Source organism: Mesorhizobium sp. M1252, from assembly GCF_040318265.1.
Lineage (GTDB): Bacteria > Pseudomonadota > Alphaproteobacteria > Rhizobiales > Rhizobiaceae > Mesorhizobium.
This window is the reverse complement of record NZ_JAMYLX010000021.1, coordinates 1-56,805: the sequence shown is the minus strand read 5'-3', so window position 1 is coordinate 56,805 and position 56,805 is coordinate 1. Positions and strand designations below refer to the sequence as shown.

Here is a 56,805-nt window from a genome sequence, read left to right as displayed (position 1 = left end):
GTAGGAGGGATCGGGCGCGGCGACCACCGGTCGAGGCGGGATCATCACCGTCTCGAACACGCCTTGCGCCTTGAGTCCCTCGACCACCGTCGACGACACGCCCGCCGCGTGCGCCAGGCCGGATCGCGTCCAGGCAAGCCCCCCTTCCGCCGTCTCCAGCACGCGCGTCCTGGCATCCGTCATCCGGTCGGGCATGACGAGGGTCCGCTGCAGGCCCTCGATCCATGGTTCGGGATCGAACGCCTCCGGCGCGCGCAACAGCATGCGCGCCACCATGCCGGGCGGCGACAGCGTGTACTGCGCCACCCAGTCGACGAAGCGGCGCATGCCGCGGTCGATCGGCGGGCAGTCGAAGACCTGTTCGATCGGGCGCAGCTTTTTGGCGTCGATATTCTCGACCGCACCATCCCAGACGATGCCGGCAACCTGGCGCGGACCGAGCGGCACGCGCACGATCGAGCCCGGCACCACGCGCACGCCGGCAGGCACAGCGTAGGTGTAGGGCCGTTCGGCCGGCATCGGCACCAGCACCGGCGCGGCTGCGACAAAGGGCGAATCTTCGATCATCGGGCGTGACCTTGCCCCGACTTTGGTCTAGATCAAAGGGCAACCCGGAATGTGCATGGCATGCACATGGAAATCTTTCAGGAGACCCCCATGAAATTTTTTGTCGACACCGCTGACATCAAGGACATCAAGGAACTGAACGACCTGGGGCTGCTCGACGGCGTGACCACCAATCCCTCGCTGATCCTGAAATCCGGCGGCAAGATCGCCGAGGTCACCAAGCAGATCTGCGACATCGTCAAGGGTCCTGTCTCGGCCGAGGTCGTGGCGTCCGAATACAAGGACATGATGGCCGAGGCCAACATCCTGGCCAAGATCGCCGACAATGTCTGCATCAAGGTGCCGCTGACGCTCGACGGCCTGCGCGCCTGCAAGACGATCCGCACCGAGATGAACCGCATGGTCAATGTAACGCTGTGCTTCTCGGCCAACCAGGCGCTGCTGGCGGCCAAGGCCGGCGCCTCGTTCATCTCGCCCTTCGTCGGCCGCGTCGACGATACCGGCGCGGACGGCATGGAACTGATCCAGGAGATCCGGCAGATCTACGACAATTACGATTTCGACACCGAGATCCTCGTCGCTTCGGTTCGCACCGTGAACCACGTCAAGCAGGCAGCCCTGATCGGCGCCGATGTCGTTACCGCGCCGGCCGCGACGCTGAAGGCGCTGGTCAAGCACCCGTTGACCGACAAGGGCCTGGATCAGTTCGCTGCCGACTGGGCCAAGACCGGCCAGAAGATCGGCTGAGATCGGTTCGATACAAACGAAAAAAGGCCGGGAAACCGGCCTTTTTGTTGCGGACTGCTAAAAGTCTAGTTGGCAGCGCCAGGGAATGCTCAGGCTTTCTTGCCGTGCCTGACCAAGTCCTGGGCGACGGACAGGCTCACCATTTCAGCCAGTTCACGCGCGGCGCGGTTCTCAGCGTCGAGCTGCGCCCGGTAGGAAGCGAACTCCTGCGTCGGCTTGTCGAAGGATGATGGGATCGACCGCTTGCCGGTGGCGATCACCACGCCGGTCCTGGCATCGGTCAGCACATAGTTTGCGGTCAGCGTCACCGTGCCTGCCGTCGGTTCGTCTTCGTCGGTCTGGATCTGCACCACCGCGGCCGATTCGACCAGTTCGGTGACACCGAGATCGAGCATGTAGACCGGTGCCGTCGTTTCGCCGGCACCCTGGCCGAAGGCGAAGATCAGATTGTTGCGGACCTGCTGGGCATAGCGGGTCTTGACCGGCTTGACCGCGATCGAGGCGAGCTCCGCCGACGCGCTGACAGTCGAGCCTGCCGTCAGCGGCGCGCTCGAATAGAGCGGCCTGACCGTGCAGGCCGAAATCAGCGTCATCGAGGCCACCAGCCCGCAGAGCGCGGTGCGGCGCAGCAAGCGCGTCGTCTTTTCCAGATCGGGCCCCATCCTTCTGAAGTCAAGCAACGACATTGACGATCCTCTGCGGCACGATGATCACCTTGCGGGGCGCCTTACCTTCCAGCGCTTTCTGCACGAAGTCGAGAGCCAGAACCGCTTTTTCGACCGCACCTTGGTCCGCGTCGCGGGCAATTGTCAAATCGCCGCGCTTCTTGCCGTTGACCTGGACCGGCAGCACGATCTCGTTGTCGACCACCAGTGCCGGATCGTAGACCGGCCAAGGCCGTTCGGCGACCAGATCGGTGCCGCCGAGCGTGTGCCAGCACTCTTCAGCCAGATGCGGCATGACCGGCGCGACCACATGCACAAGGATCTCCACCGCCTCGCGGCAGGCGCCTTTCAGCGCCGCGTCGGCCTTGCCCTCGGCGACGTCGTTGAGCGGCGCGGTCAAGGCATTGGCCAGTTCGTAGATGCGGGCGATGGCCCGGTTGAAGCCGAGCTTCTCGATATCCTCGCCGATAGCCTTCAGGATCTTGTGCGCGGCCTTGGAAACGGCCCCCGCCTCGCCCTCCGGCGCCGCCTGCGGCTTGGCGCCGTCAAGCGTCTCGGCGGCAATGGACACCAGGCGCCAGACACGCTGGATGAAGCGATGTGCGCCGGCGGCGCCATCGTCCGTCCATTCGACGTCGCGCTCGGGCGGCGAATCCGACAGCATGAACCAGCGTGCGGTGTCGGCGCCGTAGCCGTCGGTGATGTCTTCCGGGCTTACCGTATTCTTCTTCGACTTCGACATCTTTTCGAGTGAGCCGATCGCCGCCTCTTCGCCGGTGGCGATCTCGATGGCGCGGCGCTTGCCGCCGACATCCTCGATCCTGACCTCAGCCGGCGACAGCCAGCGGCCATTGTTCGACGCACCGCCGACGCGGTAGGTCTCATGCACCACCATGCCTTGCGTGAACAGGCCCTTGAACGGCTCGGCCAGGTCGAGATGCCCGGTCGCGCGCATGGCGCGGGTGAAGAAGCGCGAATAGAGCAGATGGAGGATCGCGTGCTCGATGCCGCCAATATACTGGTCGACGGCCAGCCAGTCATCGGCAGCCTTCGGCTCCGTCGGCTCGTTGGTCCAGGGCGCGGTGAAGCGCGCGAAATACCACGACGAATCGACGAACGTGTCCATCGTGTCGGTCTCGCGTCGCGCATCCTTGCCGCATTGCGGGCATTTGACATGCCGCCAGGTCGGATGACGGTCGAGCGGATTGCCGGGACGGTCGAATTCGATGTCGTCGGGCAGCTTGACCGGCAGGTCGGCCTTCGGCACCGGCACCACGCCGCAATCCTCGCAATGGATCATCGGGATCGGGCAGCCCCAGTAGCGCTGGCGCGAAATGCCCCAATCGCGCAGGCGGAAGTTCACCTTGCGCTCGGCCATCGGCCGGCCGCCGATGGCCTTCTGCTCCAGCAGTTTTGCGACTTCGTCGAATGCCTGATCCGGCTTCATGCCATCGAGGAAACGTGAATTGATCATCACGCCGTCGTCGACATAGGCCTCTTCCGTGACCTGGAAGGTCTTGGCGTCGGCATCTTCCGGCATCACCACCGGGATCACCGGCAGGCCGTATCTGTTGGCGAAATCGAGGTCGCGCTGGTCGCCCGACGGGCAGCCGAAAATGGCGCCGGTGCCGTATTCCATCAAAACGAAATTGGCGACATAGACCGGCAGGGTCCACGAGTCGTCGAACGGATGCACGACGCGGATGCCGGTGTCGAAGCCTTTCTTCTCGGCAGTCTCCAGCGCGGCCACCGAGGTGCCCATGTGACGGACCTCGTCGATGAACTTGGCCAGCTCGACATTGGTCTCGGCGGCCTTCCTGGCCAGCGGATGGTCGGCGGCGACCGCCATGAAAGAGGCGCCGAAAATGGTGTCGGGCCTGGTCGTGTAGACTTCCAGTTCGTTCGCATCGCCGATCGGAGCGGCCAGCGGCCAACGGATCAGCAGCCCTTCCGAGCGGCCGATCCAGTTCTGCTGCATCAGCTTGACCTTTTCCGGCCATTCGCCAAGCCCGTCCAGCGAGTCCAGCAGGTCCTGCGCGTAGTCGGTGATCTTGAAGAACCACTGCGTCAGCTCGCGCTGTTCGACCAGCGCGCCCGAGCGCCAGCCGCGCCCGTCGATGACCTGCTCGTTGGCGAGCACCGTCATGTCCTCCGGGTCCCAGTTGACCTTGGAGGATTTGCGCGTCACCAGCCCCTTCTCGACGAAATCGAGGAACAGCATCTGCTGGCGGTGGTAATAGTCGACGTCGCAGGTGGCGAACTCGCGCGACCAGTCCAGCGACAGGCCCATCATCTTGAGCTGCTCGCGCATGGCGGCGATGTTGGCGTAGGTCCATTCCTTGGGATGGACCTTGTTCTGCATCGCCGCATTTTCGGCCGGCATGCCGAAAGCGTCCCAGCCCATAGGGTGCAGCACGTTAAAACCCTTGGCCCGCTTGTAGCGCGCCACCACATCGCCCATCGTGTAGTTGCGGGTGTGGCCGATATGGATCTTCCCGGAGGGATAGGGGAACATCTCCAGCACGTAGTATTTCGGCTTTGGATCGTTGTTATGCGCTTCGAACAGCTTCTTTTCGGCCCAGGCCTTCTGCCATTTGGGCTCTGACGCGCGCGGATTGTATCGTTCGGTTGCCATCGGATGATTTTCACTTAAAAGCAGGCGCAGACCGCCGGACAAGGCCCGGTGGCCAAGGTAAATGTCGTGGCGGTGTTCACCATGGATTGCCGGACCCGTCAACTGCGGCGAGCCGGCGAGGGCTAGAAAGACAGGCAGGATATAGGCATGGCGAGCGCCGTCGAACAGTTTTTCGCCGTCAGGACGAGGATCGCTGCCGCCGAGCGCGAGGCCGGCCGCGACGCCGGTTCGGTAACGCTGGTAGCGGTGTCGAAGACTTTTGAGGCCGACGCCATCCGCCCGGTCATCGAAGCCGGCCAGCGCGTCTTTGGCGAAAACCGCGTGCAGGAAGCGCATGGCAAATGGCCGGCGTTGAAAGCCGAATTCCCGGATATCGAGCTGCATCTCATCGGCCCGTTGCAATCGAACAAAGCGAAGGAAGCCGTTGCGCTCGCCGACGTCATCGAGACCGTCGACCGCGAAAAAATCGCCGCCGAACTCGCCAAGGAGATTGTCCGGCAGGGTAAAACACCAAAGCTCTATGTCCAGGTCAACACCGGTTCGGAGCCGCAAAAGGCCGGCATCGAGCCGCACGACGCTGTCGCCTTCGTCACCCGTTGCCGCGATGTCCATGGGTTGGCCATCGAAGGCCTGATGTGCATTCCGCCGGCGCATGAAAACCCCGGCCCGCATTTCGCCCTGCTGGAAAAGCTCGGCAAGGAGGCCGGCGTCGCCAAACTGTCGATGGGCATGTCCGGCGACTACGAGACAGCGATCACCTTCGGCGCCACCAGCGTCCGCGTCGGCTCGGCGATTTTTGGCATCCGGTAGTCGTCGGCTTCGCGAGACACCTGTCGATCCCCGATTTTTCGAGCTAATGTATCGAGCACATCCGGCCGAGTTAGCGAGGACTATTCTTCTTGGACTGGCACCTCAGGGACGCAAGAAACAATCTTTCGAAGCTTGTGCGACAGGCGCGCGAAGAAGGGCCGCAAACCATCACCTTGCGCGGAAAGCCAGCTGCCGTCGTGTTGTCTCCTGATGACTATGACCAACTGATCGGCGCAAAGCCTTCGCTTGCGGAATATCTCCTCTCCGGTCCCGCATGGGACGACGATTTCGTCGAGGAGGTCAACCGCCGCTCAGAGACGATGATCCGACCCGTGGAATTCTGATAGATTTTCGACACAAACATCGCCTCGCGCATCTCGCCACGGTTGACGAGTTCTATGGGGCCAGATGCATCCGGTCGATTACGCCACGACTGGAAACGAAACGTACCGTTCCTATTTGCTTGGCGTCATCACAATTCTGCTGGAGCCGCAACCATGCGCTACAATCAACTTGGAAATACGGGGATGTTCGTCTCCGAACTCTGCCTCGGCACCATGACCTTCGGCGCCGCCGGCGAGAATGCCCAATGGGGCCTGATCGCCAGCCTCGACCAGAAGAGCGTCAACGACATCGTCGGCCGGTCCATCGCCGCCGGCGTCAATTTCTTCGACACCGCCGACGTCTACTCCTTCGGCCAGTCCGAGCGCCTGCTCGGCCAGTCGCTCAGGGATCTCGGCGTCAAGCGCTCGGACGTCATCATCGCCACCAAGGTGCATGGCACCATGGGCCAGGGCCCGAACGAGCGCGGCTCGTCGCGCGGCCACATCATGGATTCGGTCGAGGGCAGCCTGGAGCGGCTGCAGCTAGACCATATCGATCTCTACCAGCTGCACGGCACCGACACCGTGACGCCAGTCGACGAGACGCTGCGGGCGCTCGACGATCTCGTTGCCAGCGGTAAGGTCCGCTATGTCGGCGTCTCCAACTGGGCGGCCTGGCGCGTCGCCAAGGCGCTGGGCGTTGCCGAGCGCAAGGGATTTTCCCGCTTCGAGACCATCCAGTCCTATTACTCGATCGCCGGCCGCGACCTCGAGCGCGAGATCGTGCCGCTCATCAACGAGGAAAAGCTCGGCCTGATGGTCTGGTCGCCAATGGCCGGCGGCCTGCTGTCGGGCAAATACGGCCCCGGCGCGCCCGGCAATGGCGAAGGCCGCCGCGCCGCCTTCAACTTCCCGCCGGTCGATGAGGACCGCGCCTGGGCGGCTGTCGCCGTGATGCGCGAGATCGCCCAGAAGCACGGCGTCAGCGTCGCCACGGTGGCGCTCGGCTATGTCCTGGCCAAACCTTTCGTCATGAGCGTCATCATCGGCGCCAGCCGCATGGAGCAGCTCGAGCAGAACCTTGCCGCGGCCGAGGTGAAGCTCGACGCCGACGATCTCGCCAGACTGGATGAGGTCAGCGCGCTGCCGGCCGAATATCCCGGCTGGATGCTGGAGCGTCAGGGCGCCGGTCGCCGCCCGGCGCCGTTCACCCCGAAGAAATAGTCACCGCTGTCGCCTGATGCTTGGGGGGTCATCTGGCTCCCCAACGTCTTTTCAGCTCATCCGCACGCTCTCGACCAGAAAGTCGAGAAACGCCCGCACCCGTGCGGGCAAATGCCGGCCCTGGCCGACATAGACGGCGTGGGTAGGCTCCTCGTCGCCCGGATTGAAATTCTCCAGCAGCGCCGTCAGCCGCCCCGCCGCGATGTCATCGGCCACATGCCAGTGTGCCAGCCGGGCGATGCCGGCGCCGCCGACCGCCATCAACCGCATCGACTCGCCATCGCCGACCAGCGTGTTTCCGGTGATCGGCACCATGACGGCGTTCCCGGTTGCATCGACAAACGACCAGCCATCGACATGCCGGACAAAGCCGAAAGCCATGCGATTGTGCCGGTCGAGATCTGCTGGAACCAGCGGCGTGCCATGCGTCTTGAGATAGGACGGTGCGGCAACGACTGTCATCCGGCTTTGCCCGAGCTTGCGCGCCACCAGCCGCGACTCGCCGAGCGGCCCGGCGCGGATGGCGACGTCGGCACGCTCAGCCATCAGATCGATGACGCTGTCGGTCAGCACCAGATCGACCGAAATCCCGGGGTAGCGTTCGAGGAAATCAGGCAGCAGCGAAATCAGCCGATGCACCCCGAAGGGCACATAGGAGTTGACGCGCAGCCGTCCGCGCGGCGCGGCACCCACGGCGGCCTCGCGCTCGGCCGCCGCCATATCGGCCAGGATGCGCACCCCGCTGTCATAGAACGCCGTCCCTTCCGGCGTCAGCTGCAGCTTGCGCGTGGTGCGGGTGACCAGCCGCGCGCAGAGCCTTGCCTCCAGTCGCGCGATCAGCTTGCTCACCGCCGACGGTGTCATACGCAGCGAACGAGCCGCAGCCGAGAAGCTGCCCGCCTCGACGACGCGGACGAACACTTCGATCTCGCCGGAACGGTTGATATCGGGTCTGGCCATCTGTGAATCTATTTCACAGGAAATATGCCCAAGACAAGTCTGGTTCACAAGGCATGGCAACACGATCTCTGCGGTCGGGGCGCGGGTCTGGACAGCGCGCTCGTTCGAGTTCGAACTGGAAACCGCCATGCCTCTTGCCCTCTACGCCCTCGCTGCCGGCGCCTTCGGCATCGGTGTCACCGAATTCGTCATCATGGGGCTGCTGATCGATGTCAGCAAAGATCTCGGAGTTTCGATCTCGGCCGCCGGCCAGTTGATTTCGGGCTACGCGTTGGGCGTCGTCATCGGCGCGCCGCTTTTGACCATCGCCACCGGCAACTGGCCCCGCAAGACCGTCCTTCTGGCCCTTATGGCGATCTTCACGCTCGGCAACCTCGCCTGTGCGATCGCCCCCGACTACTGGACGCTGATGGGCGCCCGCATCATCACCGCCTTTGCCCATGGCACTTTCTTTGGCGTCGGCTCGGTGGTCGCCACCGGCCTGGTCGCGCCCAACAAGAAAGCCTCGGCGATCGCGCTGATGTTCACCGGACTGACTATCGCCAACATCCTCGGCGTGCCCTTCGGCACCTGGCTAGGCCAGGCCTTCGGCTGGCGCGCCACCTTCTGGGCGGTAACCCTGGTCGGCTTGGCAGCCTTTGCCGTCATCCTGCTTCTGGTGCCGCGCAGCAAGGAAGCGCCCGAGAAGACCAATCTGCGCGCCGACCTCGCCGTGCTGCGCCGCACGCCGGTGATGCTCGGCCTCGCCACCACCGTGCTCGGCTATGCCGGCGTCTTCGCCGTCTTCACCTACATCGCCCCGCTGCTCACCGAGATCAGCGGCTTCAGGGAGGCCGCGGTGTCGCCGATCCTGCTCGTCTTCGGCGGCGGTCTTATCGCCGGCAATCTGCTTGGCGGCAAGGTCGCCGACCGCTGGTTGGTGCCGGCGGTGCTCGGCAGCCTCGTGGTGCTGGCGTTGGTGCTGGCCACAATGACCTTCGCCGTCCACAGCCAAATCCTGGCCGTCATCTATGTCGGCCTGCTTGGTGCCGCCGCCTTCGCCACCGTGGCGCCGCTGCAGATGTGGGTGCTGGAAATGGCGCAAGGCGCGGGCCAGAGCCTCGCCTCGTCCTTCAACATCGCCGCCTTCAACCTCGGCAATGCCGCCGGCGCTTGGCTTGGCGGCGCGGTGATTGCCCATGGCCTCGGCCTCGGCTCACTAACCTGGATCGCCGCTTTGCTGCCGGTCGCGGCTCTTGGCGTCGCTGCCCTGGCGCTGCGCCTCGATCGCGCCCCCACAATCGGGGCGCCGGTCTGCGCCCAGTCATGAGCATCACGCGCAAATCCTTCTTCGACATCATCAAGGAGCATAAAATGGATTATCGACGTCTCGGCGCATCGGGCCTGAAAGTGCCCGCACTCTCTTTCGGCGCCGGCACTTTCGGCGGCTCCGGGCCGCTGTTCGGGGCGTGGGGCAACAGCGACGCCAAGGAAGCGCGGCGGCTGATCGACATCTGCCTCGAGGCCGGCGTCAATCTGTTCGACACCGCCGATGTCTATTCGAACGGCGCCTCCGAGGAAGTGCTTGGCGAAGCCATCAAAGGCCGCCGCGACGCGGTGCTGATCTCGACCAAGACTTCGCTGCCGATGGGCGACAGACCGGCCGACTACGGCTCGTCGCGCTCGCGGCTGATCAAAGCCGTCGACGCCGCCCTGAAGCGCATGGGCACCGATTATATCGACCTGTTGCAGCTGCACGCCTTCGATGCAGGCACGCCGATCGAGGAGGTGTTGTCGACGCTGGACGACCTCGTGCGCGCCGGCAAGCTGCGCTATGTCGGCGTCTCCAACTTTTCCGGCTGGCAACTGATGAAGTCGCTGGCCGAGGCCGACAAGCATGGCTACCCGCGCTATGCTGCGCACCAGGTCTACTACTCGCTGGTCGGCCGCGACTATGAGTGGGAGCTGATGCCGCTCGGTATCGACCAGGGCATCGGCGCGCTGGTGTGGAGCCCGCTCGGCTGGGGCCGCCTGACCGGCAAGATCCGCCGCGGCCAGCCCCTGCCGGAAAAGAGCCGGCTGCACGACACCGCCGATTTCGGCCCGCCGGTCGCGGACGAACATCTCTACCGGGTCATGGATGCGCTTGATGCGATGGCTGAAGAGACCGGCAAGACCGTGCCGCAGATCGCCATCAACTGGCTGTTGCGGCGCCCGACCGTGTCCTCGGTCATCATCGGCGCCCGCAACGAGGAACAGCTGCGCCAGAACCTCGGCGCCGTCGGCTGGGCATTGACGCCGGAGCAGGTCAAAAAACTCGACGCTGCAAGCGAGGTCACAGCGCCCTACCCGTACTTCCCTTATCGCCGCCAGGAGGGCTTCGCCCGGCTGAACCCGCCGGCGGTGTGATCGCCGACGTTGAAGCTGCCAATCTCCCCCCTTACGGGGGAGATGTCGCCGAAGGCGACAGAGGGGGTCGCCGCGCGTGGAGCGCTAGCCCCCATCTGCCGCAGGAGGGTCGCGTCCGGTCGAACCGACCCCCTCTGGCCGCTTTGCGGCCATCTCCCCCTCAAGGGGGGAGATCAAGCGCGCCGCTCAGTGCAGCACGAACTCCCCATCCACCTTCCGCCATTCGTTCGGCGCGATCAGCTTCTGGTGGGTGTAGCTGATCGAATGCAGCGGCCCGTCGAGCCTGGCCTTCCAGAACTCGATGAACTTGATCAGCACCGGAAACTTCGGCGCCAGATCGTAATCCTGCCAGATGAAGCTCTGCAGCAGATGCGGGTGGTCGGGAAAATGGTACAGAATCTTGGCCGTGGTCAGGCCATACCCCTTGAGCATCAGGTCCATTTCGGAATGATCGCGCATGACAGCCCCTTGGCCTAGTTGATTCTCCATTCCTCCCAACACCGAATTGTGCGCGCCGTTCCTTAACTGTCTATGATTTCCTGATCCCAGGCGGGTTTTATGCACGAAAACATGCAGTTAGCAGCGACCGCTGCCGAGTGCTGATACAACCGAAACGGGAGCTGCGGCATCCCGCCACGCGAATCCAACGTCTAATGTTGCCGTCAGCGCGGAACTGTTAATAATGCCGCCGAATTCGCGGCTGCGTCGCCGTGATCCTGGCTGTGGTCAAGCCGGCGGGGTGGTTTGGGAGGAAAGTGAAGACATGTCCGAGGTGAAGATCCACCGCGTCCAGCCGGTGTGGAAGAAGAATGCGCTGATCGACAATGACACCTACCTCAAATGGTATGCTGACAGCGTGAAGAATCCGGACAAGTTCTGGGGCAAGCACGGCAAGCGCATCGACTGGTTCAAGCCGTTCAGCAAGGTCAAGAACACCTCCTTCGAGGGCAAGGTCTCGATCAAATGGTTCGAGGACGGCGAAACTAACGTCTCCTACAACTGCATCGACCGCCATTTGAAGAAGCGCGGCAACCAGACTGCCATCATCTGGGAAGGCGACAATCCCTACGACGACAAGAAGATCACCTATAACGAGCTCTACGAGCATGTCTGCCGGCTCGCCAATGTGATGAAGAAGCACGGCGTCAGGAAGGGCGACCGCGTCACCATCTACATGCCGATGATCCCGGAAGCCGCCTACGCGATGCTGGCTTGCACCCGCATCGGCGCCATCCACTCGATCGTCTTTGGCGGCTTTTCACCGGACGCGCTGGCCGGCCGCATCGATGACTGCAAGTCGACCTTCGTCATCACCGCCGATGAGGGCCTGCGCGGCGGCAAGCCGATCCCGCTGAAGGAAAACACCGACAGAGCGATCGAAATCGCCGCCAAGGCCGGCACCAAGGTCGAAAAAGTGGTCGTCGTTCGCCGCACCGGCGGCAAGACCGGCTGGGTCCAGGGACGCGACATCTGGTACCATGACGAGATCGCCACGGTGAAAGGCGACTGCAAGCCGGAGAAGATGAAGGCCGAGGATCCGCTGTTCATCCTCTATACCTCAGGCTCGACCGGCAAGCCGAAGGGCGTGCTGCACACCACCGCCGGCTATCTCGTCTATGTCTCAATGACCCACCAATATGTCTTCGACTACCATGATGGCGATATCTACTGGTGCACCGCCGATGTCGGTTGGGTCACCGGCCACAGCTATATCGTCTATGGCCCGCTCGCCAACGGCGCCACCACGCTGATGTTCGAGGGCGTGCCGAACTACCCCTCGCAGTCGCGCTTCTGGGAAGTCATCGACAAGCACAAGGTCAACATCTTCTACACCGCGCCGACGGCACTGCGCGCGCTGATGGGCGCCGGCGACGAACCGGTGAAGAAGACCTCGCGCAAGTCGCTGCGCGTGCTGGGCTCGGTCGGCGAACCGATCAATCCGGAAGCCTGGGAGTGGTATTTCAACATCGTCGGCAACGGCAAGGTGCCGATCGTCGACACATGGTGGCAGACCGAGACCGGCGGCATCCTGATCACGCCGCTGCCCGGCGCCACCGACCTCAAGGCCGGCTCGGCGACGCGGCCCTTCTTCGGCATCAAGCCGCAACTGGTCAACGGCGAAGGCAAGGTGCTGGAAGGGGCGGCCGACGGCAACCTCTGCATCGCCGATTCCTGGCCCGGCCAGATGCGCACCGTCTATGGCGACCACGACCGCTTCGTGCAGACCTATTTCTCCACCTACAAGGGCAAATACTTCACCGGAGACGGCTGTCGCCGCGACGCCGACGGCTATTACTGGATCACCGGCCGCGTCGACGACGTCATCAACGTTTCCGGCCACCGCATGGGAACGGCCGAGGTCGAATCGGCGCTCGTCAGCCACGAGAAAGTGTCGGAAGCAGCTGTCGTCGGCTATGCCCACGACATCAAGGGCCAGGGCATCTACAGCTACGTTACCTTGATGAAAGGCGTGGAGCCGAGCGAGGAACTGCGCAAGGAGCTCGTGGCCCATGTCCGCAAGGAGATCGGCGCCATCGCCTCGCCCGACAAGCTGCAGTTCGCGCCCGGACTGCCGAAAACCCGCTCCGGCAAGATCATGCGCCGTATCCTGCGCAAGATCGCCGAGGACGATTTTTCCGCGCTCGGCGATACCTCGACACTGGCCGATCCGGCCGTGGTCGATGATCTGATCGCCAACCGCCAGAACAAGAAGGGCTGAGGGGATTTGATGGCTGCACTGGGCGCAGTCACGGAGCTCTGGCGTTACCCCGCAAGTTCGTTTGCCGGCGAACGCCAGGACGCCATTTCGGTCGGCCTTGAAACCATCGACGGCGACCGGCTGTTCGGCCTTGTCGATGTCTCGGACAATGAGATCGCGCGGCCCGACCGCGACGCCAAGTGGCACAAGGTGCCGCGCATCCGCACCCGGCTCACCAACGGTCGCGAACTGGAGATCGCCGTTCCCGACGGCGACTGGCTGGCAGTGCCGGGTGCGGAATGCGACCAAGCCATCTCGGCCTATCTCGGCTTCGCCGCCTCGATCCGGCCGTTCAGCCAGGACAACGCCCCCGGCTACACCGGCCCGCTCACCGCGGCGCGCTACCGCAAAGCGCCGATCCATCTCTTGACCACCGCATCGCTGGCGCGGCTCAAGGCGCTGCACCCCGAAGGCATTCCCGATCCGCGCCGCTTCCGCCCCAACATCGTTATCGACATGGCGGCGGTCGAAAGCTCGTTTCCCGAGACCGAATGGATTGGCCGCAAGCTTGCCATCGGCGACCTGCTGGTGACCGTCTCGGAGCCGTGCCGCCGCTGCGGCTTCACCATCATCAGCCAGGACGGCTTCGACCACGATCCCGGCATCCTGCGCAATCTGGTCCGCCACAACGCCCATAATCTCGGCGTCTATTGCACTGTGGACAGGCCTGCCCGCGTCGAGATCGGCGCGCCGATGCGGTTCGTGTAGGCCTCTACCGCGAGGCAGCGAATCGCAGACCTTGGAAAGCGTGGGGTTCGGCCCCGAATCCTATCTCTACCGATACAGATCCGCCCGTGTCGGCGGCAGCCCGCTCGGCCCGCGTGCGCGTTTGGTGACGACGGTCTGAAAAATCTGCGCCGAGGCGCGCTCGAAGGTGATCGAGCAGCCGGTGAGATAAAGCAGCCACAGCCGTGCCTTGGCCTCGCCGACTTCGGCGACCGCCTCGTCGAAGCGAGCCTGTAGCCGCTCGGCCCACAGCCGGCAGGTGCGCGCATAGTGCTCGCGCAGATTCTCGACGTCGTAGACCAGGAAGCCATGCGCCTCCAGATTGCCCAGCGTCATGCCGATCGTGTCGAGTTCGCCGCCTGGGAAAATGTATTTGAGCAGCGCCTTGAACTCCGGCCCCTTGCGCAAGGTTTTCTTCAAGTCGCCCTTGCTGCGCCTGGTGATGGCGTGGTGCAGATAGATGCCGCCGGGCTTTAGCAAGCGATGGATGGTCTTGAAATAGGTGGCGTGGTTGGCGAGGCCGAGATGCTCGAACATGCCGATCGACGATATCTTGTCGAAGGAGCCTTTGAGCTCCGTATAGGATTTGATTTCGATGGTGATGCGGTCCTGCAGCCCTTCGGCGCGGATGCGCTCGCGGGCGAGATCGGTCTGCGCCTGCGACAGCGACACGCCATGGCCGACGACGCCGTAATTTTTGGCCGCATGGATCAGCATGGCACCCCAGCCGCAGCCGATGTCCAGCAGCTTTTCGCCCGGCTTCAGCCTGAGCTTGCGGCAGATATGGTCGAGCTTGTCGGCCTGCGCCTGGTCGATGCCATCGGCGAAATCCTTAAAGTAGCCGCAGCTGTAGACCATGCGCTCGTCGAGGAAGAGCCGGTAAAAGGCATTCGAAATGTCGTAGTGATGCTGGATCGCCTCCTGGCTCGACCCGCTGACATAGGGGTTGCGACCCGACAGATCGGTGCGTGCACTCATCTGCTTGCGTGACAGGAGCACCGCCGGCAGGTCGCGCAGGATCGCCAGCTTCGGCAGCGACTTGAGCTTGGTCCTGAGCTTGCCTTGCGACGGCAGTGCGTAGAAATCGAAAATCGTCCCGTCTTCGATGTCTATCGTCTTGGAGATCCACATCTCGATCAGCGTCGACAGCGATGGCCGCTTCACCACCTGCCAGACGATGTCCTGGTCGTTGATGGTGAGCACGGGCCCGATGGCGGGACCGATCCGCTCGCCGGTCCACAGCTTGACCGCAAAACCCGGCTTCAGCGTTTCGATCACCGTTCGCACGATGCGCGCGGCCTTCTCGGCTGCCTCCATGGCCATCCTCCCGAGTCCTGACAATCCACCTTGCATGGATTTTGCCCGCCCTCGCGGCTCTTCGCAACCCGGCGCAAAAGGCGGCTCGCCAGCTATTTCAAATCGGCATCTTGTTTTTTGCTGCAACGCACCCCATCATCTGTACGTGTTCAACAAATCGAAAGGAGGTGATCCGATGTCGAGTGATTTCGTTTTCCAGAACGTGGCCTCAGCGGATTGCACTTTCGGGAAGCAGTCTTCCCGTTAAGGCGCGATAAGCGCGGCGGGTGACCTCGGTCGCCGCCATTGGCCGCGCCACGGACGGAAACACGGAAGGCCGCCGGCTTCGTCAAGAAGCGGCGGCCTTTTCCATTTCCGGATTGTGTGTCGAAGCAGATCAGAATCCGGTCACGCCAGCATCCGCGCGCTGATCGTCTTGTCGACGCCGTGATAGGGCGGATTGAACAGCTTGCCTTCCTGCTCGTAGGTCCAGACCTTGAACAGCGAGAGTTGGTGTGGGCCGAAACTGTGCAGCAGCGGGACATCCGTGGCATCGCGGCCGCGCGCGATGACGACGCGGCCGATCCTGGGTTTGTTGTGGCGCGGGTCGAACGTGTACCACTTGCCGTCGAGGAACACTTCCATCCAGGCTGAAAAATCCATCGGCGCCGGGTCGGCCGGTACGCCGATGTCGCCGAGATAACCGTTCACATAGCGGGCCGGGATGTTCATGCAGCGGCAGAGCGTGATCGCCAGATGGGCGAAGTCGCGGCATACACCAACCTGCTCCTCATGCGCTTGGGCTGCGGTACGCGTCGACCGCGCATAGCCATAGCCGAAGGACAGCCGGTTGTGGACATAGTCGACGATCGCCTGCACCCGCGCCCAGCCGGAGGGAACATGGCCGAAAAGCTGCCAGGCCAGACTGCTCAGATGATCGGTCTCGCAATAGCGGCTGCCGAGGAGGTAGCCGAGCACATCGTCCGGCAGTTCCGCCACCGGCACTTCCCTGGCCAGCGTGTTGACCGCGTCAGGCTCGCCGCTGTCCTCGACGGCTGCGTCATAGAGAATGCGGAAACTGCCGGCGGGTACGGTGAAGCGGCGGCAGGTATTGCCGAACAGATCGTGATAGACCTTGCTCGGCACTGAAGGCGACGTCAGCACGCGCGTCTGCCGTTTGATGTCGGCCTGACGATCCCTGTGGATATCAAGCAGCGAGATGACCGGCGTGGCGCCGACGCATTCAATGGCGATTTCGTAGCCGAGCCGGATCAGCACAATGATTGCCCCTTCGATCCCGTGGAAAACAGTATGCTCAAAACGCCAGAGGCGGGACCATGGTTCCCTGGAACTATCGAAAAGGCTCTCCCGCGGCTTCCCAGGCAGGCGTGGCGACGTTACGGTCGAACGACATGTTTCGACCTCCCGAAACGATCCCTAACCCGTGGAAAATCTGATGTTTGCAGGCAGAAAATTCGCCGCGTTCCTGTTCGATATGGATGGCACGGTGCTCAATTCGATCGCCTCGGCCGAGCGCGTCTGGGCGGCGTGGGCGCTTAAGCACGGTCTCGACGTCGAAGCCTTCCTGCCGACGATCCATGGCGTGCGGGCGGTCGAGACCATCACCAGGCTGGCGCTTCCCGGCGTCGACCCTGTTCATGAGGCGTTTGTGCTGTTGCAGGCCGAGTCGGACGATGTCGAAGGCGTGCTGCCGATCGCCGGCGCAGTACGGTTTCTCAACGCGCTGCCGGCCGAGCGCTGGGCGATCGTCACCTCCGCGCCGCGCCCGTTGGCGCTGCTGCGCATGCGGGCCGCCGGCATCCCGGTTCCCGCCTTGGTGGTCGCGGCCGAGGATGTGTCGCACGGCAAACCGGCGCCCGACTGTTTCCTGCTGGCGGCAAAACGGCTCGGCGTCGATATCGGCGACTGTCTGGTCTTCGAGGACGCACCGGCCGGTATCGCGGCGGCGGAAGCAGCGGGCGCGTCGGTGATGGTGATCAGCGCCACTCACCAGCATCCAATGACGACTCAGCACAACTCGATTGGCGGCTACGAAACCGTCTCCATCGCCATCGATGACAGCGGCTGGATGACGCTGGGGGCACAGCGCAGCGCGGCCTGAGGAACTGGAGGACTGGAGGACTGGAGGACTGGAGGACTGGAGGACTGGAGGACTGGAGAACTGCTATGCGCCTTTTTCTTCAACTCTTCAGTTCACCAGTTCCCCAGTTCTTCCGTTCCTGAACCCCTAGAAATCGCTAGCCAGTCCCTTCACTTCCCAGTCGCCGTAGCGGCCGGGTTCCTTGCCGCCGCGGCCGCCGATTTCCTTCGGCAACGCAGCTTCCTTCTGGCGATACGCTTCACGGCGCGCCTCGGCTTCAGCCAGCGCTCGGCTGGCCGCCGGCGTCAGGTCCTTCTCCCGGTCGGCATCGGCTTTGCTGGGTTGGTCGGTCATGCGATAGTCCGGGCGGATTGAAACGAAGGGCGGCGTTTCCCATCATATAGCCATGAGTTCACCCCGATCGACCTTTTTTTTGCCACGGCCGCACAGGGAGCAGATGATGAGCACGCTACGCACCACCATGCTCCTGGCCGCGATGACGGCGCTGTTCATGGGCGTCGGTTTTCTGATCGGCGGCACCGGCGGCATGATGATCGCCTTCCTGGTCGCCGCGGGCACCAATCTGTTCAGCTACCGGAATGCCGACAAGATGGTGCTGTCGATGAACCACGCCGTCGAGGTCAACGCGAAGAACGCGCCCGAATTCCACGCCATCGTCGAGGCGTTGGCCAAGCAGGCCGGCCTGCCGATGCCCAAGACTTATCTGATCGACAATCCGCAGCCGAACGCCTTCGCCACCGGCCGCAATCCCGAGAACGCCGCGGTCGCGGCCTCGACCGGGCTGCTGGAGCGCCTGTCGCATGAGGAGGTGGCGGCAGTCATGGCGCATGAGCTGGCCCACATCCAGCATCGAGACACGCTGACCATGACCATTGTCGCGACACTCGCCGGCGCCATCTCGATGCTCGGCAATTTCGCCTTCTTCTTCGGCGGCAGCCGCGACAACAACAACCCGTTCGGCTTTGTCGGCGTGCTGGTGGCGATGCTGGTCGCACCCTTCGCCGCCATGATCGTGCAGATGGCGGTCAGCCGCACGCGCGAATACGAGGCCGACGGGCGCGGCGCCGAAATCGTTGGAAATCCGCTTTGGCTGGCATCAGCGCTTGACAAGATCGCCCGCGGCGCCGAACGCATCCGCAACCCGGATGCCGAACGCAATCCCGCGACCGCGCATCTCTTCATCATCAATCCCCTTCACGGCGAGCGAATGGACAGCCTGTTTTCGACCCACCCGAACACCGACAACCGCATCGCCGCGCTGCAGGCGATGGCGCGCGACATGGCAGGCCGCCAGCCGGCGCCGCGCCAAGCGCCGACGCCCGGGCAAACAGAAGAACTCCCGGCCGATGCCGTGCAAGGCCCGTGGGGCAAGGCAGCACGCCCCACGCCGCCGACCAAACCGGCCAAGCCGAAAGCCAATCCGTGGGGCCGCAATCCGACCGGACCCAAAGGTCGGTGGTCGTGAGCGGCGCCAGATCCCGGCCCGCACATTCAGGCGATCGCGAAAACAGCTCGGACGAATTCGTCGCCGGCCTCGCCGCGCGCAAGGCAGCGGCGCGGCTCCTGGCCGCCGTTATCGACGCCAAGACGCCGCTCGACGGGCTGACCGACCACGAGAACGGCCATCCGCAATACAAAGTGCTCGACCTGCGCGACCGCGGCCTGGTGCGCGCCATACTGGTGACCGCGCTGCGCTACCGCATGACCATTGCCGGGCTCCTCGCCCGCCGCCTTGAAAAGCCGCTGCCGCCCAACGCCACAGCGCTGTCGCACATCCTGCATGTTGCGGCGGCGCAGATCCTGTTCCTCGACATCCCCGACAGCGCCGCCGTCGATTTGGCTGTGACCCACGCCAAGTCGGACCCACGCACGCAGCGCTTTTCCGGCCTCGTTAACGGCGTGCTGCGCACTTTGGTGCGCGCCAAGGAGACCGAACTGCCGGCAGCTCTTGCCGCCACCGACGAGGCGCCAAAATGGTTCTCCGACCGGCTGAAGGCCGCCTATGGCGCCGAGATGACCAGACAGATCCTGGCGGCGCATCGCGTTGAGGCGCCGGTCGATTTCACGGTCAAGGCCGATCCCGAACTGTGGGCCGAAAAGCTCGGCGGCATCGTGCTGCCGACCGGCACGGTGCGAGTGGAAAAGCTCAACGCCTCCGTCACCGAACTGCCGGGCTTCAGCGAAGGCGCATGGTGGGTCCAGGACGCCGCCGCCAGTTTTCCGGCGCGGCTGTTCGGCGATGTCGAAGGATTACGCGTCGCCGACCTCTGCGCCGCCCCCGGCGGCAAGACCGCTCAGCTGATCCTTGCCGGCGCCAAAGTCACCGCCGTGGACACCTCGAAGAACCGGCTGGCGCGGCTGACGCAGAACCTCGAACGGCTCGGGCTGTCCGCCGAGATCGTGCAGGCCGATCTGCTGAAATACCAGCCGGCGGAGCTTTTCGACGCCGTCCTGCTCGACGCGCCCTGCTCTTCCACAGGCACGGTTCGGCGCCACCCCGACGTGCCATGGACTAAGACGGCAGCCGACGTCGAAAAGCTAGCCGATCTGCAAGCAAAGCTGCTCGCCCGCGCCGTCACTTTGGTCAAACCGGGCGGCCGGATTGTTTTTTCCAACTGTTCGCTGGACCCGATCGAAGGCGAGGATCTGTATCGCGCCTTTCTGGCCGGCAACAAGACCGTCGCCGACGATCCGCTGCAGCCCGGCGAAATCGCTGGCATCGACGCCTTCCTGACCCCGCAAGGCACGCTGCGCACCACACCCGCCGATCTTGACCTTGGTTCGCCAGGGGTTTCCGGCCTGGACGGCTTCTTCGCCGCCCGCATGCGACGTCTGGCCTGACTCCGACGCTACGACATGCCTAAAGCATGTCGTTCAGACTCCAGTGCTTCCCCCACCTCGCATCGATCTCATCATCGACATTCTGGTAGCGGATATCGGTGGAGAGCCGGATACGCCCCTCCGCGCTCTGGTTGGTCGTCGAGGCGTGGATCATATAGGGCGAGTGGAGGACGACATCGCCGGCCTCGAAATCCGCGATCAGCCAGCGTGTATCGAACCGCTCCGCCATGTCGGGCAGGTCCTTCGACACCCAGCCGCCCTCGCTCATGTTCCTGTTGTAGGCGCTGATGCGCTCCTGCGGGCTCAGCCCGGCATTTTCCCTGGCGAACCGGGCCTCCATGTCGAGGCCGATGGCGTGCGATCCCTCGAGATAGACCAGGCCGCCCATGTCGACGGGAACGTCGCCGATCGGGATCCAGGCAGTGACGATGCGGCTGGTGCCGCCGCGCAGATAAACGAGGTCGTAATGCGCCGGCGTCGCCACGGTGGTGCCCGGTTGGGTGAAACGCATGATCTTGCGCTTGTGCAAATAGGACAGCCCGCCGACGAACGCATCCATTAGCCGGGCCATCAGGGGCTGTGCGCAGAACCCTTCATAGGCGGTGGAGCGAACCAGCGCCATCAACCGGCGATCGGCGAGCTGACGGTCGAACGTTCCGGCGGCCGCCGCCAGGCCAAGCGCGGGATCGGACCCGGGCTGCAGCAAGCCGGTGTCGGCCAGATACGAAAACACCCAGCCGCGAAAATCGATGACGTCGCGGCGCGGCAGCATACTTTTCAGCCAGACATAGCCTTGCTCGGCAAGGAGGCCGCGAATGGCATCGATGCCGACCCCGGCGTCGGTTGGCACGAGATGACCCAACCGGTTCGGCGCCATCGATAATGTCTTGCCGTTGGCGTTCAGATCGATTGACGCAACAGGAATCCGTCGTTGCGTGCCACCTGTTGAGCTTGACATTTCAGCCACCTGCGATTTTCCATCCTTAGCTGGAAATGCCATACTGTTCGCACGCTCGCCCATGGACGGAACGAAGCCATGGACTTTTCGCTCATGAACGATCACCCTTACGCGCTCTACAGATCCGCACCGGCCGCGGCCGGCGGCCTGTCGGTTACAGGGATTGGTCGGCATCGCGTCACGCAGGCGATCCAAGCGCGCAAATTGCCGGAATTCGCCGTGGTGCTGATTGAGGATGGTCAAGGCTGGCTTGAAACCAGGACAGCCGGCATGCAGACGATCCGAGCGCCGGCCCTGTTCTGGCTGCTTCCCGGGAGGATGCATTCCTACGGGCCGGATGCATCGGGATGGCTCGAACGCTGGGCGCTCTTCGACGGCGCCTTGATACGCGATTTCACCCGGCTGCGGCTGATCGCCGAGGACGCCCCTGTCGTCCCCTTGCGCGACCTCGGCAAAATGCAGCGGCTGTTCGACAGGCTGCATGGTGAGCTGTCGCTCGATACGATGCTGAGCCAGGCAGAAGCCGCCGCCACGATGCATCGCATCGTCGTGCGTGCTGCCCGCCAGGCAATGGATTGGAACAACCGTCAACGAAATCCCGGCTTCCAGCATGCCGACATGCAGCCCATCATCGACGAATTGCGCCGCTGCGCGTGCGACCCGGTCGATCTCGATGCCTTCGCCGCAAAATTCTCGATGTCGCCGGCAACCTTGCGGCGCAGATTTGCGCGGGCAGCCGGCATGTCGCCCAAGGCCTTCCAACTGCGCACGAGGCTCGACCGCGCCAAACAGATGCTGGCCGCCTCCGATTCGCCCATCGAGTCCATTGCGGCCGCCGTCGGCATCCACGACGCCTTCTATTTCTCCCGTCTGTTTCGCGACCGGGAAAACTGTTCGCCCAGCGAATTTCGGTCTCGCCACAACCGCAAGTGAGTGCCGGATTGCCGGGCTTAAACCCGCGAAGCGCTTGACTTTTTTCGGGGCGGGTCGGTGGCCGGCAGCGTGAGGCGCTTCACGTCGGCGGAATTCGACTTCGCACAAGTTCTTGAATCATATAAGCTTGTGCTGGGGTACCGGAACATGATGCCGAAAAGTGTGACGCGGTTTTCGGGCGACAGCATGCTCTATCTCCAGGCGACGAGGAGGGGTTTTGGCACTGGCTGCCGGCAGCACGACACGTCTGTGGACGCTTGTCGCTAAGGAGTTTTGGCGCAAGACGCGCCGGCGCCTTCGCGCAGGGCCAGTCTATCGCTGGCGCTATTCCGGGCGCACGCCCGAACGCGTCCTGATTGCACCGCCCGACCTCAGGCTCGCCGATCCGCAGATCGCGCTCGAGATTTATTATGGCCGCTATCCGCTGTCGGGACATCTGGTCGAGACCGGCGGCAAATCGCCATTCCAGATCGACGTCGCCAACCGCGGCTGGGTGAAGACGCTGCACGGCTTTCGCTGGCTGCGCCATATGCGCGCCGCCGGCACCGAGCTGGCCGCCGCCAATGCACGCGCGCTTGTCTCCGACTGGATCGCCATGCATGGCAACCAGATTTCCGGCATAGCCTGGGAGCCCGGCACCACCGCCAAGCGAGTCATTGCCTGGTTGCAACACTCCTCGGTTGTCCTACAAGGGGCCGAATTTCCGTTCTATCGCGCCTTCCTGAAATCGCTCGCCGTGCAGATCCGCTATCTCCGCTCGATGGCGCGCGAAATGCCGGACGGCAAGGACAGGCTGCGCGCTCGCATCGCGCTTGCCTTCGCCGCGCTGTCGCTGCCGGCGCCGGCCTCGGCACTGCGCGGCGCCACCCGCAACCTGGCGGAAGAACTCGACCGCCAGATCCTTCCCGATGGCGGCCATATTTCGCGCAACCCGATGGCGGTGCTCGAATTGCTCGCCGATCTCCTGCCGCTGCGCCAGACCTATGCCAATCAGGCAGAAACGCCACCGGCCGCCCTGATGGGCGCCATCGACCGCATGCTGCCGGCGCTGCGCTTCTTCCGCCATCAGGATGGCAGCCTCGCCCGCTTCAATGGCATGGGCGCCACCATCCACGACCGCATTGCCACCATCTTGCGCCACGACGACACCGCCGGCGCGCCGCTGCTGCACGCGCCGCATTCCGGCTATGAGCGGCTGTGTATGGGCGGCGTTACGGTAATTGCCGATACCGGCCCGTCGCCGGCCGTCGATGTGTCCAACGCCGCGCATGCCGGGTGCCTGGCCTTCGAACTCTCGTCCGGTCGCCAGCATTATATCGTCAATGCCGGCATCGACACCTATGGCGCCGCCGAATTCCGGCCGCTGGCCCGTGCCACCGCGGCGCATTCGACCGCCACCATCAACGACACCTCGTCGGCGCGGTTTTCCCATTCGCTGCGCGTCAACGACCTGCTCGGCTCACCCTTGCTCGGCGGCCCGCAGCATGTGCCTTGCAAGCGCATCGACCAGAAGGGCACGCAAGGGTTCATCGCCCGCCATGACGGCTATATGCAGCGCTTTGGCTTCCTCCATGAGCGCGAGCTGAAACTGTCGAGCGAGGGCAATGTGCTCGCCGGCAGGGATCGCTTCCTTCGCCCGGGCGGTGCGGCGATCCGCAACAATGGCCGCGACTTCGTCGTGGTGCGCTTCCACATCCACCCTGATATCAACCTTTTGCAGGACGAGCATGACCGCCTGGTGCTGACCGCCGACCAGGCCGACACCTGGGTGTTCACCTGCACCGAAGTGGTGCCGGAGGTCGAGGAATCGATCTATTTCGCCGGCCTTGGCGGCCCGCGCCGCAGCCGCCAGATCGTGCTCGCCTTCAAGGCCTCGGAGATCGCCGAAGTGCATTGGCAGCTCACGCGCACTGGCATCGCCGGCTATCCCGAGCACAGCTGAGCGTCGTTGCCGGCGCCGGCTTGATCGAGCTTCCGGCTTGATTTCCTGACCTCATGTGCTACGGCCCGGCAACGCTCTCCAATCAGCCCTGAAAGGCCGCCAGCCCATGGCCGTCGCCGCCAAGAACATTCCGGCACCCGACCTCGTTCCGGTCCGCCGCGCCCTGCTTTCCGTCTTCGACAAGACCGGCCTGACCGACTTCGCCAAAGGGCTGGTCGCGGCCGGCGTCGAGCTGGTCTCGACCGGAGGTACGGCAAAGGCGATCGCCGAGGCGGGGCTGGCGGTGCGTGACGTCTCGGAACTGACCGGCTTTCCCGAGATCATGGACGGCCGCGTGAAGACGCTGCACCCGTCGGTGCATGGCGCACTGCTCGGCGTGCGTGACGATCCCGAACACGCCAAGGCGATGCACGATCACCGCATCGAGCCGATCGATCTGCTCGTCTGCAATCTCTACCCGTTCGAGGAGGTCCGCCGTTCCGGCGCCGACTATGCCGCTGTTGTCGAGAACATCGACATTGGCGGCCCGGCGATGATCCGCGCTTCGGCCAAGAATCACGCCTATGTCGCCATCGTCACCGATCCCGGCGACTACGCCTCGGTGCTGAACGCGCTGGAGATGAACATCGGCTCGCTGTCGCTGGATTTCCGCCAGAAGCTGGCGGCCAAGGCCTTTGCCCGCACCGCCAGCTACGATGCGGCGATCTCCGGCTGGTTCGCCGAAACGCTTGAGATCGAGCACCCGACCTGGCGCACCTTCGGCGGCAGGCTGGAAAGCGTCATGCGCTATGGCGAGAACCCGCATCAGAGCGCCGGCTTCTACGTCAATGGCGACAAGCGGCCGGGGGTCGCCACGGCTCGCCAGTTGCAGGGCAAGCAGCTGTCCTACAACAACATCAACGACACCGATGCCGCCTTCGAGCTGGTCGGCGAGTTCGATCCCAACCGCTGCGCCGCCGTTGCCATCATCAAGCACGCCAACCCGTGCGGCGTCGCCGAGGACGCTTCGCTGGCTGCTGCCTATGCGAGAGCGCTGGCCTGCGACCCGGTTTCGGCCTTTGGCGGTATCGTTGCCATGAACCGCATCCTCGATGCCGAAGCGGCGCAGGAGATCGTAAAAACCTTCACCGAGGTGATCATTGCGCCGGACGCGTCGGAGGACGCTGTCCGCATCATCGCCGCCAAAAAGAATTTGCGACTGCTGGTCACCGGCGGTCTGCCCGATCCGCACGCCGGCGGCATCACTGTGAAATCCGTCGCTGGCGGCATGCTCGTCCAGGGCCGCGACAACGCGGTGGTCGACGATCTCGAGCTCAAGGTGGTGACCAGGCGCGCGCCGACGGCGGCCGAGATGGCCGACCTCAAATTCGCTTTCCGCATCGCCAAGCACGTCAAGTCGAACGCCATCGTTTACGCCAAGGACGGCGCCACGGTTGGCATCGGCGCCGGCCAGATGAGCCGCGTCGATTCCTCGCGCATCGCCGCCCGCAAGGCGCTCGACGCGGCGGAAGCAGCTGGCCTCGCGGAGCCGTTGACCAAGGGCTCGGTGGTCGCCTCCGACGCTTTCTTCCCTTTCGCCGACGGGCTGATCTCAGCCATCGAAGCCGGCGCCACGGCGGTGATCCAGCCCGGCGGCTCGATGCGCGACGACGACGTCATCGCCGCCGCGGATGAACATGGCATCGCCATGGTGTTTACCGGCGTGAGGCATTTCAGGCATTGAGCGCCTCTGCCTTTTCCCACAAGGGGAGAAGGAAAAGTGCGTCGCTATTCCACCGGCTGATCCGCCGGGTACGGCGTCCAGATCAATATCGCGATCCCAACGCCCAGGAACAGCACGATGGCCGCCATGCCGAGCCGCGCCGAGCCGCTGGCGAGCGTGATCGACGCCACCATGAACGGCGCCAGGAAACTCGTGGCCCTTCCGGCCAGCGCATAGATGCCGAAATAGCGGCCGGATTCGGCTGCGGTCACGCTGCGCGCCATGTAGGAGCGTGACGACGCCTGCACCGGTCCGAACGCCAGCCCGATTAACAGGCCATAGAAAATGTAGGCCTTTTCCGCCGCCGTGCCGAACAGGCCGCCACTATCGGCTCCCGGCATCATCCAGGCGCCGAACAACGTGTAGCCTGGCCCGGTCGAAACGATGCCGATGGTGGCGATGCTGAGCAGGACGAGCGAAATCATCACGATGGTCTTGGAGCCAAGCGCGGTGTCCAGCCATGCGGCAACCAGGCAGCCGACGATGGCGACGACGTTGAGGATAATGCCGAACATGCCGATCTCGGTGATCGACCAGTGGAACATCGCTGCCGCAAATGTGCCGCCCAAAGCGAGCAGCGCATTGACGCCGTCCTGATAAATCATGCGGGCGACAAGGAAGCGGAAGATGCCTTTGCGCCGGCGCACTTCAGTCAGCGTCGACTTCAGTTCCGACAGCCCCTCGCGCACCGCCGGCCCGATCGGAATGCCTTTGATGGCGTCCGGCGTAAAGAAGAACATCGGCAGGATGAACAGGAAATACCAGCCAGCCGACAGCGGCCCGGTGGCGCGCGCGTCCTCGCCGAGTTTCGGGTCGAGCCCAAAGAGCGGGTCGATGCCGATGATCGTCTTGCCGGTCTCCGGCGAACCCGCCAGACAGGCGACGACAAAGATCAGCGCGATCATGCCGCCGAGATAACCAAGTCCCCAGGCAATGTTGGAGACGTGGCCGATCTCGCTCTTCGGCACCAGGCGCGGCATCATCGAATCGTTGAACACGGTCGAGAATTCCGCCGCGACCGAAGCGAGAGAAAAGAACAGCACCACCAGGAAAAGGTTCGAGCCGGGAGCGGCGAACCATAGCAGGCAAAGGCTGATGATCTTGATCGAGGCGAAGAACGCAATCCACGGCTTGCGCGGCCCGGTCTGGTCGGCAATCGAGCCGAGGATGGGAGACAGCACGGCAATGACCAGGCCCGCAACAGCGATGCCGTAGCCCCAGGCCGCCTGGCCTGAGACCGGATCGCTCGCCATGCGCGAGACGAAATAAGGCCCGAAGATGAAGGTGGTGACAACCGTGAAAAACGGCTGCGCCGCCCAGTCGAAGAACATCCATCCCCAGATGCCGCGCCCGGATGCCCGCTGCACTGTTTCTACCGCCGCCATCATGATTCCCCCGGGACACCGCGCTTGTCGGACGCCATGTCTGCATGTTTCGAATGCTCATGCAAACCGCCAAAGATTCGCGCTGCCCCTCACCAGGATGTCGCCGCTGTCTACCTGCATAGAGACGCGAAGAAAGGCGCCGCGCCTCTACCTCCCCCTTGTGGGGACGTCGGACCGAAGGTCCGGGTGGGGGTCGGTGCCGCACCCCCACCCCGCTGCTTCGCAGCGACCCTCCCCACAAGGGGGAGGGTAAAGTCCCGAGCCTCACATCCCCGTCAGATCGCTCATCAACCCCGAAGCCACCGACAGCCTGGACACGGTGATATCCCCGCCTTCGGTCAGCGCCTGCAGCCGCTCGCGAATGCGCGCCACGCGCTCGCCGCCGGCTTCCAGCCAGGCCGCCACAGGATCCGCCGTCCCGGCATGGCCGGCGAGAGCCGCCACCGCGATGCCGCGCCGCGCCGCGCCGATCGTGTCGGTGGCGCGCGACAGCGCCAGCTGGTCGTAATAGTCCGACGGCGTGATAGAACGCGCCGCCTCTTCGACGCGCGGAATGCGGAAGGCATCGCTGACGGCGAAGAACGCCTTGGCCGAGGCGACGACGTCGGCATTGGCCGTGCGCGCCGTCAGTGCGATGTCGGGGATCAGTCCCGCCACATCGGCCATTGCCAGCTGCCCGGCGAGCTTTTCCGGGGCGCCGGCCTTGAAGAGGCCGTGCCGCCGCTCTTCGACCCGCTCGCGCGAGAAGGCCGGTAGCAGCGAGAGCAGCTTCGGCTCCAGCGCCATGCGCGCCTCTTGCAGTTCGGCAATGCGCTGGCCGAGCGCTGCGGTGCCGGCATCGTTCTTCAGATACCAGCCGCTGGTCACGAAGATAAGCCGGCTGACGGACTGGTAGAGATCGAGCTGCGCCTGGCCGTCGATGTGGCTGTCCAGCGCATCGATCTCCCGATAGAGCGCCGGCAACGCGAAGCCGTCGCGCACCACGGCGAAGGTGCGCACCACGTCGGCCGCGCTGCGCCCCGTGGCTTCCTGCAGCCGGTTGACGAATGACGGTCCGCCGCGATTGACGAGATCGTTGGCGACGACGCGGGCGATGATTTCGCGGCGCAGCCGGTGGCCATGGATCTCGGCCGCATATTTCTTCGCCATCCGGTCAGGGAAATAGCCCATCAGATCGCGGTCGAAATGCGCGTCGTCAGGCACGTCGCTGGCGACGATGTCGGAAAACAGCACGATCTTGGCATAGGCGAGCAGCACGCCAAGCTCCGCCCGGGTCAGGGGCTCGCCACGCGCCTCGCGCTCGGCAAGGGCGGCCGGCGACGGCAGCGTCTCGACAGCGCGGTCGAGCAGGCCCCGAGCCTCCAGCGCCGCCATGAAGCGGCTCTGGTGCGCGATGTCGGCAAGGCCGCGCTTGCGGGCGATGGAAAGCGCCAGCGTCTGTTCGTAATTGTTGGACAGCACGAGGCCGGCGACCTCGTCGGTCATCTCGGCCAGCAGCTTGTTGCGCGCCGGCCGGGTCAGCGATCCCTTGCGCATGGCGGACGCCAGCGCGATCTTGATGTTGACCTCGACGTCGGAGCAGTTGACGCCGCCAGAATTGTCGATGGCGTCGGAATTGCAGCGGCCGCCGGCGAGACCGAATTCGATGCGGGCACGCTGCGTGACGCCGAGATTGGCGCCCTCACCGATCACTTTGGCCCGCACATCGAGCGCGGTGATGCGGATGGCGTCATTGGCGCGGTCGCCGACTTCGGCATTGGTTTCGCCCGAGTCCCGTAAATACGTGCCGATGCCGCCGAACCACAGAAGGTCGACGTTCGCCTTGAGGATGGCGGTCATGATCTCGGCCGGTGTCGCGGTGGTCTTGGCGAGGCCAATCGCCGCCGCCGCTGCCGCAGGCAGCGTGATCGACTTCTGGCTGCGCGAGACGATGACGCCGCCTTCCGACAGTTTGGTCTTGTCGTAGTCCTGCCAGGACGAACGCGGCAGCGCGAACATGCGCTCGCGCTCGGCCATCGACGCCACCCTGTCTGGATCGGGATCAATGAAGATGTCGCGATGGTCGAAGGCGGCGATCAGCCTGGTCTGCGGCGACAGCAGCATGCCGTTGCCGAACACGTCGCCCGACATGTCGCCGACGCCGACGACGGTGAAGGGGGTGGTCTGGATGTCGCGGTTGATCTCGCGGAAATGCCGCTTGACCGCTTCCCAGGCACCCTTGGCGGTGATGCCCATCTTCTTGTGGTCGTAACCGGCCGAGCCGCCGCTGGCGAAGGCATCGTCGAGCCAGAAACCGTGTTTCTCCGAAATGGCATTGGCGGTGTCGGAGAAGGTTGCCGTGCCCTTGTCGGCGGCGACGACAAAGTAGGGGTCGTCAGGATCGCGCCTGACGACGCCGGCTGGGGGTATGACGCCATCGAGGCCGATATTGTCGGTGATCGACAGCAGGCTGGAAACGAAATTCTTGTAGGCTGAGGTGCCGGCCTCGAAGATGGCGTCGCGGCCGGCGCTCATCGGCAGCTTCTTCGGATAGAAGCCGCCCTTGGCGCCGACCGGCACGATGACGGCGTTCTTGACCTGCTGCGCCTTGACCAGGCCGAGCACCTCGGTGCGGTAATCCTGGGCGCGGTCCGACCAGCGCAGGCCGCCGCGCGCAACCGGGCCGAAGCGCAGATGCACGCCCTCGACCTCGGACCCATAGACGAAGATCTCGCGCCACGGCCGCGGCGCCGGCAGGCCATCGACCGCTTGCGAGTCCAGCTTGATCGCCAGCGACTGGCCCCGCGCCTTCGTTCCCGCAACGAAATGATTGGTGCGCAACGAGGCTTCGATCAGGTTGAGATAGCGGCGGATGATGGTGTCGTCATCGATGTTGGGGACTTCCTCCAGCGCGTCCTTGATCTTGGCCTTGAGGTGCTTGGCGGCGATGACGCCTTCCGTCTCGGCGGTCGGGCCGAGACGAGCGACGAACAGTGCATGCAGGCCGCGCGCAATGTCGGGATAGCGGTTGAGCGCGGCCGAGATGAAATCCTGGCTCTGCGGGATACCGGCTTGCTGCAGGTAGCGGCCATAGGCGCGCAGAATGCTGACTTCGCCCGACCACAGGCCGGCGGTCTGGGCAAGCCCGTTATAGCTGTCATTGTCGATGTCGCCGCGCCAGACCGACAGGAAAGCGTCCTCGAACAGCGCGCCGCCATCGCTGAGGTCGATCGGCTTGCCGTAGCTGTTCTCCAGCTCCATGTCGTGGATGAAGACGGTGTCGCCGCCGTCCTCGCCAACCTCGAAGGTGCGCTCGCTGATGACGCGGAAGCCGATGTTTTCCAGCACCGGCACGCGACGCGACAGCGCTACCGGGCTGCCGTGGTGGTAGATCTTCAGCGCTGCCTGATGCGGTTTCTGCTCGGCATGGCGGTAATAGTCGATGGCGATCGGGTTGGCGGTGCTGATGCCGGCGATGCGCCCCGCATCCTTCAGCGCGACGGCCGCGCTGAAGGAATCGCGATAGCTCTCAGGCAGACGCGCGGCGATCGCCTTCAGCGATGGATCGCCACCGACCGCTTCCGCGGCTTCGGCCAGCGCGTCGTCCCAGGTTCGCACGATGTCGCGGATCGCCGCTTCGATCGCCGCCTGCTCGACCTTCGGCGTCTTGCCGCCCGAGCGGCCGATGATGAAATGCACACGCGCCAGCCCGCCCTCCGGAAACGCCGGATAATAAGCCGACAAACGGCCCTCGAAGACGGTCTTGAGATAGGTGCCGATCTTCTCGCGCACGACGCTGTCATAGCGGTCGCGCGGCACGAAGACGAGGATCGAGACGAAGCGGTCGAACTGGTCGGCGCGCACCAGCGCCCGCACCCGCGGCCGCTCGACCAGGCCGAGAATGGCCGCGGCGTGCTTCTTCAGGATCGGCACCGGCACCTGGAACAGTTCGTCGCGCGGATAGCTCTCCAGAACGTTGATCAGTGCCTTGCCGGAATGGTCGTGCCGGTCGAAGCCGGACTTGGCGATGATGGTCTCGGCCTTTGACCTCAGATACGGGATTTTCATCACCGAGCGCGTGTAGGCAGTCGAGGTGAACAGGCCGACCATGCGCAACTCGCCGGCAAGCGTGCCCTTGGCGGTGTAGGTTTTGACGCCGATATAATCGAGATAAATGCGGCGGTGCACCAGCGACTTGGCGTTGGCCTTGGTGACGATCAGCGGCTCCGGCCCATGCAGGAAGGCGCGGATTTCGGGCGTCGTCGTCACCGCCTCGGTGCCGCGCCGGAGCACCAGCACATCCGGGTCGGCGAGGATGCCGAGACCGGGCTTGTCGGCGCGCTCCAGATTGCCGCTCTCCGCACCGCCCGAATATTTGAACTCGCGCATGCCAAGGAAAGTGAAATTGTCGTCGCGCAGCCATTCAAGGAAGGCGATGGCCTCGGCAACGCTCTTCTTGTCGAGCGGCACGGCGGAATAGCGGAATTCGGAAATCGCCTGGTCGAGACGGGCGAGCATCGGCTTCCAGTCGCTGACGGCGGCGCGCACCTGGTTGAGCATCTTGCGCAGGCGGTCGGCCAGCGCGTCGGCCTGCTCCGCCGTCAGGCGCGGAATATGGACATGGACGACGCTCAGGCGGTCGTGATTGCCATCGTCCTTGAGGGCGCTGCCGTCGCCGAGGATCTCGTCGACGCCGGCCTTGCCGTGACGCACGACGATGACCGGATGGGTGACCAAAGTCGGTTCGCCGGCAGTTTCTGTGATCTCGCCGAGGATCGAATCGAACAGGAACGGCATGTTGTCGTTGACGACGGTGATGATCGTCATCGGGCGGCCCTCGCGGGAGACGCCCGACCCGGCATCGACGGCGACGACACTTTGGCCCTTCTTGTGGGCGGCGACCGCACGTCCTGCCAGGTCGGCGGCTCGCTCCAGGTCGGCGGCGTCATAGGCGGCAATGTCTTCGACCGGCGCGCGGGCCAGCAGATAGTCGGCGAGCCTGGCCGGCTTCCCGTCGGGTTTCACCCCGGCAGTGGCTGTTTTCTTCGGCTTAGCTGCGGATTTCACGCTCGCCATGTTGTCCTCCCGTCACATGCTTTTACGACTATGGTAGCAGATGACCGCTGTTTGGCGACAAAGGTTTGACGGCTCGATAAGAATTACAGGAATTCGACGGTCAGGCGGCGGTGAACCAGGAGGGAGACCCCATGTCCGGCAAAATCAGCGCACTTGACCTCGGTATCGCGGAACTGAGCGAGGCGACAAAAGCCTATTTCGCCAAATGCGAGGAAAAGCTCGGCCTGGTTCCCAACGTGCTTCTTGCCTATGCCTTCGACGAGAAGAAGCTGCGCGCCTTCACCGACACATACAATGATCTGATGCTGGGTGAATCCGGCCTGTCGAAGCTGGAACGCGAGATGATCGCGGTCGTCGTCTCATCGATCAACCATTGCTATTATTGCCTGACGGCGCATGGCGCGGCGGTGCGCCAGCTCTCCGGCGACCCGTCCTTCGGCGAGATGATGGTGATGAATTTCCGCGCCGCCAATCTTTCACCGAAGCAGACGGCGATGCTCGAATTCGCGGTCAAGCTGACGGAAGAGCCGGCAAAGATCGTCGAGGCGGACAGGGCAGCACTGCGCAACGCCGGCTTCACCAACCGCGACATCTGGGACATCGCCTCGACCGCCGCCTTCTTCAACATGTCGAACCGCGTGGCGGCGGCCATCGACATGCGGCCGAACGACGAATACCACGCCATGGCGAGGTGAGGGTTAAGTGGTTCGAGCTTCTATCTTTGCAGCCGCCATCGTATCGGTTTTGCTGGTAGGCCATGAAACGCATGGTGAGACAACCGCCCCCGCCGGCGCATCCATTTCCCTTCCCTACCAACCAACCGCGGGACAAGTCTGGCTTGTCGAAATAGAGCGGACGAAGACGATTGCCGATCGCGGCGTCACCTCAACGGAAAGAGGCAGGATCAGCGGTCGATATGAAGTGATAGAAAGCCGCGAAGGCGGCTATTCCTCTGCCTGGACCATTACAGAACTTAGCAGCGGGCCAGTCCCGCTTTACAATTGGGCTACCGTCTCGGCGCTTCGCGGAATGCGCATCGAGTTCGATACCGACATTCGGGGAGCGCCTGTTGCCCTGAAGAGTTGGCCAGCTGTTCGAGACGTCGTCGAGAAGGAGCTGTTCGCACTGCCCAAATACGCCAATCACGAAGCAGCTCAAAATACGATTCGTAAGTTTTTCGCGGGTCTAACTCCCGAGACGGCTGTTCCTTACTTCCTACAGGAACTTGATATCATAGCGACCTGCCAGAACAGCGATTTACCCATAGGCAGGGAAACAGCGTCGACCGACACGACGCTAAATGAAGCCGGTGACCCCTTCGCCAATTCGCGCTCGAGTCTGCTCGTTGGCGTCGATCAGATTGCGCGGACGGCAACGTTGAAATTCCACATGACCTCGGATGCCGAGAAACTCTCCGGGGTTCTTGTCGACACGGTCGAGAAACTGAATCCAGAAACGGGTAAAACGGAGAAGCAAATCGTCCGTACCGATGCTGCGGTTCACAAATCAAACACAGCTGACTGCACGGTCAACATCGATAGCGGCGTGACCAGACATGTTTTGTACGAGGAAAAGCTTGAGGCAATTGGGCAGAACAGGACAAAGGTGTTCGGCGACATATGGAACATAACTGTTATGCCGACAGCTAAATAGAGAGTCGTAACGGCGGCCATCGATATGCGGCCGAACGAACGATATCACGCCATAGACGAGGTAACTCATGACCATAGACACCTCAGGCAAATGGTGGGTTGGAGGGAACCCACGGACATCGCAGAATACCTGGAGGGGTATGCCTCCGAAGGATATGAGGTTCACGACTTCAGGCTCGCCCGCTGCAAGTGCGGTTCCATCTCGTTTCTCCTCGATGCCGACGATGACGAGGGTGTGGCGCGACGAACATGCACAGCCTGTGGCTCCGAGCATCTTATCTGCGACAGCGGGGAATTTTGGGACGAAGCCCAGCCGGAACGATGGGCGTGCACCGAGTGCGGCTCCGAAGCTGCAAACATCGGCGTCGGGTTTTCCATCTACCCGGGACGTGGCGGCGTTCGCTGGTTTTATGTCGGCGAACGATGCGCCTGTGGCGTTTTGGGATGCTTCGCCGGCTGGAAAGTGGGCACCGGCGACAGCATGGACCTGTTGGAAAAAGTCTAGTTTTGAGGTGCCATAGAAAGGCGATCAGGATCGCGCTGCGATGGCCACGGCAGCGCCGGCCATCGTCGTGGCGCTGACGCGGTTGGCGATCTTCATCGCACGCTTGCTCTTCAACAGCTTGCGCGCCTGTGAGGCCGCGACGACCCAGGCGAGATCGATGGCGATCAGAACCACCGCCATCGTCGCCGTAAGCTCGACCCAGCCGACGATGCTGACCGAAGCGAGGTCGATGATCGTCGGCAGCAGCGCCAGATAGAACATCATGATCTTGGGGTTGCCGAGCGTCACCGCCATGCCGGCAAAAAACAGCTTTGTCGCCGAATCCTCGCGCGGCATCTCGCCTTCCCTGGTCTCGACCGGCGCCGTCCACATCTTCCAGGCGAGATAAGCGAGATAGGCGACGCCCACCCATTGCACGACAACGAAGGCGAAGTGGAAGGTCTGCGCCACGACGGCCAGCCCGAACACCGCCAGCGACAGCCAGATGCCCTCGCCGATCCACATGGCGAGCAGGAACGGGAACACGTCGCGAAAGCCTTTCGAGATGACGCGGGCGACAAGGGCTGCGATCGACGGGCCGGGCGAGCCGGCGGCGACGAACAAAGCGGCGGCGAAGATGAGCAGCGAGGTGAGGTGCATGACAGGTGCCTTCGAGCGTTGAATGGCAAAGAATATCCGATCGGCGGGGATTTGGTACCCCGCTGACAATTTCAGCCGGGCGACCTTGCCCGCGCCAGTGGTTTGAGAAAGGATCGCGGCCATGAAATCAATCGTCATCCACGCGGCAAAAGACCTGCGCATCGAAGAGACCGATCCGGGCGTGCTGGGCGCCGGCCAGGTCGAGATTTCAGTCGAGGCCGGCGGCATCTGCGGCTCGGACCTGCACTATTACAATCATGGCGGCTTTGGCGTGGTGCGCCTGCGCGAGCCGATGATCCTGGGCCATGAGGTCGCCGGCACGGTGAAGGTGCTTGGCGCCGGCGTCTCCAGCCTCACGGTCGGCGATCGCGTCGCGATTTCGCCCAGCCGGCCCTGCAACGCCTGCCGCTACTGCCTGCAAGGCATGCAGAACCAGTGCCTCAACATGCGCTTCTACGGCAGCGCCATGCCGATGCCGCATATACAGGGCGCCTTCCGCCAGCGCCTCGTCGCGGAGGCCTGGCAGTGCCACAAAATCGCCGACCATGTCTCCATCAACGAAGCCGCCTTTGCCGAGCCGTTCGCGGTAACGCTGCATGCCGTGAACCGCGCCGGCTCGCTGCTCGGCAAGCGCGTCCTGGTCACCGGCAGCGGGCCGATCGGTGCGCTGTGCATCCTTGCCGCACGTGTCCACGGCGCGCGCGAGATCGTCGTCACCGATGTCATGGACGCGGTTCTGGCCAAGGCGAGCGAGATCGGCGCCGACCGCACCATCAACGTCGCCACCGACGGCGCCAGCCTCGCCGCCTACAATGTCGAGAAGGGCAGTTTCGACGTGATGTTCGAGTGCTCCGGCAATGAACGCGCGGTGCGGGCTGGGCTCGACGTGCTGAAGCCGCGCGGCGTGCTCGTCCAGCTCGGCCTTGGCGGCGATATGTCGCTGCCGCAGAATCTCATCGTCGCCAAGGAGGTCGAGATGCGCGGCTCCTTCCGTTTCCACGACGAGTTCGCGCTGGCCGTCGATCTGATCAACAACCGTCGCGTCGACGTTAAGCCGCTGCTGACCGGCATCTATCCAATGGACGAGGCGGTTGCGGCTTTCGAGATCGCCGGCGACCGCAACAAATCGATGAAGGTACAGATCGCCTTCGCCTGAGCAGGGCGAGACACCCTATGAACCTTGCCCGCTCGGCATCTTGCCGCTAGAAGAACCGTCCCGACATTCATTTCGAGCTTCATTTTGCCTCAGTAACCGCCGGTCTCGCCAACTCCCCTGATCACACTTGGCAGGGCGCCGCATTAAGCGGTGCCTGCTCCATTTCACGTGTTCCTCAGGCGGCGGTTCGAGACCGGTTTGGCACTGCTGAACCGTTGTCGCGCGCTTTGCCGCCCGTGACAGCTGATTTCCGACATAGCTAGCTCTCGCCACGCCGTGCCCGCATGGGCATCTCGCCATTGCCGACCTGAAGAACTTCCACACTGGAAGGTCTTCCGGCTTGTCCCAACATCTCGCTATCCACTGGGCAATCACGCCCGAAATCGCGCCTCGACCCCTGGTCCACTGCAACCGCTGCAGCGCCGTGAAAGCCTATCGCTGCAGCGACAAATTCCGCGTCAACGCCAATGGCAAACGCATTGATGTCTGGCTGATCTATCGCTGCATCGACTGCGACAATTCGTGGAATTTCGGCATTTTCGAACGCTGCAACCGCCGCGACATCGAACCCGCGCTGCTGGCAGCGCTCGAAAGCAACGATCCGGCCCTCGCCCGCCGCCATGCCTTCGATGTCGTGGCTTTGCGAAACCGGGTCGGCCGCGTCGAGGAGTTTCCCGATGTCGCCGTTCACAAACACCGGCTCGGCGGCGAAGGCCGACCCGCAGCCGCGCTTGAAATCAGGCTTGGGCTGGAAATGCCGACATCGCTGCGGCTCGACCGTCTGCTCGCCGGCGAACTCGGCATCTCCCGATCAAGGCTTCAGGCGCTGGAGGAGAAACGATTGCTGGTTGTTGTTCCCGAAGGCGCCAGAGCTTTGCGCAAGCCGGCCCGCGACGGCACGGCGATTCGCATTGACCTGGCCGACGAGCCGGATCGTGAAGCCATCATTTCGGCTGCCGTGGGTGAATGACAAGAGGGGCGAAGCACCGGTGCTTCGCCCCTCTCGAATTTAGACAATCAGACGATTACGCCGCGCCCACAACCTTGGCCGACTTCTCGAAGCGCTTGCGCTCGTTCGGGTCGAGATAGAGCTTGCGCAGGCGGATGGTCTTAGGCGTCACCTCGACCAGCTCGTCGTCCTGGATCCAGGCCAGCGCGCGCTCCAGCGTCATGCGGATCGGCGGCGTCAGCTTCACCGCCTCGTCCTTGCCGGCGGCGCGGATGTTGGTCAGCTTCTTGCCCTTCAGCACGTTCACTTCGAGGTCGTTGTCACGGCTATGGATGCCGATGATCATGCCCTGATAGACCTTGACGCCCGGGTCGATGACCATCGGGCCGCGGTCTTCGAGGTTCCACATGGCATAGGCCACTGCCTCGCCCTGTTCGTTGGAGATCAGCACGCCGTTGGTGCGGCCCGGCAGTTCGCCCTTGTAGGGCTGGTAGGCGTGGAACAGCCGGTTCATCACGGCGGTGCCGCGCGTGTCGGTCAACAGTTCCGACTGGTAGCCGATCAGTCCGCGCGTCGGCGCGTGGAAGACGATGCGCTGACGGTTGCCGCCCGAAGGCCGCAGCTCGACCATCTCGGCCTTGCGCTCCGACATCTTCTGCACAACGATGCCGGCGTGCTCCTCGTCGACGTCGATGACGACTTCCTCGACCGGCTCCAGCAATTCACCGTTCTCGCCCTTCTGCATGACGACGCGCGGACGCGACACGGCGATTTCAAAGCCTTCGCGGCGCATCGTCTCGATCAGCACGGCCAGCTGCAATTCGCCGCGGCCGGAAACGAAGAACGAATCCTTGTCGGGCGATTCCTCGATCTTGAGCGCGACATTGCCTTCGGCTTCTCGCAGCAGGCGGTCGCGGATGACGCGGCTGGTCACCTTGTCGCCTTCGGTGCCGGCGAGCGGCGAATCATTGACCAGGAAAGACATGGTCACGGTCGGCGGATCGATCGGTTGCGCATGCAACGCCTCGGTCACCGCCAGGTCGCAGAACGTGTCGGCGACAGTGCCCTTCGACAGGCCGGCAATTGCCACGATGTCACCCGCCTGCGCCTCTTCGATCGGCTGGCGCTCGAGGCCACGGAACGCGAGGATCTTGGAGATGCGCCCGGTTTCGATCTGCGTGCCGTCATGGTGGAGCACCTTGACCGCCTGGTTGGACTTCAGCGTGCCGCTCTCGATACGGCCGGTAATGATGCGGCCGAGGAACGGATTGGCTTCCAGGATGGTGCCGATCATGCGGAACGGGCCGGGATGAACGGTCGGCTCCGGCACATGCTTGATGACGAGGTCGAACAGCGGCGCCAGGCCCTGGTCCTTCGGGCCTTCCGGATTTTCCGAGACCCAGCCATCGCGGCCAGAACCGTAGAGGATCGGGAAGTCGAGCTGCTCGTCGGTGGCGTCAAGCGCTGCAAACAGGTCGAACACCTCGTTGACCACTTCGACGTGGCGGGCGTCCGGACGGTCGATCTTGTTGATGACGACGATCGGCTTCAGGCCGACCTTGAGCGCCTTGCCGACGACGAACTTGGTCTGCGGCATGGGGCCTTCGGCGGCGTCGACCAGCACGATCGCCGAATCCACCATCGACAGGATGCGCTCGACCTCACCGCCGAAATCGGCGTGGCCGGGCGTGTCGACGATGTTGATGCGGGTGTCCTTCCAGTCGACCGAGGTCGCCTTAGCCAGGATGGTGATGCCGCGTTCCTTTTCGAGGTCGTTGGAATCCATGGCGCGCTCGGCGACGCGCTGATTGTCGCGGAAGGAACCGGATTGCCGCAGCAATTGGTCGACGAGGGTGGTTTTTCCATGGTCGACGTGCGCGATGATCGCGATATTACGAATTTTCATTTTGTGGTCTCGGGAGCGTTGCAGGCAGCAGGCCAAAAGGCGCCGCCTCTTTCGGTTGGGCGGCTCATACAGGGTTTTTCGCAATTGCGAAAGAGGAGGCGCACCACCAAATACTCATCAAATCTTAAGCATCTCGGTGTGAGATGGTTTTGTTAACCAAGGCGGGAACCTTTCTGGGCCCGGGTAGTTCGAAATTCATGACCGACAAACTCAACCGATTTTGGCCCCTCATCGCTTCGGTCGCATTCGCTGCCGTGCTGGCGGCCAATGCCGCTCAATCGGCCGCCACGGTGAAGGAAGCCAATCCGGCTTCGTCGTCCGACCGGACGGCCGAGCAGATGTTTGCCGACGCCCCTGATGGCGTCGACCCAATGGTCACTGGCCCGGTCAGCGCCTCTTTCAAGCAGAGGCAGCAGGTTGCAGGTTGCGACAGCGCGGTTTGGCCGAAGATTCCGACGGTTTGCTACCCGGACTGACGGCTGCCCATTCCAGGCGTAGCGATCCTTCGCGCCGACCCAAAGGCTTACGCCGACCGCACCGGATCGAGCGTCACCAGCGGGAGATTAGTACCGCGCCTTACGCCGCTTGCGGCTCCGGATCGAAAGCCGGCCTGCTCGTATTGATCAGCAGCGACAGACACGCAGCCACGATCGCCGTCATGCCGGCGATCAGGAAGGCCAGTTCGTAATTGCCCTGCAATTCGCGCATGGTGCCGCCGAAGGCAGCGGCGGTGGCGGCGCCGACCTGGTGGCCGGCTACGATCCAGCCGAACACGATCGGGCCGCTGCGGTCGCCGAAGGCCTCGTTGGCGAGCCTGAGCGTCGGCGGCACGGTGGCGATCCAGTCCAGACCGTAGAGCACGGCGAAGATGATCAGGCTGGTCGCCGAGAAGCCGGAATAGGGCAGATAGATCAGCGCCAGGCCGCGAATGCCGTAGTAGACGCCGAGCAGCTTGCGCGGGTCGAAACGGTCGGTGAGCCAGCCCGAGAGCGTCGTCCCGATCAGGTCGAAAATGCCCATAAGCGACAGCAGGCCTGCGGCCTGTACCTCGGGGATGCCCATGTCGCCGCAGAAGGAGATCAGATGCGTGCCGACCAGCCCGTTGGTGGTGAAGCCGCAGATGAAGAACGTGGCGAACAGATACCAGAAGACGCGGGTGCCGGCGGCGCGGCGCAGCGTGTTGAGCGTATGCGCCAGGAAATTGCCTTGCGATGCCGGCGATACCGGCGGCACGTCATCCGCCCCGGCGCCATAGCGCACCATGCCGATCGAAGCGGGACGCTCCGGAACCAACAGCCAGACCAGCGGCAGAAGACAGGCGGTGGCGATCGAGACGGCGGTAGCGACGGGCTGCCAGCCGCCCGACTGGGCGAGCGATGCCAGCAGCGGCAGGAACACCAACAGGCCGGTGGCGCTGGAGGCCGACATCAGCCCCATCACCAAGCCGCGATTGGTCTTGAACCAGCGGTTGACGATGGTGGCGCCGAGCACGGTGGCGACCGCGCCGGAGCCGATGCCGGAAAACACGCCCCAGGTGAGGAACAGGTGCCAGGGCTCGGTCATCAGTAGGCTGAGCGCGGTCGAGCCCGACATGATCACAAGCGAGGCAAGCAGCGTGCGGCGCAAGCCGATACGCTCCATCAATGCGGCGGCAAACGGCCCGGTCAGGCCGTAAAGGAAGATGCCGATCGCAGCGGCAATCGAAACCGTATCGCGCCCCCAGCCGAAGCTTTTATCCAACGGCAGCATCATCACCGAGGGTGCGGAACGAAGCCCGGCCGCGATCAACAGGCAAAGGAAGATGACGCCAACCACGACGAAAGCGTAGCGCTGGCCAAAGGGACGGGATTGAGCTATCATGTTACTGACCGGTACGTTGCAGGGTGAGGACATGTATACGTACCGATCGGTAACACGTCAATCGAGTCATACCATGCCAACGGACAAAAATATTGAACTGACCATCAAGGACGGTCATGCAGCCGCACCGCCCAAGGCTGCCAAGAAAATCCTCGACGTGGCCTACGACCTGTTCTACCGCCGCGGCATCCGGGCGATCGGCGTCGACGAAATCGTCAAGCGCGCCGGCGTCACCAAGCCCAGCCTCTACCGCAGCTTTCCCTCCAAGGACGAGCTCGCCGCTTCCTATCTCAGGCAATATGACCGTGAGTATTGGGAGCGTTTCGACGAAGCCGTGGCTGCCCATCCCGGCGACCCGCGGGCACAGCTCAGGGCTTTTCTGACTCGCGTCGGCAAGCGCACGCAAAGGCCGGACTATCGCGGCTGCGGCATGACCAACGCGGCGGTGGAATATCCCGAACATGGCCATCCGGCGCGTGTCGTCAGCGAGGCCAACAAGCAGGAGTTGCGCCACCGCCTGCGCGCCATGGCCGCAGCGATGGGCGCTAAAGACCCTGACACGCTCGGCGACGGCCTGCTGCTGTTGATCGAAGGCGCCTATATCAGTGGCCAGCTCTTCGGCCTCGGAGGCCCGGCGGCGGCGGTCGCCCACAATGCCGACCTGCTGATCGAGGCGAGCTTGAAGAAATAACATTTCGAACGTTGGCGCCGCCCCTCACCTGCCGGCATCCTTTCCCGGAAATGGGGCGAGGAACGCTCTCATCACGATTTCGCCAATTGCCAGCGTTGCAAGGTTGTCGCCAGCGGCGCAGCCGGCCACTTTCTCCCGTTCAGGGGGAGAATTGCCCGGCAGGGCGATTTGGGCGGCGCCAACGTTGAGATTGGCACGCTAGGCCGGCCGCAGATTTGGCGATAGGCTGGGGCGAACTTCACGGGAGACGTCCGCATGCGAACCCTGCTGCTTGTTCCATTCGCCCTCGCCGCCCTATCCCAAACCGCCCATGCCGACGGCATATCAAGCGTCTACACCGACCTCGACTCGCAAAAGGACTGCGTCACCTATGCGCAGGCGCAGGAAGGCGACGGCGAATGGGCCGAACTCGCCTGCTCCGGCTATCTTGGCTATCCCGTGCTGATCGCCTATGACGACGCCCGTGAATCGCTGTTCTACGGATTTCCGCCCGGCGGCGACATGACCTCGGTCTGGGAGAGCTTTTCCGGCTTCAACTCGTCCGGCGCCAAGGTCGAGTGGCGCATCGAGACCAAGGGCGACGTTGCCGTTCCCTTTGCCGTCATCCACCGCCGCTCGATCAGCAATCCCGAGGACGAGAACAAGCCGACCGAAGTGCTGCTCGTCGCCAAGGTCGCCCAGATGGAAGCCCGCGACGGCTGCACCATCGGCCTCGTGCTGGCCACCGGCAACCCGCAGGCCAACGACCAGGCGCGCAAGCTGGCGGACGAAAAGGCGAAGAGTTTCGCCTGTGGCAAGGACAAGCACACCGTCATCGGCAACGTCCCGGCTTTTGGCAGGGTGGATAACTAGCCACGTGGGTGCAAGGCACCCCCCTCTGCCCTGCCGGGCATCTCCCCCTCAAGGGGGGAGATTGGCAGCTTCGCTGGCGGCGCTTTTTCTTTCGGCGCTGAAAATTGACGAAAGCCGTTGCGACATCCGATCTCCCCCCTTGAGGGGGAGATGGCCGGCAGGCCAGAGGGGGGTGCCTCGCTGGCGTTTGCCGCTTACTTGAACGAGACGCAGGCCTCTCTCGGCGCTACTTTGCCGCCTTCGCCCGTGCGATCGCGTCGACGATCATCTTCTTGGCGTATTTGGAATCGTGCCAGCCTTCGATCTTGACCCATTTGCCGGGCTCGAGATCCTTGTAGTGCTCGAAAAAGTGCTGGACCTGGTCGCGGGTGATCTCGGGCAGCTGCGTGTATTCGGTGACGTTTTCGTAGCGCAGCGTCAGCTTCGGCGACGGCACGGCAATGACCTTCTCGTCCTGGCCGGCATTGTCTTCCATCACCAGCACGCCGATCGGTCGCACATTGATGACGCAGCCCGGCACCAGCGCGCGCGTGTTGCAGACCAGCACGTCGATCGGGTCGCCGTCGCCCGACAGCGTGTGCGGCACGAAACCGTAATTGCCGGGGTAGCGCATCGACGTATGTAGGAAACGGTCGACGAACAGCGTGCCGGCCTCCTTGTCCATCTCGTACTTGATCGGCTCGCCGCCGATCGGCACCTCGATGATGACGTTGATGTCCTCGGGCGGGTTCTTTCCGATGGCTATGGCTTCGATTCGCATGGCTTAAATCCCTCTCTCGATGTCCAAGATCGATAGCGGGCGGCGCGGCATGGTGCAATGCGGCGATTGGTGCGAAGCGCTAACGGAAGCGCACGGTTTATGATGATTTGTAACCGAGGCCGGTCATTCCCAGACGAAGGCGACCTTCTTGAGCGCCCTCTGCTCGAAAATCTCGACGCCTTCGGCGACGTCACGGCCACCCGCGCCGGCATAGAAGGAAAGTGCGTTCTGGTTGTCTTCCAGCGCCCACACCACCATTCCCTTCAGCCCGTGGTCGGCAAGCCGCGCCCGCGCCGCCTTGAACAGCCGGCTGCCGAGCCCGATGCCTTGATATTCCGGACGCAGGTAAAGTTCGTAGATTTCGCCCTGTTGCTTCAGCTCGCGGGCGCGGTTCTTGCCGATCGTGGCATAGCCGGCGATGGTGCCGCCGATCTCGACCACCAGAACGGTGGCGGCGCGGCGGATGGCGTTGGCCCACCAGTCGGCGCCGCGGCGGTTGATCATGGAGGTCAGCGAGCGATGCGGGATGATGCCGGAATAGGCGCCCTCCCAAGCCTGCTGGTGCACGTCCGCAATGGCGCCAGCGTCGCGCGGTTCGGCTTTCCTGATGTCGATGCTCAGCGTATTCATGATTTGTTAACCATAAACCCGCATCGGCCATTTGCAAGAGTCGAGGTCAGCCCGCCGACCGCTTTCTCACAGCGGATCGCGACGCTGCTGACAATGGGCAAAGCCTGCCTGGAAAACGCACCCAGCCGGCGCGATCAGGCGTCCGTCCGGGTAGCGCTTGCTGGCTTTTCAGATCTCGACCAGATGATCGTCCAGTTCATTGGCGTCGCCCGACGTCACCGGGAAATGCTCGGCCAGCACCGCGCCGACCTGCCCGATCGCCTTGACGAAGCCGTCGGCGAGCCGGTCGTGACCGGCATGCTGCAGGAGATCGCGCACCACGCCGTCCCAGACATGCTGGCCGACCTTGCTGTCGATGCCCGAATCGGCGACCACTTCGGCATAACGCTCGGCGATCGACACGAAGACCAACACGCCGGTGCGCGCCGTGGTGCGGTGGACATTGCGGGCGAGGAACTGCCTGAGCGCATTGTGATGTGCCGCCTGATAACGCTGCCGGCGCGGCACCAGATGGATGCGCAAGCCAGGCTGCGCCCACAAAAGCACCAACACCGAGGCCAGTGCCAGCAGTTGGACAATGACGAAATGCGGCAGCCGGATCGACAGCCACCAGGCTTCCAGCCCATAAGCGACGGCGAGGCTGGCAATCAGCATGCCTGATGTCGCCATGAAGGCGGCGGGAAAGAAATAGCCGTCGCTGGCATGCGCAACGACGCAGTAGATCTCGCCGTCGGTTTTGGCCTCGGCCGCGCGGATCGCGGTGGCGATGCGCTCATGGTCCTGTGGGCTGATCGGTCGTGTTGCCATCTTCTCTCACCAGCTCCCTGAAGACCCGCCACCGCCAGACGAACCACCGCCGCCTGAAAACCCGCCGCCGCTGCTTGAGCCCGAAGACCAGCTGCTGCCCGAACTTCCCGATGACCATCCGCTGCCCGACGACGAACTTGTTGTCCAGCTGCTGGAGCCCGAGGACGATCCGCTCGGCCCCTGGCCGTAGCGAAAGGTCATGCCCAGCCATTTATACACGCCCGGCGACAGCTTGGTGCCGAAGATCGGCGGCAGGAAGGCCATCGCCAGGCCGCCGAAGAACATCGCCGCCCACAGGATCAGGAAGACCGCGACGACGGGATCGATGGGCGTGCTGCGGTCGGCCGGGTTGCGCTTGCCGCGCGCCTCCAGCTCTTCCGGGTTGCCTTCCAGCACCATGACCATGTCGTCGACGGCCTTGGAAATGCCGCCGGAGAAATCACCGGCGCGGAACGCCGGCACCATGTCGTTTTCGATGATCAGTTTGGTGTGCAAATCGGTCAGCGTGCCTTCCAGCCCGTAGCCGACCTCGATGCGCATCTTGTGGTCGTTCTTGGCCACCAGCAGAAGCACGCCGTTGTTTTCGCCGGCCTGGCCGAGTTTCCAGAAGCGGAACAGCCGGTTGGCGTAGGGTTCGATCTCCTCGCCGTCCAGGCTGGGGATGGTGGCGACGACGATCTGGTCGGAGCCTTTGGTCTCAAAATCCGCGAGCTTCTGCGTCAGTGCCGCCTTGGTCGCGGCGTCGATAATACCGGCATTGTCGACCACCCGCCCGGTGAGTGCCGGCAGGTCTGCCGCCAAGGCTACAAACAGCATGGTGAGCATCGTCAACAGGGCGATGCCGATCGTCGCGGCTGCGCGGCCAGGTTTTGGCGGATTGAAGACGCCTACTGTCATGCCGTCACCAGCTCCCCTCAACCACCATGACTGTCCTCAATCACCATGATCATGTCGTCGACCGCTTTGGAAATACCGCCGGAGAAATCCCCGGCGCGGAAGGCCGGCACCATGCCTTCAATGATCCGTGTGGCGTGCTGGTTGGTGAGCGTGGCTTCCAGCCCGTAGCCGACCTCGATGCGCATCTTGCGGTCGTTCACGGCCACCAGCAGAAGCACGCCATTGTTCTTGGCCTTCTGGCCGAGCTTCCAGGCGTTGAACAGCCGGGTGGCGTAAGGCTCGATCTCCTCGCCGTCGAGGCTGGGAACCGTCGCGACGACGATCTGGTCGGAGCCTTTGGTCTCGAAATCGGCCAGTCTTTGGGTGAGCGCCGCCTCGGTCGCGGCGTCGATGATGTCGGCATTGTCTACCACGCGTCCCGCGAGGGCGGGCAGCTCCGCTGCCAGCGCCGCGACGCTGACGAGCAAGACCAGCAAGGCAGCGCCGGTCATCGTGGCGAAGCGCCCATGCCAGGGATTGGCGATGCGTGTTGTCATCTCGTCACCAGCTTCCCGAGGAGCCGCCGCCGCCGGACGAACCGCCGCCGCCGGAAAAGCCGCCACCACCGCTTGAACCCGACGACCAGCCGCCCCCGCCCGAAGACCAGCCGCCGCTGGATGACCGCTTGTGCGGCTCGAATGTCATGCCGAGCCAGCGATAGCGGCCGGGACCGAGTTTTTGGCCGAAGATCGGCGGCAGGATGGAGGCGGCCATGCTGCCGAAGAAGATGATCGCCCAGATGCTGATGAAGACGGCGAAGAACAGATTGTCGGTATTGATGGGCGGCTTCTGGTTGCGCTCGCCGCGCGCCTCCAATTCCTCCGGATTGCCTTCCAGCACCATCACCATGTCGTCGACGGCCCAGGAAATGCCCCCGGAGAAATCGCCGGCGCGGAACGCCGGCACCATGTCGTTTTCGATGATCAGCTTGGCGTGCAAATCGGTCAGCGTGCCTTCCAGCCCATAGCCGACCTCGATGCGCATCTTGCGGTCGTTCGGCGCCACCAGCAGCAGCACGCCGTTGTTTTCCTTGGCCTGGCCGAGCTTCCAGAAGCGGAACAGCCGGTTGGCGTAAGGCTCGATCTCCTCGCCGTCGAGGCTGGGGATGGTTGCGACGACGATCTGGTCGGAGCCTCTGGTCTCGAAGTCGGCGAGTTTCTGGGTGAGCGCGGCTTTGGTGCCTGCATCGATGATCCCGGCATTGTCGACGACGCGGCCGGTGAGGGCTGGGAGATCGGCGGCGGAGGCGGTGAGGGGCAGGAAGACGGCCAGAAAGGCGAGAAGAACACCAAGGTTGGCGTTCCTTCGCGGCCCCCTCTGTTCTGCCGGGCATCTGCCCCGCAAGGGGGGAGATTGGCAGCTTCCTCGTCGACCCATCCCTTCAAACGTTGGCGGTTGGCGAAAGCCAAAATGACAGCCGATCTCCCCCCTTGCGGGGGAGATGTCCGGCAGGACAGAGGGGGGTGTGAAGGAACGCAAGGATGGCAAAGGCCAAGCTCACCCAGACGTCATCACCCGCCCTGCTTCGTGCCGAAATCGACCTTCGGCGGCTGCATCTTGTCTTCTTCGACGGTGAAGTTGGCGAAGGGCTCGTTGCTGCGGAACCAGAAGGTTGCCCATAGCACCGACGGAAAGGTCCTCAGCGTCAGATTGTAATCCTTGACCGCCAGGATGTAGTCGCGCCGCGCTACGGCGATACGGTTCTCGGTGCCTTCGAGCTGCGCCTGCAGCGCCAGGAAATTCTGGTTGGCCTTGAGGTCGGGATAGGCCTCCGACACCGCGATCAGCCGCGACAGCGCGCTGGTCAGCCCTGATTGCGCATCCTGGAACTTCTTGAGCGCTTCGGGGTCCTTCAGCGTTTCCGGCGTCACCGTGATCTGCGTTGCCTTGGCGCGCGCCTCGACCACCGCATCGAGCGTGTCCTTTTCATGCGAGGCATAGCCCTTCACCGTCTCGACCAAATTGGGAATGAGGTCGGACCGACGCTGATACTGGTTCAGCACCTCGCTCCATGCCGCCTTGGCGTTTTCCTCCGCCGTCGGGATGGTGTTGAAGCCGCAGCCGGCGAGCAGAGGCAGCACGACGGCCATCATCAGCACGGCCGGCAGACTGCGGAAAGGGAAGGCAAGGCGCTGGGCAAACATGGTGAGGTCCCTCGACAGAAGTTGCATGCGAAGCATTAGCACAATCCGCGCTCAAGAAAATGTCTGCCGCTGGCGCGCATTCCTGGCGCGCATTCATGCGCCGGCGAGGCCCTGTGATTGATCGCGCGAACACGATATGGTTGCCGGTAAACAGGACAGGATCATGGCGGAACGCCGCGACGATGACAGCGAATCGCGCCGCATTATTGAGCGCGTGGCGAACGAGGGCGGCCTTGGCGGCGCATCGCTGGTGTCACGGGCAGCGAAAGGCGCGCGCGATCATGTTACCGCAGCCGAGGCCGACCCATCCGATCCGATCGAGGTCTGGGGCACCCGCATCGGCCGCACACTTGGGCTCATCGTCGCCCTCGGCCTTTTGATCTGGCTCGTGTACTACGTCTCCCGGGGTAGCTAGAGCATGATCCTGAAAAGTGGGAACCGGTTTTCTCTACCGTTTTGTCCGGAGATCATGCTCCAACCAAAGAGATAGATCAGGATGACGATTCAACGAAAAATTATCCGTATCTAGGATTTTCCATGAACAGCGAAAAAGCCGACGCGCCGCGCGCGGTCATCGTCATTTCCAGCCATGTCGCCCGCGGCTCGGTCGGTAACCGCGCCGCCGTGTTTGCGCTGGAGACGCTGGGCTTTCCGGTGTGGGCGGTACCGACGGTCATCCTGCCCTGGCATCCGGGCCATGGCCGCGCCACGCGCATCGTGCCGCCGCTCGACCAGTTCAAGGCGCTGATGGCCGATCTCGAGCGCGCGCCCTGGCTGGGTGAGGTCGGCGCGGTGCTGTCGGGCTATCTCGGCGAGGCCGGCCAGGCCGAGGCCGTCGCTTCGCTGGTCGCGGCCGTCAAGGCCAAGACGCCGGAAGCGATCTATATATGCGATCCGGTGATGGGCGATTCCGGCGGGCTCTACGTGCCCGAACTGACGGCCGCCGCCATGCGTGATCGACTGATGCCGATCGCCGACATCGCCACCCCCAACCGCTATGAGCTGGAATGGATGGCCGGCGCGCCCTTGCCCGATCTGAAATCGGTGATCTCGGCCGCCCTCCATGCCGGACCGTCAACAATGCTGGTGACGTCGGCACAGTCGATGATGACCGGCGGCACCGGCAATCTGCTGCTTGACGGCACCCAGGCGCTGCTGGCCGAACACCGCCTCATCGACAAGCCGCCGAATGGCCTCGGCGACCTGACTGCGGCCGTCTACCTCGCCCGCATCCTGTCGGGGCAGCCGCCGATCAAGGCGCTGCAATCGACCACCGCCGCCGTCTACGAAATCCTGGCGCGAACCGCCAAGCGTGGCGGCGACGAGCTGCAGCTTGAAACCGATGCCCAGAGCCTGTCGCATCCGATGGCGATGGTGCAGCTGCGCCACCTCACGCATCCGGGGCGGGACCGCCGGGCGTGATCTCGACCGTGGTCGTCGGCGCCGACGGCTGCAAGGCCGGCTGGATCGCCGTCCGCCGCGATCTGGATGCCGCGCCGTCAGTCCGCGTCTTTCCCAGCTTTGCGGCCCTGCTCGACACCTTGCCCGCCGATGCGACAGTGGCCGTCGACATGCCGATCGGCCTGCCGGCCGTCTCGCAAAGAGGCGGGCGCGGGCCGGAGACCTTGGTACGGCCAATGCTCGGAGCACGGCAATCCAGCGTCTTCTCTATCCCGTCCCGCGCGGCCCTCTACGCCGACATCAGCGACTTCACCACGGTCGAGGCCTGGTATGAGGCGCATCGGCGCGCCAGCGAGGTGGCCAAGGCGACCTCCGATCCGCCACGCGGCGTCTCGATCCAGGCCTTCGGCATCTTTGCCAAGATACGCGAGATCGACGCGCTGCTGATCGCACGTCCGCAACTGCGCCGCCGCGTCTTCGAATCGCACCCCGAAGTGGCCTTCTGCCGGCTGAACGGCGAAAAACCGATGACGCTGCCGAAGAAGATCAAGGGCGCAGTCAATCCTGCCGGGATGGAAGAGCGCAAGGCACTGCTCTGCCGGCACGGCTATACCAGAGCTTTCCTCGACCAGCCGCCGCCACGCGGTGCTGCCGCCGACGATTTCCTCGACGCAGCGGTGATGATGCTGATGGCCGGGCGCATCGCCGGCGGCGAGGCAAAGCCGTTTCCCGACCCGCCGCTTGCCGACCGTTTGGGCATTCCCCTGGCGATCTGGGCGTGAGGCAAGCGGCGAGCCATGCGTGCGGCATGGCGATTTGCGACGAAGCCATCCGCAATTCGGCATTGCCCGCGACGGGCATTTGCCGTTAGAGCCTTTCTAACTTGAAATGAGCTGCCGTCGCTAACCCCGAAAGGCTTCATCCCTAGCCCATGCCCCATCTCCCCGAACATCTTTGGACCGGCTACCGCAACTTCATGAATGGCCGCTATCTCACCGAGAGCGGACGCTATCGCGAGCTCGCCCGCGAAGGGCAGGCGCCCGAAACCATGATCGTTGCCTGCTGCGATTCCCGCTCTGCCCCCGAGGCGATCTTCGACGCCGGTCCGGGCGAACTGTTCGTCCTGCGCAATGTCGGCAATCTGGTGCCGCCCTATGCGCCGGACGGCGAGTTCCACTCGACCTCGGCCGCGCTCGAATTCGCCGTGCAGAGCCTGAAGGTGAAAAACATCGTGGTGATGGGCCATGGCCGCTGCGGCGGCATCCGCGCCGCGCTCGACACCAATTCGGCGCCGCTGTCGCCCGGCGACTTCATCGGCAAATGGATGAGCCTGATCGCGCCGGCGGCCGAAACCGTTTCGTCCAGCACGTTCATGACGACAACCGAACGGCAGACGGCGCTGGAGCGGATTTCCATCCGCTATTCGATCGCCAATCTCAGGACCTTCCCTTGCGTCTCCATCCTCGAAGGCAAGGGGCGGCTGTCGCTGCATGGCGCCTGGTTCGACATCTCGACAGGCGAGCTCTGGGTGATGAACAAGGACACTGGCGACTTCGAGCGGCCGGATTTGACGTAGACCCATGATCCCGAAAAGTGGGAACCGGTTTTCGGATAAGGGCATGGTCAAATAAGAGGAGGGAAGAATGCGGGTTTGGCGTGCGATCGCTTTCGCCGTAGCGGCGCTGCTGATTTCGCTCGTCCCTGCCCGCTCCGATGACGGCGCCATTATCGACCGCTGGTATTCGGCGCTGCTGGTCGCCGATCGCACCGAATTGTCGGACCTGCTCGCCGACGATGTCCGCATCAAGCTCGACGATCTCGGCGTCGTGCAGTCGAAGCAGGAGTTCATCGCGTCGACCGACGAATGGAAGGGCGCGGTCGCCGGCGCCGCAATCCGGCATCGCGTCGAAAAGCGCGAGGCCGGCGTCACCACTGTCATCGCCTGCTATGATTTCCCCAACAATGACATGCTGATGCAGGAAACGTTCGCCGTCACCGGCAACCGCATCACCGCCAGTTCGCAAGCGGCGATCGCGGAAAATTGCGACGGCTTCTGACGCGGGCTTGAACGGCCGCGCTGTTGCGCCGCGCCAGTCATCGCCCTACATCGGTCAGCAAGCTCCGCCAATCATCGAAAGATCCCCCATGCCGTCCACGAAAACCGTCGATCTCGCCGCCCATCCGCTGACCAAATGGCAAGGGCCGCTCGGCCTGCCGGATTTTGCCAGCATCGGCGACGACGATTTCTCCTCGGTGTTCGACGCGGCGCTGAAGGCACATGAGGCCGAAATCGATGCGATCGCCGGCAACAAGGATGCGCCGACCATCGAGAATACGCTGGCAGCCCTCGAGCTCGCCGGTGAGCCGCTCGACCATGTCTCGTCGATCTTCTGGTGCCGGGCCGGCGCCCACACCAACGATGCGATCCAGGCGCTGGAGCGTGAGATCTCGCCGAAGATGTCGCGGCATTTCTCGGCGATCTCGATGAACGAGAAACTGTTTGCCCGCATCGACGACCTCTACCAGCGCCGGGAGACGCTAAAACTCGACGTCGAGACGCTGCGGGTGCTGGAGAAGACCTGGAAAGGCTTTGTGCGATCGGGCGCAAAACTCGACGCCGACGGCAAGAAGCGGCTGGCCAACATCAGCGAGGAGCTGTCCTCGCTCGGCACGACCTTCGGCCAGAACGTGCTGGCCGACGAGCGCGACTGGGCGCTTTTCCTCGACGAGGCTGATCTTGCGGGCCTGCCGGACTTCGTGAAGAGTTCGATGGCCGAAGCCGCCGAGACGCGCGGCCAGAAGGGCCGCTACGCCGTCACCTTGTCGCGCTCGATTTATGAGCCGTTCACGACCTTTTCTGAACGCCGCGATCTGCGCGAGACCGCTTTCCGCGCCTTCACCATGCGCGGCCAGAATGGCGGCGCCAGCGACAACACCGCAGTGGTGCGCGACATGCTGAAATTGCGCGCCGAAAAGGCCAGGCTGCTCGGCTATGCCTCGTTCGCCGCGCTGAAGCTCGACGACACCATGGCCAAGACGCCGAAGGCGGTGCACGACCTCCTCGACCCGGTCTGGGAGAAAGCGCTGGAGAAGGCCGGCGCCGACCAGAAGGAGCTGGAGCGGCTGGCGACCAAGGCAGGCAGCAACGAAAAATTCGCCGCCTGGGACTGGCGCTTCTACCAGGAGAAATTGCGTGCCGAAAAATTCGCCTTCGACGAGGCGGAGCTGAAACCCTATCTGCAGCTCGACCGCATCATCGACGCCTGCTTCGACGTCGCCACCAAACTGTTCGGCATCACTTTCGAGGAGAAGAAGGGCATCGCCGCCTGGCATCCCGACGCGCGCGTCTTCGTGGTGAAGAACGCCGATGGCAGCGAGCGCGGCCTGTTCCTCGCCGACTATTTCGCCCGATCCTCGAAGCGTTCTGGCGCCTGGATGAGCGCGCTGAAGTCTGGCTACAAGCTTGGGGATGGCTCAAAGCCGGTGATCTACAACGTCATGAACTTCGCCAAGCCGCCGGCGGGGGAAGCGGCGTTGCTGTCGGTCGATGAGGCCAAGACCCTGTTCCACGAATTCGGCCATGCTTTGCACGGCATGCTGACCGACGTCACCTGGCCGTCGGTGGCGGGCACCTCGGTTTCCCGCGATTTCGTCGAACTGCCTTCGCAGCTCTACGAGCACTGGCTGACGGTGCCCGCAGTGCTGGAAAAGCATGCGCTGCATGTTAAGACCGGCAAGCCGATGCCGAAGTCGCTGCTCGACAAGATGCTGGCCGCCCGCACGTTCGGCGCCGGTTTCGCCACGGTCGAGTTCACAGCGTCGGCGCTGATCGACATGGCGTATCACGCGCGGCCGGATGCGCCGGCGGAACCGCTGCGTTTCGAAGCCGAAACGCTGGAAAAGCTTGATATGCCCGACACCATCGCCATGCGTCATCGCACCCCGCATTTCGGCCATATCTTCTCCGGCGACGGTTATTCAGCCGGCTACTATTCCTACATGTGGTCGGAAGTGCTCGACGCCGACGCCTTCGCCGCCTTCGAGGAGACCGACGATCCCTTCAACCCGGCGCTGGCGGAACGGCTGCGGAAGAATATCTATGCCGCCGGCGGGTCGAAGGATCCGGAGGAGCTGTACACGGCGTTCCGCGGCAAGATGCCTTCGCCGGAAGCGATGATGGTGAAGCGGGGATTGCTATAGCGCCGCCTTGTCTCCCCCCTCGAGGGGGAGATGGCCGCAAAGCGGCCAGAGGGGGTCGGTCCGACTGGGCTCGACCTCCTGCGGCAGATGAAGGTCGGCGCTTCACGCGCGAGGCCCCCCTCTGTCGCCTTTGGCGACATCTCCCTCTCAAGCGGGGAGATCACCAGCGCCAAGGGTCAGCCACCCGTGGCCACACCGGCCGCGTCAGCTTCTTGTAATCCGTCACCGCCGGATTGCTCGGATACGAACTCGGCGCCGAGACATAGATGATCTCCGCCGCGATCGGTTCAAAGCCGGCGTAGAAATGGTTGGTCGACTTGATCAGCAATATGTCCTTCGACAACGGATCGATGCCAATGTTCGAGAAAATATCCGGCTCGAAGGTCTGCGTGCGGTTGGTGTTGAGGATGATGTCGATTTCGGTGCCTTCGATGCGCACCAGCGCCGTCGGTCCGAGCGTCACCCGGCTTGGCCCGAAGCTCTGCCAGCCCTCAGGAACCGCCTTTAGCACCCGCACCTTGGCGTCGATCGGTTCGCCGGCAAGCGGCCCGGCCTTGCCGCCGAAGCGCAGGTCGATGACGGCGCCTTCGCCTGCCGCCTGGCAGAAGGTGACAGCGATCGGGTCCCAGATCGTCGCCACGCCAAAATTGTCAACGCCCCGTTCCAACATGGCGCGCAGCACAACGGTACCGTCGCCGGCGACGCCACCGCCGGGATTGTCCCAGATGTCGGCAATCACAACCGGCTTGCCGGGGTTTCCCTTGCGCACGGCCAGTGCCCGCGCGATGCCGTCCTCGGTGTTCAGCATCGTCATCGCCGTCCTTTCGCGTATGGCGTAAAGCTCGCGCCCGAGCCTCTCCGCCAGCGCATCGCCCTTGGCCTTGTCATTGTCGGTCACGACCAGGATGCGCGTGCCCATTTCCGGCACGTCCGCCGCCATGAAGCCGTGGATGACCGAGACCGACAGCACGCCGTCCTTGCCGTGCAGCGCCTTGATGCGGTCGACGAAGGAGCGCATCGGCTCGCGGCTGGTCGGCAGCACCTGGATCATGCGGCAGTCGAAGGTCGAGATCACCGGCTTGATCTCGTCGCGCGCCGCCGCCAATCCAAGCTCGACGACATGTTCGCCGCGCTCATAGAAGTCGGTGTGCGGGAATTCGAGGAAATAGGCCATGACATTGCATGCCGCGACGCGCTTTGGGGTCAGATGACTGTGCGGGTCGAGCTCGACCGCGATCACCACGTCGGGCCCGACGATTGCGCGAACCCGTTCCAGCAGATCGCCTTCGCAATCGTCATAGCCTTGCGCCACCATGGCGCCGTGCAGGCCGAGGATGACGGCGTCGACCGGCAAGGCTGCCTTCAACTGGCCGAGAATCTCGTCGCGCAACGCCTCATAGGTCTGCCGCTGCACCAGCCCGCCCGGCTCCGCCCAGGTGGCGGTGCCTTCGATGACGGTCAGCCCTTCGGCAGCCGCACGCCGGCGCAGCGCGACCATCGGCGAGGAGCACAAGGTCGGCGTGTCTGGATGCTTGCCCGGCCCGGCATAGAACGCCATCTCGAACGACGCCCGGTCGGTCGGCACCGGCGAGAAGGTGTTGGTTTCGGTCGCCAGCGAGGCGGTGAAGATGCGCATGAAAGCTCCGTTGTGAATGGCGCCGTTATTTGACCGCCCCGAGCGCCAGCCCGCGGACGAGATAGCGCTGCAGCCAGATGAACAGGATTGCCACCGGCAGCGTCGCCAGCAGCGTCGCCGCCATTACATGGTGCCATTCGATCGTGTAGCGGCCGGCGACCAGCGAGAACACCTGGATCGGCAGCGTGTAACTTTCCTGGCTGCGCAGCATTGTGAGCGCAACGACGAACTCATTCCAGGCGTTGATGAAGGTGAAGATGGCGGTGACCGCGATTGCCGGCAGGCAAAGCGGCAGAAACACTTTTCGCAAGGTCAGCCAGCGGCCGGCGCCCTCCATCCACGCTGCTTCCTCGAGGTCGCGCGGGATGGTGTCGAAATAACTCTGCAGCATCCACACGGTGAAGGCGACGTTGAAAGCCATGTAGATGACGCCGAGCGCCGTCGTCGATTCGATCAGGCCCCAGGCGGCCATCAGCCGGAACAGGCCAAGCACCAGCACGATCGGCGAGATCATCTGCGAGATCAGCAGGAACTGGCGGAAGGCGCCATACCCGGCAAAGCGAAACCGCGACATGGCATAGGCGGCCGGCACCGAGATCAGGATGGCGCCGACGGTGGCGATAACCGAGACATAGAGCGAATTGGCTAACGCCTGGCCGAATCCCGTCGCCACCCACATGTCGGCAAAATTCGACCAGTGGAATTCGCTTGGCCACCAGGTCGGCGACAGCACCTCCTGCCGCGGCTTGACCGCGGTCAAAAACATCACCGCGAAGGGGAAGATCGTCACCACGAGCAGCGGCGAAAGCAGCAGCCAGGCGATGATCGTGCGCTTCAGCTTGGGCGTCATGTACGCTGCTCCCGCATGGCGAGGCGCACATAGATCATGGTGAAGATCAAAAGGATGGCGAACATCAGCAGCGATACCGCCGAGGCCTCTCCAAGCTTGCCGATGCGGAAGGCCAGCTTGTATAGATGGGTGACCAGGATGTCGGTCGAGTTGGCCGGCCCGCCCTGCGTCATCACCCAGATGATCGGGAAGGAATTGAAGACGTAGATGGTGTTGAGCACGATGGCGATGTTGATGAACGGCTTCAGCAGCGGAAAGGTGATCTCGCGAAACTGCTGCAGCGGCGTCGCCCCTTCCAGGGCGGCCGCCTCGTAGAGGTCGTCGGGGATCGACGACAGGCCGCCGAGGAAGATCGTGGTGGTGAACGGCACCGTCACCAGTATGCCGATCAGCACCTGCATCGGAAAGGCGGTCTCGGCGCGCGCCAGCCACTGGATGTTTTCATGTATCAGGCCAAGCCCGATCAGCGCCGAGTTCAGCATCCCGCTTTCGCCGTTGAGCGCCCAGCGCCAGACCACCGCCGTCATCGTCAGCGACACCGCCCAGGGCAGCATGATGATGACGCGGGCAATGCCGCGGCCGTAGAAATCGGTGTTGAGGATCATCGCCACGGGGACGGACAACAGCAGCGCGCCGCCGACCACCAGCACGGTCCAAAGGCCGGTGCGCCAGAGTGCCGCCAGGAAATCGGGATCGGCGAGGAAGGCGGAATAATTGGCGAAATCGTTGAAGTCGCGCAGCTGCCCAAAACGGCTGACATCATGCGTCGATATCTGGATCAGGTCCCAGACCGGCCAGAAGATGACGACCGCGGCCAGAAACAGGCTGGGCAAGGTCAATAAATAGGGCAGGTAACGATTTTGCATCGGCCGGATTCGTACCGTGTTGGACATAAGTGGCGCTGGCGCGCCAGCTCGGATCAATCTCGCATATCGGTCTAAGGCAGCGCTTCAGGGTTTGAATCTCCTGCGGACGTTTGCGCTGCCCCTCACCTGCCTGCCCATCCTCCGCAGCGGTTGCGGAAGGGAGCCCTTCCTCTCCCCCGTTGATCGGGGGAGAGGTGTGGGGGGCGGCGCGACGGGGGGGGGGGGGCGGGCGGGGGGGTTCGCCCGGGGGGGGCACGCGGAGGGGATT

51 protein-coding genes and 1 pseudogene (1 of these 52 only partly in view) are annotated in these 56,805 nt (G+C 63.7%); 28 read left to right on the top strand and 24 right to left on the bottom strand.

What is annotated here, in order from left to right; translation table 11 throughout:
- Positions 1-567, bottom strand: partial view of a primosomal protein N' gene (locus tag NKH22_RS28190; protein ID WP_023684089.1) — the 5' portion only. Its footprint begins 1,617 nt before the window's first position; only the first 567 of its 2,184 coding nucleotides appear in the window; it begins with the start codon at positions 565-567; its stop codon lies beyond the left edge, outside the window.
- A 90-nt stretch (positions 568-657) separates the two neighbouring features.
- On the opposite strand from NKH22_RS28190, the gene fsa reads away from it, so the two are divergent.
- The gene (fsa, locus tag NKH22_RS28185) at positions 658-1,314 is read left to right on the top strand and encodes a fructose-6-phosphate aldolase (protein ID WP_352911907.1); all 657 of its coding nucleotides are present in this window, start codon (positions 658-660) and stop codon (positions 1,312-1,314) included.
- Positions 1,315-1,403: 89 nt separating this feature from the next.
- On the opposite strand, the gene NKH22_RS28180 is transcribed toward fsa, so the two are convergent.
- Positions 1,404-2,000, bottom strand: coding sequence for an LPS assembly lipoprotein LptE (locus NKH22_RS28180; protein WP_023815277.1), 597 nt, complete (start codon positions 1,998-2,000; stop codon positions 1,404-1,406).
- On the bottom strand, positions 1,987-4,614 hold the full coding sequence (gene leuS / locus NKH22_RS28175) for a leucine--tRNA ligase (protein WP_352911904.1): 2,628 nt from the start codon (positions 4,612-4,614) through the stop codon (positions 1,987-1,989). The genes NKH22_RS28180 and leuS overlap by 14 nt, the downstream gene beginning before the upstream one ends.
- 147 nt (positions 4,615-4,761) lie before the next feature.
- On the opposite strand from leuS, the gene NKH22_RS28170 reads away from it, so the two are divergent.
- From NKH22_RS28170 to NKH22_RS28160, 3 genes are all read left to right on the top strand, one after another.
- Complete coding sequence (locus NKH22_RS28170; protein WP_352911901.1) at positions 4,762-5,424, top strand: YggS family pyridoxal phosphate-dependent enzyme; 663 nt, start codon at positions 4,762-4,764, stop codon at positions 5,422-5,424.
- Positions 5,425-5,513: 89 nt separating this feature from the next.
- Positions 5,514-5,768 (top strand): type II toxin-antitoxin system Phd/YefM family antitoxin, encoded by a 255-nt coding sequence (locus NKH22_RS28165; RefSeq protein WP_023700209.1) that lies wholly within the window; start codon positions 5,514-5,516, stop codon positions 5,766-5,768.
- A 153-nt stretch (positions 5,769-5,921) separates the two neighbouring features.
- Positions 5,922-6,971, top strand: a complete 1,050-nt coding sequence (locus tag NKH22_RS28160; protein ID WP_352812119.1) for an aldo/keto reductase — start codon at positions 5,922-5,924, stop codon at positions 6,969-6,971.
- 51 nt (positions 6,972-7,022) lie between these two features.
- On the opposite strand, the gene NKH22_RS28155 is transcribed toward NKH22_RS28160, so the two are convergent.
- Positions 7,023-7,931 (bottom strand): LysR family transcriptional regulator, encoded by a 909-nt coding sequence (locus tag NKH22_RS28155; protein WP_352812118.1) that lies wholly within the window; start codon positions 7,929-7,931, stop codon positions 7,023-7,025.
- A 127-nt stretch (positions 7,932-8,058) separates the two neighbouring features.
- Between NKH22_RS28155 and NKH22_RS28150 the strand changes: the two genes are divergently transcribed.
- The gene (locus NKH22_RS28150) at positions 8,059-9,240 is read left to right on the top strand and encodes an MFS transporter (protein ID WP_352911897.1); all 1,182 of its coding nucleotides are present in this window, start codon (positions 8,059-8,061) and stop codon (positions 9,238-9,240) included.
- 44 nt (positions 9,241-9,284) lie between these two features.
- Positions 9,285-10,319 carry an aldo/keto reductase gene (locus tag NKH22_RS28145; protein ID WP_352812114.1) on the top strand — a complete coding sequence of 345 codons (1,035 nt, stop codon included), beginning with the start codon at positions 9,285-9,287 and terminating at the stop codon, positions 10,317-10,319.
- A gap of 186 nt (positions 10,320-10,505) precedes the next feature.
- Here NKH22_RS28145 and NKH22_RS28140 read toward each other — a convergent pair whose 3' ends face one another.
- A complete protein-coding gene (locus NKH22_RS28140; protein WP_023668649.1) occupies positions 10,506-10,778 on the bottom strand; it encodes an usg protein in 273 nt (90 codons plus the stop codon).
- 304 nt (positions 10,779-11,082) lie between these two features.
- On the opposite strand from NKH22_RS28140, the gene acs reads away from it, so the two are divergent.
- Both acs and NKH22_RS28130 read left to right on the top strand, forming a co-directional pair.
- Positions 11,083-13,038: an acetate--CoA ligase gene (acs, locus tag NKH22_RS28135; RefSeq protein ID WP_352812112.1), complete on the top strand. Its 1,956-nt coding sequence runs from the start codon at positions 11,083-11,085 to the stop codon at positions 13,036-13,038.
- Positions 13,039-13,047: 9 nt separating this feature from the next.
- The gene (locus tag NKH22_RS28130; RefSeq protein ID WP_352765202.1) at positions 13,048-13,785 is read left to right on the top strand and encodes an MOSC domain-containing protein; all 738 of its coding nucleotides are present in this window, start codon (positions 13,048-13,050) and stop codon (positions 13,783-13,785) included.
- A 66-nt stretch (positions 13,786-13,851) separates the two neighbouring features.
- On the opposite strand, the gene NKH22_RS28125 is transcribed toward NKH22_RS28130, so the two are convergent.
- Positions 13,852-15,120 (bottom strand): class I SAM-dependent methyltransferase, encoded by a 1,269-nt coding sequence (locus NKH22_RS28125; RefSeq protein ID WP_023688864.1) that lies wholly within the window; start codon positions 15,118-15,120, stop codon positions 13,852-13,854.
- 387 nt (positions 15,121-15,507) lie between these two features.
- A complete protein-coding gene (locus NKH22_RS28120) occupies positions 15,508-16,377 on the bottom strand; it encodes a transglutaminase-like domain-containing protein (protein WP_023688863.1) in 870 nt (289 codons plus the stop codon).
- Between the two features lie 178 nt (positions 16,378-16,555).
- Here NKH22_RS28120 and NKH22_RS28115 point away from each other — a divergent pair, with 178 nt between their 5' ends.
- Entirely contained in the window at positions 16,556-17,221 is a 666-nt protein-coding gene (locus tag NKH22_RS28115; protein ID WP_023668644.1) for an HAD-IA family hydrolase, read from the top strand.
- A 126-nt stretch (positions 17,222-17,347) separates the two neighbouring features.
- Here NKH22_RS28115 and NKH22_RS28110 read toward each other — a convergent pair whose 3' ends face one another.
- A complete protein-coding gene (locus tag NKH22_RS28110; RefSeq protein WP_023688862.1) occupies positions 17,348-17,554 on the bottom strand; it encodes a DUF1674 domain-containing protein in 207 nt (68 codons plus the stop codon).
- Positions 17,555-17,660: 106 nt separating this feature from the next.
- On the opposite strand from NKH22_RS28110, the gene htpX reads away from it, so the two are divergent.
- Together htpX and NKH22_RS28100 are read left to right on the top strand one after the other, a co-directional pair.
- Positions 17,661-18,686, top strand: a complete 1,026-nt coding sequence (gene htpX, locus NKH22_RS28105) for a zinc metalloprotease HtpX (protein WP_352911892.1) — start codon at positions 17,661-17,663, stop codon at positions 18,684-18,686.
- Positions 18,677-20,062: an RsmB/NOP family class I SAM-dependent RNA methyltransferase gene (locus NKH22_RS28100; RefSeq protein ID WP_352911889.1), complete on the top strand. Its 1,386-nt coding sequence runs from the start codon at positions 18,677-18,679 to the stop codon at positions 20,060-20,062. Before htpX ends, NKH22_RS28100 begins: the two co-directional genes overlap by 10 nt.
- A gap of 19 nt (positions 20,063-20,081) precedes the next feature.
- Here the strand turns inward: NKH22_RS28100 and NKH22_RS28095 are convergent, their stop codons facing one another.
- The gene (locus NKH22_RS28095; protein ID WP_023668640.1) at positions 20,082-21,020 is read right to left on the bottom strand and encodes a phytanoyl-CoA dioxygenase family protein; all 939 of its coding nucleotides are present in this window, start codon (positions 21,018-21,020) and stop codon (positions 20,082-20,084) included.
- A gap of 78 nt (positions 21,021-21,098) precedes the next feature.
- Here NKH22_RS28095 and NKH22_RS28090 point away from each other — a divergent pair, with 78 nt between their 5' ends.
- From NKH22_RS28090 to purH, 3 genes are all read left to right on the top strand, one after another.
- The gene (locus NKH22_RS28090) at positions 21,099-21,953 is read left to right on the top strand and encodes a helix-turn-helix transcriptional regulator (RefSeq protein WP_373432832.1); all 855 of its coding nucleotides are present in this window, start codon (positions 21,099-21,101) and stop codon (positions 21,951-21,953) included.
- A gap of 217 nt (positions 21,954-22,170) precedes the next feature.
- Positions 22,171-23,895, top strand: a complete 1,725-nt coding sequence (locus tag NKH22_RS28085) for a heparinase II/III family protein (RefSeq protein WP_023668638.1) — start codon at positions 22,171-22,173, stop codon at positions 23,893-23,895.
- A gap of 106 nt (positions 23,896-24,001) precedes the next feature.
- The gene (gene purH, locus NKH22_RS28080; protein WP_352911886.1) at positions 24,002-25,618 is read left to right on the top strand and encodes a bifunctional phosphoribosylaminoimidazolecarboxamide formyltransferase/IMP cyclohydrolase; all 1,617 of its coding nucleotides are present in this window, start codon (positions 24,002-24,004) and stop codon (positions 25,616-25,618) included.
- A 44-nt stretch (positions 25,619-25,662) separates the two neighbouring features.
- Here the strand turns inward: purH and NKH22_RS28075 are convergent, their stop codons facing one another.
- On the bottom strand, positions 25,663-27,045 hold the full coding sequence (locus NKH22_RS28075; protein ID WP_352712196.1) for an MFS transporter: 1,383 nt from the start codon (positions 27,043-27,045) through the stop codon (positions 25,663-25,665).
- A 261-nt stretch (positions 27,046-27,306) separates the two neighbouring features.
- Positions 27,307-32,097 carry an NAD-glutamate dehydrogenase gene (locus NKH22_RS28070; RefSeq protein ID WP_352911883.1) on the bottom strand — a complete coding sequence of 1,597 codons (4,791 nt, stop codon included), beginning with the start codon at positions 32,095-32,097 and terminating at the stop codon, positions 27,307-27,309.
- Between the two features lie 131 nt (positions 32,098-32,228).
- Between NKH22_RS28070 and NKH22_RS28065 the strand changes: the two genes are divergently transcribed.
- From NKH22_RS28065 to NKH22_RS28055, 3 genes are all read left to right on the top strand, one after another.
- The gene (locus NKH22_RS28065) at positions 32,229-32,792 is read left to right on the top strand and encodes a peroxidase-related enzyme (protein WP_023822011.1); all 564 of its coding nucleotides are present in this window, start codon (positions 32,229-32,231) and stop codon (positions 32,790-32,792) included.
- A 7-nt stretch (positions 32,793-32,799) separates the two neighbouring features.
- Entirely contained in the window at positions 32,800-33,750 is a 951-nt protein-coding gene (locus tag NKH22_RS28060; protein WP_352911880.1) for a hypothetical protein, read from the top strand.
- 90 nt (positions 33,751-33,840) lie between these two features.
- Positions 33,841-34,254, top strand: coding sequence for a hypothetical protein (locus NKH22_RS28055; protein WP_352911878.1), 414 nt, complete (start codon positions 33,841-33,843; stop codon positions 34,252-34,254).
- A gap of 24 nt (positions 34,255-34,278) precedes the next feature.
- On the opposite strand, the gene NKH22_RS28050 is transcribed toward NKH22_RS28055, so the two are convergent.
- Positions 34,279-34,893: a LysE family translocator gene (locus tag NKH22_RS28050; protein WP_023822008.1), complete on the bottom strand. Its 615-nt coding sequence runs from the start codon at positions 34,891-34,893 to the stop codon at positions 34,279-34,281.
- A gap of 121 nt (positions 34,894-35,014) precedes the next feature.
- Between NKH22_RS28050 and NKH22_RS28045 the strand changes: the two genes are divergently transcribed.
- Together NKH22_RS28045 and NKH22_RS28040 are read left to right on the top strand one after the other, a co-directional pair.
- Positions 35,015-36,049, top strand: a complete 1,035-nt coding sequence (locus NKH22_RS28045) for an L-idonate 5-dehydrogenase (RefSeq protein WP_023822007.1) — start codon at positions 35,015-35,017, stop codon at positions 36,047-36,049.
- A 340-nt stretch (positions 36,050-36,389) separates the two neighbouring features.
- The gene (locus tag NKH22_RS28040; protein ID WP_023807703.1) at positions 36,390-37,019 is read left to right on the top strand and encodes a DUF1062 domain-containing protein; all 630 of its coding nucleotides are present in this window, start codon (positions 36,390-36,392) and stop codon (positions 37,017-37,019) included.
- A gap of 55 nt (positions 37,020-37,074) precedes the next feature.
- On the opposite strand, the gene typA is transcribed toward NKH22_RS28040, so the two are convergent.
- Complete coding sequence (typA, locus tag NKH22_RS28035; RefSeq protein ID WP_023681424.1) at positions 37,075-38,904, bottom strand: translational GTPase TypA; 1,830 nt, start codon at positions 38,902-38,904, stop codon at positions 37,075-37,077.
- 197 nt (positions 38,905-39,101) lie between these two features.
- On the opposite strand from typA, the gene NKH22_RS28030 reads away from it, so the two are divergent.
- Complete coding sequence (locus NKH22_RS28030) at positions 39,102-39,380, top strand: hypothetical protein (protein WP_245260088.1); 279 nt, start codon at positions 39,102-39,104, stop codon at positions 39,378-39,380.
- A gap of 100 nt (positions 39,381-39,480) precedes the next feature.
- Here NKH22_RS28030 and NKH22_RS28025 read toward each other — a convergent pair whose 3' ends face one another.
- Positions 39,481-40,764 carry an MFS transporter gene (locus NKH22_RS28025; protein ID WP_023835196.1) on the bottom strand — a complete coding sequence of 428 codons (1,284 nt, stop codon included), beginning with the start codon at positions 40,762-40,764 and terminating at the stop codon, positions 39,481-39,483.
- 73 nt (positions 40,765-40,837) lie between these two features.
- On the opposite strand from NKH22_RS28025, the gene NKH22_RS28020 reads away from it, so the two are divergent.
- On the top strand, positions 40,838-41,455 hold the full coding sequence (locus tag NKH22_RS28020; RefSeq protein WP_023668625.1) for a TetR/AcrR family transcriptional regulator: 618 nt from the start codon (positions 40,838-40,840) through the stop codon (positions 41,453-41,455).
- 255 nt (positions 41,456-41,710) lie between these two features.
- Positions 41,711-42,307, top strand: a complete 597-nt coding sequence (locus NKH22_RS28015) for a hypothetical protein (RefSeq protein ID WP_023822006.1) — start codon at positions 41,711-41,713, stop codon at positions 42,305-42,307.
- 226 nt (positions 42,308-42,533) lie between these two features.
- On the opposite strand, the gene ppa is transcribed toward NKH22_RS28015, so the two are convergent.
- The 7 genes and pseudogenes from ppa to NKH22_RS27980 form a co-directional block, all read right to left on the bottom strand.
- Positions 42,534-43,067, bottom strand: a complete 534-nt coding sequence (gene ppa / locus NKH22_RS28010; RefSeq protein WP_023668623.1) for an inorganic diphosphatase — start codon at positions 43,065-43,067, stop codon at positions 42,534-42,536.
- 123 nt (positions 43,068-43,190) lie between these two features.
- The gene (locus NKH22_RS28005; RefSeq protein WP_023668622.1) at positions 43,191-43,697 is read right to left on the bottom strand and encodes a GNAT family N-acetyltransferase; all 507 of its coding nucleotides are present in this window, start codon (positions 43,695-43,697) and stop codon (positions 43,191-43,193) included.
- A 168-nt stretch (positions 43,698-43,865) separates the two neighbouring features.
- Positions 43,866-44,504, bottom strand: a complete 639-nt coding sequence (locus NKH22_RS28000; protein WP_023822005.1) for a TPM domain-containing protein — start codon at positions 44,502-44,504, stop codon at positions 43,866-43,868.
- A gap of 6 nt (positions 44,505-44,510) precedes the next feature.
- Positions 44,511-45,401 carry a TPM domain-containing protein gene (locus NKH22_RS27995; protein WP_023822004.1) on the bottom strand — a complete coding sequence of 297 codons (891 nt, stop codon included), beginning with the start codon at positions 45,399-45,401 and terminating at the stop codon, positions 44,511-44,513.
- Positions 45,402-45,436: 35 nt separating this feature from the next.
- A pseudogene (locus tag NKH22_RS27990) lies at positions 45,437-45,892 on the bottom strand (TPM domain-containing protein); the annotation flags it as partial.
- A 49-nt stretch (positions 45,893-45,941) separates the two neighbouring features.
- Positions 45,942-46,784: a TPM domain-containing protein gene (locus NKH22_RS27985; protein ID WP_023822003.1), complete on the bottom strand. Its 843-nt coding sequence runs from the start codon at positions 46,782-46,784 to the stop codon at positions 45,942-45,944.
- 167 nt (positions 46,785-46,951) lie between these two features.
- Positions 46,952-47,584, bottom strand: a complete 633-nt coding sequence (locus NKH22_RS27980) for a LemA family protein (RefSeq protein ID WP_023681434.1) — start codon at positions 47,582-47,584, stop codon at positions 46,952-46,954.
- A gap of 163 nt (positions 47,585-47,747) precedes the next feature.
- Between NKH22_RS27980 and NKH22_RS27975 the strand changes: the two genes are divergently transcribed.
- The 6 genes from NKH22_RS27975 to NKH22_RS27950 all read left to right on the top strand — a co-directional run bounded on the left by NKH22_RS27975 (position 47,748) and on the right by NKH22_RS27950 (position 53,185).
- The gene (locus NKH22_RS27975) at positions 47,748-47,999 is read left to right on the top strand and encodes a hypothetical protein (protein WP_023822002.1); all 252 of its coding nucleotides are present in this window, start codon (positions 47,748-47,750) and stop codon (positions 47,997-47,999) included.
- 122 nt (positions 48,000-48,121) lie between these two features.
- The gene (gene pdxY, locus NKH22_RS27970; RefSeq protein WP_023822001.1) at positions 48,122-49,006 is read left to right on the top strand and encodes a pyridoxal kinase PdxY; all 885 of its coding nucleotides are present in this window, start codon (positions 48,122-48,124) and stop codon (positions 49,004-49,006) included.
- Positions 49,003-49,767 (top strand): DUF429 domain-containing protein, encoded by a 765-nt coding sequence (locus tag NKH22_RS27965; RefSeq protein ID WP_023755950.1) that lies wholly within the window; start codon positions 49,003-49,005, stop codon positions 49,765-49,767. The genes pdxY and NKH22_RS27965 overlap by 4 nt, the downstream gene beginning before the upstream one ends.
- A 149-nt stretch (positions 49,768-49,916) precedes the next feature.
- Positions 49,917-50,561 carry a carbonic anhydrase gene (locus NKH22_RS27960; RefSeq protein ID WP_023668613.1) on the top strand — a complete coding sequence of 215 codons (645 nt, stop codon included), beginning with the start codon at positions 49,917-49,919 and terminating at the stop codon, positions 50,559-50,561.
- 67 nt (positions 50,562-50,628) lie between these two features.
- Positions 50,629-51,042: a hypothetical protein gene (locus tag NKH22_RS27955; protein WP_023822000.1), complete on the top strand. Its 414-nt coding sequence runs from the start codon at positions 50,629-50,631 to the stop codon at positions 51,040-51,042.
- A gap of 88 nt (positions 51,043-51,130) precedes the next feature.
- Positions 51,131-53,185 carry a M3 family metallopeptidase gene (locus tag NKH22_RS27950; RefSeq protein ID WP_023821999.1) on the top strand — a complete coding sequence of 685 codons (2,055 nt, stop codon included), beginning with the start codon at positions 51,131-51,133 and terminating at the stop codon, positions 53,183-53,185.
- A gap of 160 nt (positions 53,186-53,345) precedes the next feature.
- On the opposite strand, the gene NKH22_RS27945 is transcribed toward NKH22_RS27950, so the two are convergent.
- From NKH22_RS27945 to NKH22_RS27935, 3 genes are read right to left on the bottom strand one after another with little or no spacing between them, the layout of a single operon-like run.
- A complete protein-coding gene (locus NKH22_RS27945) occupies positions 53,346-54,821 on the bottom strand; it encodes a M81 family metallopeptidase (RefSeq protein WP_023821998.1) in 1,476 nt (491 codons plus the stop codon).
- A 25-nt stretch (positions 54,822-54,846) separates the two neighbouring features.
- Positions 54,847-55,671: a carbohydrate ABC transporter permease gene (locus NKH22_RS27940; RefSeq protein WP_023668609.1), complete on the bottom strand. Its 825-nt coding sequence runs from the start codon at positions 55,669-55,671 to the stop codon at positions 54,847-54,849.
- On the bottom strand, positions 55,668-56,537 hold the full coding sequence (locus tag NKH22_RS27935; RefSeq protein ID WP_023745368.1) for a carbohydrate ABC transporter permease: 870 nt from the start codon (positions 56,535-56,537) through the stop codon (positions 55,668-55,670). Before NKH22_RS27935 ends, NKH22_RS27940 begins: the two co-directional genes overlap by 4 nt.
- Positions 56,538-56,805: the final 268 nt, after the last annotated feature.

What these genes read in the sequence shown, in the direction of transcription:
- fsa (WP_352911907.1), top strand. Translation starts at nt 658, where the DNA reads ATGAAATTTTTTGTCGACACCGCTGACATCAAGGACATCAAGGAACTG.
- NKH22_RS28180 (WP_023815277.1), bottom strand. Translation starts at nt 2,000, where the DNA reads ATGTCGTTGCTTGACTTCAGAAGGATGGGGCCCGATCTGGAAAAGACG.
- leuS (WP_352911904.1), bottom strand. Translation starts at nt 4,614, where the DNA reads ATGGCAACCGAACGATACAATCCGCGCGCGTCAGAGCCCAAATGGCAG.
- NKH22_RS28170 (WP_352911901.1), top strand. Translation starts at nt 4,762, where the DNA reads ATGGCGAGCGCCGTCGAACAGTTTTTCGCCGTCAGGACGAGGATCGCT.
- NKH22_RS28160 (WP_352812119.1), top strand. Translation starts at nt 5,922, where the DNA reads ATGCGCTACAATCAACTTGGAAATACGGGGATGTTCGTCTCCGAACTC.
- NKH22_RS28155 (WP_352812118.1), bottom strand. Translation starts at nt 7,931, where the DNA reads ATGGCCAGACCCGATATCAACCGTTCCGGCGAGATCGAAGTGTTCGTC.
- NKH22_RS28150 (WP_352911897.1), top strand. Translation starts at nt 8,059, where the DNA reads ATGCCTCTTGCCCTCTACGCCCTCGCTGCCGGCGCCTTCGGCATCGGT.
- NKH22_RS28145 (WP_352812114.1), top strand. Translation starts at nt 9,285, where the DNA reads ATGGATTATCGACGTCTCGGCGCATCGGGCCTGAAAGTGCCCGCACTC.
- NKH22_RS28140 (WP_023668649.1), bottom strand. Translation starts at nt 10,778, where the DNA reads ATGCGCGATCATTCCGAAATGGACCTGATGCTCAAGGGGTATGGCCTG.
- acs (WP_352812112.1), top strand. Translation starts at nt 11,083, where the DNA reads ATGTCCGAGGTGAAGATCCACCGCGTCCAGCCGGTGTGGAAGAAGAAT.
- NKH22_RS28130 (WP_352765202.1), top strand. Translation starts at nt 13,048, where the DNA reads ATGGCTGCACTGGGCGCAGTCACGGAGCTCTGGCGTTACCCCGCAAGT.
- NKH22_RS28125 (WP_023688864.1), bottom strand. Translation starts at nt 15,120, where the DNA reads ATGGAGGCAGCCGAGAAGGCCGCGCGCATCGTGCGAACGGTGATCGAA.
- NKH22_RS28115 (WP_023668644.1), top strand. Translation starts at nt 16,556, where the DNA reads ATGTTTGCAGGCAGAAAATTCGCCGCGTTCCTGTTCGATATGGATGGC.
- NKH22_RS28110 (WP_023688862.1), bottom strand. Translation starts at nt 17,554, where the DNA reads ATGACCGACCAACCCAGCAAAGCCGATGCCGACCGGGAGAAGGACCTG.
- htpX (WP_352911892.1), top strand. Translation starts at nt 17,661, where the DNA reads ATGAGCACGCTACGCACCACCATGCTCCTGGCCGCGATGACGGCGCTG.
- NKH22_RS28095 (WP_023668640.1), bottom strand. Translation starts at nt 21,020, where the DNA reads ATGTCAAGCTCAACAGGTGGCACGCAACGACGGATTCCTGTTGCGTCA.
- NKH22_RS28090 (WP_373432832.1), top strand. Translation starts at nt 21,099, where the DNA reads ATGGACTTTTCGCTCATGAACGATCACCCTTACGCGCTCTACAGATCC.
- purH (WP_352911886.1), top strand. Translation starts at nt 24,002, where the DNA reads ATGGCCGTCGCCGCCAAGAACATTCCGGCACCCGACCTCGTTCCGGTC.
- NKH22_RS28075 (WP_352712196.1), bottom strand. Translation starts at nt 27,045, where the DNA reads ATGATGGCGGCGGTAGAAACAGTGCAGCGGGCATCCGGGCGCGGCATC.
- NKH22_RS28070 (WP_352911883.1), bottom strand. Translation starts at nt 32,097, where the DNA reads ATGGCGAGCGTGAAATCCGCAGCTAAGCCGAAGAAAACAGCCACTGCC.
- NKH22_RS28065 (WP_023822011.1), top strand. Translation starts at nt 32,229, where the DNA reads ATGTCCGGCAAAATCAGCGCACTTGACCTCGGTATCGCGGAACTGAGC.
- NKH22_RS28055 (WP_352911878.1), top strand. Translation starts at nt 33,841, where the DNA reads ATGGTGGGTTGGAGGGAACCCACGGACATCGCAGAATACCTGGAGGGG.
- NKH22_RS28050 (WP_023822008.1), bottom strand. Translation starts at nt 34,893, where the DNA reads ATGCACCTCACCTCGCTGCTCATCTTCGCCGCCGCTTTGTTCGTCGCC.
- NKH22_RS28045 (WP_023822007.1), top strand. Translation starts at nt 35,015, where the DNA reads ATGAAATCAATCGTCATCCACGCGGCAAAAGACCTGCGCATCGAAGAG.
- typA (WP_023681424.1), bottom strand. Translation starts at nt 38,904, where the DNA reads ATGAAAATTCGTAATATCGCGATCATCGCGCACGTCGACCATGGAAAA.
- NKH22_RS28030 (WP_245260088.1), top strand. Translation starts at nt 39,102, where the DNA reads ATGACCGACAAACTCAACCGATTTTGGCCCCTCATCGCTTCGGTCGCA.
- NKH22_RS28025 (WP_023835196.1), bottom strand. Translation starts at nt 40,764, where the DNA reads ATGATAGCTCAATCCCGTCCCTTTGGCCAGCGCTACGCTTTCGTCGTG.
- NKH22_RS28020 (WP_023668625.1), top strand. Translation starts at nt 40,838, where the DNA reads ATGCCAACGGACAAAAATATTGAACTGACCATCAAGGACGGTCATGCA.
- NKH22_RS28015 (WP_023822006.1), top strand. Translation starts at nt 41,711, where the DNA reads ATGCGAACCCTGCTGCTTGTTCCATTCGCCCTCGCCGCCCTATCCCAA.
- ppa (WP_023668623.1), bottom strand. Translation starts at nt 43,067, where the DNA reads ATGCGAATCGAAGCCATAGCCATCGGAAAGAACCCGCCCGAGGACATC.
- NKH22_RS28005 (WP_023668622.1), bottom strand. Translation starts at nt 43,697, where the DNA reads ATGAATACGCTGAGCATCGACATCAGGAAAGCCGAACCGCGCGACGCT.
- NKH22_RS28000 (WP_023822005.1), bottom strand. Translation starts at nt 44,504, where the DNA reads ATGGCAACACGACCGATCAGCCCACAGGACCATGAGCGCATCGCCACC.
- NKH22_RS27995 (WP_023822004.1), bottom strand. Translation starts at nt 45,401, where the DNA reads ATGACAGTAGGCGTCTTCAATCCGCCAAAACCTGGCCGCGCAGCCGCG.
- NKH22_RS27980 (WP_023681434.1), bottom strand. Translation starts at nt 47,584, where the DNA reads ATGTTTGCCCAGCGCCTTGCCTTCCCTTTCCGCAGTCTGCCGGCCGTG.
- NKH22_RS27975 (WP_023822002.1), top strand. Translation starts at nt 47,748, where the DNA reads ATGGCGGAACGCCGCGACGATGACAGCGAATCGCGCCGCATTATTGAG.
- pdxY (WP_023822001.1), top strand. Translation starts at nt 48,122, where the DNA reads ATGAACAGCGAAAAAGCCGACGCGCCGCGCGCGGTCATCGTCATTTCC.
- NKH22_RS27960 (WP_023668613.1), top strand. Translation starts at nt 49,917, where the DNA reads ATGCCCCATCTCCCCGAACATCTTTGGACCGGCTACCGCAACTTCATG.
- NKH22_RS27955 (WP_023822000.1), top strand. Translation starts at nt 50,629, where the DNA reads ATGCGGGTTTGGCGTGCGATCGCTTTCGCCGTAGCGGCGCTGCTGATT.
- NKH22_RS27950 (WP_023821999.1), top strand. Translation starts at nt 51,131, where the DNA reads ATGCCGTCCACGAAAACCGTCGATCTCGCCGCCCATCCGCTGACCAAA.
- NKH22_RS27945 (WP_023821998.1), bottom strand. Translation starts at nt 54,821, where the DNA reads ATGCGCATCTTCACCGCCTCGCTGGCGACCGAAACCAACACCTTCTCG.
- NKH22_RS27940 (WP_023668609.1), bottom strand. Translation starts at nt 55,671, where the DNA reads ATGACGCCCAAGCTGAAGCGCACGATCATCGCCTGGCTGCTGCTTTCG.
- NKH22_RS27935 (WP_023745368.1), bottom strand. Translation starts at nt 56,537, where the DNA reads ATGCAAAATCGTTACCTGCCCTATTTATTGACCTTGCCCAGCCTGTTT.